This is a genomic window from Streptomyces sp. NPDC007808 (genome assembly GCF_042868655.1).
GTDB lineage: Bacteria > Actinomycetota > Actinomycetes > Streptomycetales > Streptomycetaceae > Streptomyces.
Map to the genome: position 1 here is coordinate 455,939 of NZ_JBIAEQ010000001.1, position 57,671 is coordinate 513,609.

The window sequence follows — 57,671 nt, forward strand, 5'->3', positions numbered from 1 at the left end:
CTCCTTCGGCGACGACGTCAGCCCGATCGGCGGTCCGATCCCCGGCCTCGTCACCCACCTCCTCGACGACCGGCTGCGGCCGGTGCCGCCGGGCCGGGTGGGCGCCATCTACGTGGCCGGAGACCAGGTGTCGCTCGGCTACCTGGGCAGGGCAGGACTCACCGCGAGCCGGTTCGTCGCGAACCCCTTCACGGGTGACGGCTCCCGCATGTACCACACGGGCGACCTCGCCCGCCGTACGCTCGACGGCGAGCTGGAGTTCGTCGGCCGCGCGGACGACCAGGTCCAACTCAAGGGCTTCCGCATCGAGTCCGGCGAGGTGGAGTCGGCGATCAGAGACCTCGACGGAGTGGTCGACGCCGCCGTGACGGTGGCCGCCGACGGCGATCACCTGGTCGCGCATGTCGTGGGCCGGGTACCCGCCGACCTCACCGCGCTGCTGTCGGCGAAGCTGCCCGCGCACATGGTCCCGGGCCGGGTCCTGCCCGTCGACGCGCTGCCCCTGACGGTCAACGGCAAACTGGACCGCAAGGCCCTGGCCGAGCGGGCCGCGCGGGACGACACGCCCGTGGGCGAACCCGGCGTCGCCGGGAACGGCACGGATGCCGCCGTGCGCGACTCGGCGCTGGGGGCACTCGTCGGCATCTTCGCCGAGACACTGCCCGGCACCCAAGTGGACGGTGACACCGACTTCTTCCGGGCAGGCGGCGACAGCATCGTCGCCATCACGGTGGTCAACCGGGCACGGGCGCGGGGTCTGACGATCGCTCCCCGGGACGTGTTCCTGCTGCGGACCCCGCACGCACTCGCCGAGCACGTGGCGACGCGTACCCCACGAGCCCCGGTGCCGGCCGGCCGCCACGAGGACGGACCGATCACGCCGACGCCGATCATCCTGCGCCAGCGCGAACTGGGCGGCTCACTCACCCGGTTCGCCCAGGCAAGGACGCTGGTGGCACCGCAGGGCACCGGCTTCGCCGACGCCGAACGCGCCGCGAACGCCGTCGTGGCCGCCCACCCGGCCCTGCGGCTGCGGCTGCGCGTCGAGCACGGTGTGTGGGCGCTCGGCACCGAACCCGCCCGGGAGATCACCGTCGTACGGCCGGACCCGGCCACCGACGCCACGGCCGCCGCGAACGAGGCCGCCGGACGGCTCGACCCCGAGTCCGGGGACGTCGTCGCCTTCGCCTGGCTGGAGGCGAGCCGCACCCTGGTGGTCACCGTGCACCACCTCGCCGTCGACTCGGTCTCCTGGCTGATCCTGCTGGACGACCTGGCCGCCGCCCTGCGCGGGGAGCCCCTCGCCCCACCGACCACGTCGTACGCCGAATACGCCGAAGCCCTGGCCCTTGAGTCCGGCCACGCGGTCGACGACCTAGGACGGTGGATCAGCACGCTCCAGGCGCCCCCGCTGCTCCCCGCCGTCGAGGGGTCGCGCCACGCCACCGTCGTCCTCCCGCCCGAGGCGACCGACCGCGTGACCCGCACCGCCCCCGCCGCGCTCGGCGTCGGCCTCACGGAACTGCTGTGCGGCGCCCTGCGCACCGCACTCACCCGGATCCAGCCCGCACCCACCGACCTCGCGATCGAACTGGAACGGCACGGCCGCGTCCCGGCACGGGCGCACCACGACTACACCCGTACCGTCGGCTGGTTCACCTCCATCGCGCCCGTACGGCTCACCGCCCACACCGACCCCGTCGCGGCGGCCCGCGAGGTCGCCGAACGCCAGCCGGACGAGGACGCGCACGTCGCCTACGGCCGGCTCAGGTACCTCAATCCGCAGACGGCCCCGCTGCTCACCGCCCGCCCGCAGGTGCTGTTCAACTACCTCGGCCGCGGCAGCGAGGCACAGGCGGTGCGCATCACCGGCGGCGACCAGGGCAGCCCGTACGCCGTCGAGGTCAACGCCTGGCTCGACGAGGCCACCGGCAGCCTGTGCGCGCAGTTCACGCTCGCCGACGGCGTCCCGGACGCGCTCACCGAGCACTGGCGCGGCGCGCTGGAAGGCATCGCGGACGCCTGCGCCCTGGCCGAACGCACGGCACCGGTCACCCCGCTCCAGCGGGGCCTGTTCTTCCAGGCCCAGATGGCCGGTTCGGCCGGACACTACGTCGCGCAGAGCTGGTTCACCTTCGACCGGCGTCTGGACACCGACGCCCTCGCCGACGCGATGGCGTACGTGATCGCGCGGCACCCGGTGGTGGGGGCCGGCTTCGGCACCGACGCCGACGGCAACCCCGTTCAGGTCCTCAGGGCCGGGCGACGGGTCGACGTCCGTACGACCGAGCTGTCGACGGACGCCGAGGTGGACGCCCTGCGCGCGCGGGACCGCGACACGGGGTTCGACCCCGGTGAACCGCCGCTGATCCGACTGACGGTGGTACGTCTGCCCGGCGACCGCGACGGTCTGCTGCTCAGCTACCACCTGCTGCTGTGGGACGGCTGGTCCCGCGAGATCGTGCTGCGTGACCTGTTCGACGCCTACCGGGCGCGCCTTTCGGGCGAACCCCTCGACCCCGTCCCGGTCACGCCGAGCTTCGAGGACCACGCCCGGGCGCTCGCGGCCAAGGACCCCGCCGTATCGGAACGCTTCTGGGCGGAGCACCTGGCCGGACTCACCGGCCCCACCCTGCTCGCCGGTCCGGCGCCGGTTCTGTCCGACGACCTTCCACGCGCCCTCGTGCACACACTGTCCGCGGAGCGGTCGGAGCTGCTCAGGGCCGCGGCAAGGGCCCACGGCGTCACGCTGAACTCCGTCCTGACCGGCGCCTTCGGCCTCCTCCTGGGCGCCCGCACGGGCCGCGGCGACGCGGTGTTCGGCGTGACCGTCTCCGGCCGGGACGGCGAAGGGCTGTCCGACCTCGTCGGCGTGCTCCTCAACACGGTGCCGATGTGGACGCGGGCCCGGCCGGACGACACCGTCCGCGACTACCTGTCGGCCGTGCAGTCGGCCCGGGTCGACGCCATGGAGCACGAGCACCTGGGGCTGGGCGAGATCCAGCGGGCCAGCGGACACGACACCCTGTTCGACAACCTCTTCGTGCTCCAGAACTTCCTGGACCTGGACGCGTTCGCCGAGATGAACGCCCGGCACGGCATCACCTCGGTGAAGGCCGACGACTCCACGCACTATCCGTTCACCTGGGTCGTCACCCCCGGCGAACGGCTCACCGTCAAGCTGGAGTACCGGGACGAGGACACGGCGGGCGCCCGCCGCCTCCTCGACGACTACCTGCGCGTCCTGGAGGACCTCGCCCGGGCGACCGGTCCGGTCGGCGCGCTGCCGGGCCTGGGGCCGGTGCCCGCGCGGGGCGAGCGCACGGACATCGGGACGGACACCGTCGTCGACCGCTTCGACCGGGCGGCGGATGGCGCCCCCGAGCGGGTCGCTCTCGTCGCCGACGGATCCACCATGACCTTCGCGGCGCTCCGGGACCGCAGCCGAGCTGTGGCGGGCGTGCTCGCCCGGCGTGGCATCGGGCCGGAGACGACCGTGGGTCTCGCCGTCCCGCGCTCGCTCGACTCGATCGTGGCGCTGTTCGCGGTGCTGCGGGTCGGTGCCGCGTACGTGCCGCTGGAGCTGGACCACCCGGACGAGCGGATCGCCGCGATCGTCGAGGACTCCCGTCCGGACGTGATCCTCACCGTGAGCGCCGTGTCGCCCCGGCTCACCGCCCTGCCCGGTGACCTGATCGAGCTGGACCGCCCGCTGCCCGAGGCCGAACCGTTCGTGACGTTCACGCCGGACGACCCGGACCGGCTGCGGCACCCCGCCTACACCATCTACACCTCCGGGTCCACCGGGAAGCCCAAGGGCGTGGTGACCGAGTACGCCGGGCTCACCAACATGCTGGTCAACCATCAGCGCCGGATCTTCGAACCGGTGCTGGCGGAGCACGGTCACCGGATCTTCCGCATCGCGCACACCGTGTCCTTCGCCTTCGACATGTCGTGGGAGGAGCTGCTGTGGCTCGCCGACGGGCACGAAGTGCACATCTGTGACGAGGAGTTGCGCCGTGACGCGCCCCGCCTCGTGGAGTACTGCCTGGAGCACGGGATCGACGTCGTCAACGTGACCCCGACCTACGCGCAGCAACTGGTGGCCGAGGGCCTGCTGGACGACCCGGAGCGCCGGCCCCCGCTGGTGCTGCTGGGCGGCGAGGCCGTCACCCCGACGCTGTGGCAGCGGCTCGCCAAGACCGAGGGAACGGTCGGCTACAACCTGTACGGGCCCACCGAGTACACCATCAACACCCTCGGTGTCGGCACCTTCGAGTGCGAGGACCCGGTGGTGGGCGTCGCGATCGACAACACGGACGTGTACGTGCTGGACCCGTGGCTGCGGCCGCTGCCGGACGGTGTTCCCGGCGAGCTGTACGTGTCGGGCATCGGTATCGCACGCGGCTATCTCGGGCAGCCCGCCCAGACCGCGCACCGGTTCGTGGCCTGCCCGTTCGGCGAGCCCGGTGAACGCATGTACCGCACGGGCGACCTGGTGGTCCGACGACCCGACGGCAACCTTATGTACCTGGGCCGCACCGACCAGCAGGTCAAGATCCGGGGCCACCGGGTCGAACTCGGCGAGGTCGAGGCCGCGTTCGCGGCCCACCCGGCGGTGCGGTTCGCCGCCGCGGTCGCCCAGCCCGACCCGCAGGTCGACGGGGCGTACCGGCTCGCCGCCTACCTGGTGCTGGACGGCGCCGACCTCACGGCGGTCGCCGCCGAAGTGGGCGGCGCACTACCGGACTTCCTGCGCCCGACGCACTACGCCCAGGTCGACGGCATCCCGCTGACGGTGAACGGGAAGGCCGACACCAAGGCGCTGCCGGAGGCCAAGCCGCTGGGCGCGCTGACCACGGTCGGGGAGCGGGGCCCGCGGACGGAGACCGAGACCGTGGTGTGCGAGTTCTTCGCCGAAGCACTGGACCTGGACGACGACGAGGTGAGCGCGGTGAGCGACTTCGTGTCCCTCGGCGGACACTCCATGCTGGCGGTGCGGCTGATCGGGCTGCTCCGCCGCGAGTACGGTCCCGTGATCAGCATTCGAGACCTGTTCACCCTGCGCACCCCGGAAGCGATTGCACGCCACCTCGATGACAACGCCTGACACGCAGCGGCCCCGCACGGGGTCCGACATCCTCCGTACCGCTCTGCGCCGCAACGTGGGCGCCATGGCCGGCGGCACCTTCCTCATGGGCCTGTACCAGGCGGGGGAGACCGCCTTCCCGATCGCCCTCGGCCTGATCGTCGAGCACACGATGCGGGACCGCAGCCCCGGCGCCCTCGGCCTGTCCGTCGCCGCCCTGGCCGTGATCATCACGACGGTGTCACTGTCGTGGCGTTTCGGGATGCGCATCCTTCAGAAGGCCAACACGACCGAGGCACACCGCTGGCGGGTGCGGGTCGCGGCCTGCGGCCTGCAGCCCGTGGCCCGGGACGTCGACCTGAAGTCCGGCGAGGTGCTGACCATCGCCACCGAGGACGCCGACCAGACGGCCGACATCATCGAGGTGGTGCCGCTGCTGGTCAGCTCGCTCGTCGCGGTGCTGGTCGCGGCGATCGCGCTGGGCATGGCCGACCTCCGGCTCGGGCTGCTGGTGATTGTGGGGACCGTCGCGATCCTGTCGATCCTGAGCGTGATGTCCAAGCGCATCGGAGCCAGTACGCAGGAACAGCAGGCCCGGGTGGCGCGGGCGGGCGCCAAGGTCGCCGACCTGATCATCGGCCTGCGCCCGCTGCACGGCTTCGGCGGCAACCACGCGGCCTTCCGGTCCTACCGGGCGGTCAGCACGGAGGCGAAGCACCAGGCGGTCACCGTGGCCAAGGTGAACGGCGTGTACGCGGGCACGGCGCTCGCCCTCAACGCCGTCCTCGCCGCGGCGGTGACCCTGACGGCGGGCGTGCTGGCGTTCGACGGCCGGATCAGCATCGGGGAACTCGTCATGGCCGTGGGGCTGGCGCAGTTCATCATCGAGCCGCTGAAGATGTTCTCGGAGATGCCCAAGTACGTGATGATCGCGCGCGCTTCGGCCGAGCGCATGGCGTTGGTGCTGTCCGCGCCGCTGGTGATGACACCGGGCGCCGAACGCCCGGCCGCGGGCGGGGACCTGGAGGTCGACGGCGTCAGCCACGGAAGCCTGCGCAAGCTGACACTGCGCGTGTCCGCCGGGGAGTTCGTGGCGATCGCCGCCTACCAGCCGCGCGCGGCGGCCGACCTCGCGGCGCTCCTGGCCGTGCACGTCCCGCCCGGCGCGTACGAGGGAGAGGTGCGGGTCGGCGGGCGTGCGCTCGCCGACCTGTCGATCGAAGCGGTCCGTGCGCATCTGCTGGTCAACCCGTACGACGGGGAGATCTTCGCGGGCACCCTGCGCTCGAACATCGACCCCTCGGGCACCAGCCGGACGGTGGCCGAGGCCGTAGAGGCGTCCATGCTGACCGACGTCGTCGCCCTGCACCGCGAGGGACTCGACTACGCCGTCCGCGACCGCGGCGCGAACCTCTCGGGCGGACAGCGTCAACGCCTGTCCCTGGCACGCGCGTTGGCCGCCGACACCGACGTCCTGGTCCTTCACGATCCGACGACGGCCGTCGACGCGGTCACCGAGCAGCTCATCGCGCGCAACGTCGCCAAGCTGCGCCGGGGCCGCACCACGCTGGTGATCACCAGCAGCCCGGCCCTGCTGGACGCCGCCGACCGGGTCCTCGTCCTGAACGACGGCGTCATCACCGCCGAGGACACGCACCGCAACCTGCTCGCGGGCGACGAGGACTACTGCCTGGCGGTGGCGCGCTGACCCCGCGAGGCGCTTGCGGGGTCCTGTCCGGGCCGGTCCGCAACCGGCTGTCCGAGGGCCCAGGCGACGTCCCTGAGCAGCGCCTGCCGCCAGCCCGCCCGGTCGTGGCCGGACGCCGAGCGCGACACCCGTACGGTCGCACCGGCCTGCTCGGTCAGGGTCTCGGTCAGCTCGCAGTGGGGCAGCATCCGCCTCTCGTGCTCCCCGACGTCGAACGCGACCCGCAGACCGGCCAGGTCGGGCCCCTGCCGCAGCCGTGCCGCCAGGGCGCCGCCCACCGGCCCGCCCAGCGGATCCGGCTGCCCGAGGGCGTCGGGCGTCCACCAGAACGACCCCGACTGGCAGGCGACCCGGGACACCAGCTCCGGGAATTCCAGGGCCGCGTACACGGCACTCAGCCCACCGAGGCTCTGACCGGCGACCACCAGCCGGTCCGGGTCGGCCCGGACACCGGATTCCGCGACCAGCGGCAGCAGTTCGTCGCGGACCGCCTCCCACAGCTCGGGCCGGCAGGCGAACTCGGCCTCCCTGTCCCGGGCCGGCAGGAAGACGAGCGTGACGGCGGGCATCTCGCCCGCGGCGACGGCCGAGTCGAAGGCGGTCATGGCCGGGTGGAGATACAGCCAGTCGTCCCCGTCGAGCAGCAGGACCACCGGTCCGCCGCCGCCCGCCGGATGGACGCGCACGGTGCGCCGCCCACCGAGCCGTGCGCTGGCCCAGCGGATCCGGGTGCGGGGGACGGGCAGCACGTCGTCCGCACCGACCAGCGGCCAGTGCGGCTGCTCCGGGGCGTCGGGGGTCGCGGCGATGGACCGGTCGCCGCCGGCGCCGGCCGGGTTGAACGGGTCGGCGTACGCCGCGCCGTCCACGACGAGCTGGTAGGTCACCCGCAGCCGCGCGGGCATGGGCACCTGCGCGTACCAGCAGTCCGTGTCGCCGTACCGGCGCAGGGGTACCGGCTCCGACCAGCTCTCGAAGTCGATGCTCGCCGCGGAGCCGCGCCACAGGAAGAGGGTCAGCCAGCCGCCGTCGTCGGTCGGCACCGACGCGGGTGTCCTCGCCGCGGCCCAGAACTCGGCGGTGCCCGGTGCGCCGGGCAGGCCGAACGCGTCGAAGGAGATCTCCGTATCGGCCAGGCGCATGAACATCTCCTTGTGAGGAAAAGCGGCACGGACTAAGCTCCCGGAATTAGGCAAGGCTAACCTAATTCACGTCTGTCTTCCATCTCATGACGGGCTGTCACCTGCCCCGTCGGACCCTAGGAGGCTCCGAGCATGAGCACCAACCCCTTCGACGACAACGAAGGCCGATTCCTGGTCCTGGTGAACGACGAGGGCCAGCACTCCCTGTGGCCGTCCTTCGCCGCCGTACCCGGAGGATGGACGGTCGTGTTCGAAGAGAACTCACGGGACGCGTGCCTGGCCTACGTCGAGACCCACTGGACCGACCTGCGACCCCGGTCCCTCGCCGCCTCCCAGGACGCCTGACCCGGATCTGCGCCGATGCTCTGCGCCAGACTGACGAACGCGCGCTTTGTGACCATGGATCCGGACCACCCCGTCGCCCACGACCTGGGCATCTGGCGGGGCCGGATCGTCGGACTCGACGAGGTCGTGACCTCGCTTCCCGCACGCGAGGTGATCGACCTTCAGGGCGCCACGGTGCTGCCCGGCTTCATCGACGCCCATGTGCACCTGCCCTGGACCGGGTTCAAGCAGATCACGCCCAGCGTCGCGGGCCGCACACGCGTGGACGACGTCCTCGCGGTGGTGGAGCGGGCCGTCACCCGCACGAACGCGCCCGGCGCGTGGGTGAGTATCGCCGGCTACGACCAGCGGGCCCTGGGACGCCACCTGACGGCCGCCGAACTGGACAGGGTCAGCCATGGACACAAGGTCTTCATGCTGCACGAGTCCGGGCACGGCTGCGTCGTCAACTCCGCAGTCCTCGATCTGCTCCCCGCCGGCCTCCCGCACGAGGACGGCTTCCTCGCCGAGGGCGCCATGGGTGCCGCCCGCGCGCTGCGGCTGCCCTACTCCCAGGAGGAGTTGGCCGAGGCGATCGGACGAGCGGCCCGCACCTGTCTGGCCGAGGGCGTGACGGCCTGCGCCGAGGCAGGAATCGGCGGCACCCTCTTCGGTCACAGTCCGGTCGAACTGGGCGCCTACCAACTCGCCCGGGAAAAGGGCCTGTTGCCGCTACGGGTGCAGCTCATGGTCTCCGCGGACCGGCTCGGCCCCGTCGCCGCACACCGCAGCGACGGCATCCCCCGGGCGCTGGACCTCGGCCTGCGGACCGGCTTCGGCGACGACTGGCTCTCGGTCGGCGCGCTGAAGGTCTACACCGACGGCGGCATGATGGCCCGCACCGCCGCCCTGAGCAGCCCGTACCAAGGGCTGGACCACGCAGGCCAGTTGCAGGACGACCCCGAGGCGCTGACCGACCTCATCGTGGACGGCCACCTCGCCGGATGGCAGCTCGCCGTCCACGCCATCGGCGACCGCGCGGCCGACGTGGCCCTCGACGCACTCGAACGGGCCCAGCGCCTGCGCCCCCGGCCCGAGGCCCGTCACCGCATCGAGCACGCCGGCCTGATCCGCCCGGACCAGCTCCCCCGTTTCGCGCGGCTCGGGGTGAGTGCGGTCGTCCAGCCCAACTTCCTGCGCCACTACGGCGACGACTACGCGGCGATCATGGGAGAGGAGCGCGCGCCCTGGCTGTACCGGGGGAGAGGCTTCCTCGATCACGGCATCACCCTGGTCGGAAGCTCGGACCGGCCGGTCGCCGACGGATCCCCGCTGCGCGCCGTCCAGTTCATGGTCGAGCGCGCGTCCACCTCGGGCCGGGTGATCGGCCCGCAGGAGGGCATCACCGTCGACGAGGCCCTGCGCGCCTACACCGTGGCCGGTGCCTTCGCCTGCCACTGGGAGGACAGCGCGGGCAGCCTCACCCCGGGCAAGCGCGCCGACCTGGTCGTCCTCGGCGACGACCCGCGCCGTGTCGACACGGCCCGCATCGGTGACATCGAGGTGGTGGCGACGTACGTCGAAGGCCGCGAGAGCGAGAAGCACGCGCCATGAAGGGAAAGCCTTGACCACGGCTGCTCCGCGCCCCGCCCCCGGCCTGCGGCACGTCCGTCCCGCGGCCTCGCCGGCCGTGCGCCCCGCCCGCCCGGAGGACGCGGCGGCCCTCGCCGCCCTGTCCCGGCCGTTCGTCGACTCCGGAGCGCTGCGCGCACGACCGCTCTCGCTCTACGCCGCCCACGCGGCCGACTTCGTGGTGACGGAAGCCCCCGACGGCACCCTGGCGGGCTGCCTGGGGTTACGGGTGCACCCGGCCGAGCCGGAGCACGGCCTCGGCCCGTCCGGCGTGCTGTACAACTTCTGCGTGGCCCGGCACAGACAGGGCAACGGAGCGGGCGCCCGGCTGTTGCGTGCCGTGCTGACGAGGGCGCGTGCGCAGGCGCTGGGAGCCCTGTTCACGGCGACGACCGGGGACGGCGCCCTGTTCCTGCGGCACGGGTTCGCGCCGACCAGCGCGCGCCTGGCCCCCTCCTCCTGGGTCGAGTCGCTGGACCCGGAACGCAACGCCCGCCTCCTCGCCCGGATGCCGCGGCCGCCCGCGCCCGTGTAGACACGGAGCCGGGCACCCGCGCCGCGCAGTCGGCGGCGAGGTCATCGCCCGTCACACGGCGACACCGCGGCCGTCCGGGGCGTGGTCCGGTACGACCGTGGTGCCGGGGCCGTTGTCGTCCAGGACGCCGCGCAGCAGTGCGTGGGGGACGCGGCCGTCGAGCACCTGCGCCTTGCGCACGCCGCCCCGGACCGCCCGCAGGCAGCCCTCCATCTTGGGCAGCATTCCACTGGCGAGACCCGGCAGCAGCCCGTCCAGTTCGTGCGCCGTCAGACGGGCGATCACCTCCGTGCTGTGCGGCCAGTCGGCGTAGAGCCCCTCCACGTCGGTGAGGACGACCAGACGTGCGGCGTCGAGGCCCACGGCCAGCGCCGAGGCCGCGAGATCGGCGTTGACGTTGTAGACCTGGCCGTCCGCACCGCGGGCCACGGGGGAGACCACGGGAATGTGCCCCTGCTCCAGGAGGGCGTGGACCGCGCGCGGGTTCACCTCGACGACGTCGCCGACGAGACCGATGTCCACCGGTCTGCCGTCCACCCAGGCCGGTCGCCGTACGGCGGTCATGGTGTGCGCGTCCTCGCCGGTCAGGCCGACGGCGAAGGGCCCGTGGGCGTTGATGTGGCCGACCAGCTCCCGTTGCACACGGCCGGTCAGGACCATGCGCACCACCTCCATGGCCTCCGGGGTGGTCACCCGCAGACCGGCCTCGAAGCGGGACTCGAAGCCGAGACGGTCGAGCATCGCGCTGATCTGGGGACCGCCGCCGTGCACGACGACGGGCCGCAGCCCCGCGTGCCACAGATCCACGACATCCTCGGCGAACGCCCGCTGCAGCGCACTGTCGACCATGGCGTTGCCGCCGTACTTGACGACGACCGCCCGGCCCCGGAGCTCCTGCGCCGGGCGAATCCCCGAGGCGCCCGGGGTCGCGTTCCCGGCCTCGCCCGTGGGCTCCCCGGCGACGCGGCCACTGCCTTCGGACGTTGCGACCCGCACGGTCATGGACCCCGTCTCCCGTTGTGCCGGCGTGGCCCGACGGAGCCGTTCCACGCGATGATCACAGCGCTCGTTCTTAGCTGAGGCTAACCTAAATTAGTTGGCGCCACGAGGGGGCGAGAACCGGCCTGCGCGCCGCCCGCTGCGGCCTGTCACCGCCCGCCGACTGTCCGGGCGCGGCCCGAAGTGCGACGCTGGGACGACAGGTATCCGCCGAGGGAACTCGGAGGGCGCGATGGGACGTGACGTACCGGCCCTGGTGTTCACGCGGGAGGATCGCCGTCGGTACCGCGAGAAGATGCACACCTGCCTCGACGTGCTGGCGCAGATGCTGCGCGAGTCGACCTTCGAGAGCGAGCGGCCCCGGGTCGGGCTGGAGATCGAGCTCAATCTGGTCGACGACGACGGACTGCCCGCGATGCGCAACACCGAGGTCCTCCAGGCCATCGCCGACCCCGCCTGGTCGAGCGAGCTGGGCCGCTTCAACCTGGAGATCAACATCCCGCCCCGGGAGCTGACCACCGGCGGACCCGGCGCCTGGGAGCAGGCGATCCGCGACGCGCTCAACCATGCCGAGGACCGCGCCGCGGCGGTGGGCGCCCACCTGATCATGATCGGCATCCTGCCCACCCTCGGGGAGGGGCACGTCGACGAGACGGCCCTGTCCGGCGACCCGCGCTACCGGCTGCTCAACGAGCAGATCTTCGCGGCCCGCGGCGAGGATCTGCGGATCACGGTGGACGGCGTGGAGCGGCTGTCGACGTACGCCGACACCATCACCCCGGAGGCCGCCTGCACCAGCACCCAGTTCCACCTCCAGGTCGCCCCGAAGGACTTCGCGGACTACTGGAACGCGGCGCAGGCCGTCGCGGGCGTGCAGATCGCCCTGGCGGCGAACTCGCCCTACCTCTTCGGCCGGGAACTGTGGCGCGAGACCCGTATCCCCCTGTTCGAGCAGGCCACCGACACCCGACCCCAGGAGATCAAGGCCCAGGGCGTACGGCCCCGGGTGTGGTTCGGAGAGCGGTGGATCACCAGCGTCTTCGACCTGTTCGAGGAGAACGTGCGCTACTTCCCGGCGCTGCTGCCGCTGTGCGACGACGAGGACCCGCAGGCCGCGCTCGACGGCGGGGGAGTCCCGGAACTGGGCGAACTCACGCTGCACAACGGCACGATCTACCGCTGGAACCGCCCCGTCTACGCCGTCACCGCAAGCGGCCCGCACCTGCGCATCGAGAACAGGGTCCTGCCCGCGGGCCCCACGGTGGCCGACATCATCGCCAACGGCGCCTTCTACTACGGCCTCACCCGCGCCCTGGTCGACGAGGACCGGCCGATCTGGACGCGGATGTCCTTCTCGGTCGCCGAGGAGAACCTCCACACCGCGGCCCGTGACGGCATCGACGCCCGCCTGTACTGGCCCGGCATGGGCGAAGTCCCCGTCACGGAACTGGTGTTGCGCCGCCTGCTGCCGCTGGCCCACCGCGGCCTGGAGCTGGCCGGCCTGGACACGGCGTGGCGCGAACCCCTGCTGGGGATCGTCGAGCAGCGGTGTCTGACCGCCCGCAACGGCGCCCTGTGGCAGGCGGAGACGGTGCACCACCTGGAGAAGAGCGGCGTCGGCGACCGGAGCGAGGCGCTGCGGCGCATGACCACGGCGTACATGGACTACATGCACCTCAACGCGGCCGCGCACACGTGGCCGGTGGACTGACACCCGCGCCGCAGTCGCCGGGCCGTGCGTGCCAGGCCCCGCGACGCCGGCATGATCCAAACGACAGACCCTAGCTGTATCGACCCGGAGCGGCCCGCCCCCGCCACTCCTCGGCGGCAGTCAGCGGAACCGGCACGGGCGGCTCGGCCGTCGTCGTCAGCTCGACGCGCCGGCCCTCGGACGCGGACCGCAGCAGGGCGCTCATCGTCTCCAGCACGTGCAGGGCGAGTTCACCGCCCGCCCGCGGCGCCCGCTGTCCGGTGGCGGCGACGAAGTCGAGCAGCCCGACGCCCCGTGCGCCGTCGACGTAGCCCGCCGACGGCGGGAGGGTGCGCCACCGGGCACCGCCGAGTTCGAAGAGCCGTACGTCGCCGTCGAAGCGGTTGGGGTCCGGGACGGCGAGCGTCCCCGCGTCGCCGTGGACCTCGATCGGGGCCGCCGTCGTGGCCACACCGTCGAAGCTCGTGGTGAGCGTCGTCAACGTGCCGCCCACATGCTCCAGCACACCGGTGACATGGCTGTCCACCTCCACCGGGATCCGCTCGCCCGCACGCGGCCCGGACCCGATGACGCGCTCGGCGCGCAGCCGGCCCGCCGCGCCGGTCACGGCACGCACCGGACCCAGCAGATGCACCAGGGACGCGAGATAGTACGGCCCCATGTCGAGCAGCGGGCCGCCCCCGGCCGTGTAGTAGAAGTCGGGGTGCGGATGCCAGCGTTCGTGCCCCGGGGTGACCATCACGGCCGAGGCGAACTGGGGGCGCCCTATGCGGCCCGCCTCCACCGCGGCCCGCGCCGTCTGGATCCCGGTGCCCAGCACCGTGTCGGGCGCGCACCCCACCCCGACGCCCGCCTTCGCCGCCGCCTCCAGCACCGCACGGGCGGCGCCGAAGTCGGCGGCCAGCGGCTTCTCCCCGTACACGTGCTTCCCGTGGCCGACCGCGCCGAGGGCGATCTCGGCGTGGGCCGCGGGGACCGTGAGGTTGAGCACCGTGTCCACGTCCGGGCTGCTCAGCAACTCGCCGACCGTGAGCGCCTCGACGCCGGGGAACTCGGCGGCGACGGCCGCCGACCGGGAGGCGTCGAGGTCGGCGACCGCGGTGACCCGTGCGGCGGGATGGCCGATCAGTGTGTCCAGGTAGGCGCGGGAGATGACGCCGAGACCTACGACCCCGACGCGGTGCGGGTCGCCCACAGCATGCCCCTCTCGATGACGGTACGGACCGGGGGGTGCTCCAGCACGTCGAGGCTGTGCCCCGGAGTCGTCACCACCACGCGCCCGGCGCCCCACCTGCGCGTCCACACCGCCGGTGAGGTGACCGGGCGGTGCCAGGGCTGCCACGGGCGAGCCGGATGCGTGGTGGTGGCCAGGACGTCGATCAGGTCGTCGTGGAGCACCCAGTACTGCTCGGTGTGCAGTTCGAAGTCCTCGATGCCCGCGGTGACGGGATGCTCACGGCCGAGATCGGTGATGGCGATCACGTGCGGCAGGTAGTAGTCCTCCTGAACCCCCCGGCGCTCACAGGGCTCCTTGCCCGGATGGGTCGCGAACTGGCCGCCCACCAGGTGGAGATAGTCGCTGGAGGCGCGGAAGGAGTCGGCGATGCCGCCGTGCCAGCCGGTGAAGCCCGTGCCGGCCACGACCGCCGCGCACAGCCCCGACACCTGCTCGGCGGTGATCTCCGACATCGTGACGCACTGCACGACGAGATCGGTGTCCGCCATCTCGGTGGAGTCGGCGTAGACCTCGGTCGACTCCTCGACCCGGACGGTGTAGCCGTTGTCCCGGAGGAACGGCAGGAACAACTCCGTGGCCCGGACCGGTTGATGCCCCTCCCATCCACCCCGGACCACCAGCGCCTTCTTGTGTGTCATCGCGTCCCTTCGTGAGGCCGGAGCACAGCGTCCTCACTATGCGCCAGGCGCTTCGCCGTCAGGAAGAGCGGTCGGGTTCCGCGAAACTTTTCGCTCCCGGAAGGCCCGTGAGCGCTCAGATCCAGCCCTGTTCCCAGGCTCGGTGCGCGGCCGCGTGCCGAGTCGGCACGCCGAGCTTGGCCATGGCCGCGGAGAGGTAGTTGCGCACGGTGCCGGGCGCCAGGTGGACCTCAGCGGCGATCTCCACGACGGACGCCCCGGTGCGGGCCGCACGCAGGACCTCCAACTCCCGGTCGCTGAGGGGACAGTCGTCCTCGGTGAGCGCGGAGGCGGCGATGTCCGGGTCCACATAGCGGCGCCCGGCGGCGATGTCCCGGATGATCTCGGCCAGCCGGGCCGCCGGAGTCGTCTTCGGGACGAAGCCGCGCACCCCCGCCGCCAGGGCCCGGCGCAGCACGGCGGGCCGGGCGTGCCGCGTCATCAGGACGACGTGCGTGGGCAGTTCGGCCCGGATCTCCTCGGCGGCGCGCAGCCCGTCGGTGGGCGGCATCTCCAGGTCGAGGACCGCGATGTCGGGGCGGTGCTCACGGGCCAGCCGTACCGCTTCCGTCGAGGTGCCCGCCTCGGCGACGACGGTGAGGTCCGGCTCCAGCCCGAGCAGCGCGGCCAGGGCGCCGCGGAGCAGGTCCTCGTCGTCGGCGATCAGCAGTCGGATCATCGGGCGGCTCCGTCCGCGGTGGCCGACGCCCCGGGTGGCGCGGGGGAGTTCACCGGCAGCGCGGCCGTGACCACGAAGCGGTCACCGTCCCGGCGCCACGTCAGCTCTCCCCCGGCCGCACTCAGCCGCTCGGCCAGGGTGCGCAGTCCCGTGCCGTCCGGGGCCGCCGGGTGTGCGTCGGCACCGTCGTTGCCGACCCGCAGGCGGGCGAGACCCCCACTGATCAGGTAGTCGACCTCGGCATGCCGCGCCCGGCTGTGCCTGAGGACGTTGGTCGTGGCCTCCCGCATCACCAGACCGAGGAGGTGACGTGCGGAGTCCGGGAGGCCGAAGGCCACGGCGGCCGGGTCCAGCCGCAGCGCCGTGTCGATGTCGGCCGCCGCCAGCACCCGTGTCGCGTTGGTGATCTCGTCGTCCAGGGACGTCCGGCGGTACCCCCGCACCACGGCCCTGGTGTCGCTGAGGGCGTCCGCGGCCAGCCGCTGTATGTCCTTCAACTCCGCGGCGGCGCGCGCCGGGTCGGCCTCGACGAGGCGTTCCGCCAATTCGCCCTTCAGGGCGATGACCTGGAGGTGGTGGCCCTGGATGTCGTGGAGATCGGCGGCGAACCGCAGCCTCTCCTCCCGTACGGCCAGTTCCGCCTCCAGTCGCCGCGCCGCGTCCAGTCGCCGTGCCGTGTCCCAGGCCCACAGCGGCCCGAGCGTCACCCACGCCGTGAAGGCGACCAGCCCGGGCGGGAACAGCGCGGCGTACGCGAGCTCCACGTCCCCCGCGACCAGACCGACCACACCGCCGGGCAACGCTGCCAGGGCCACCGCGGCGGCGACCAGCGCCCGCCTGCGGCGCGGCGGCAGGTACGTGGCGACGACCGCCACCACGACGGCCGGGGCCACCGGCCACAGCCCGTAGTCGCGCACGGCCAACGGACATACGGCCAGCACGACTCCGGCGGCGACCGCGACGGTCAGCCGGCCCACGGGCGGGCGCGGGTGCGCGTCCGGCACCGGCAGCCACGCCAGTCGTCGGCCCAGCAGGACCCCGCTCGCTGCCAACTCGACCGCCAGGGCGGCGGCGGCCGGGACACGCGCCCACAGCGGAACGTCGCCGTCCAGGAGCCACCCGCCCACCAGCACCGCCAGGACGGCCAGCGTCGTGCCCGGCACGGTCCACCACATGTAGCGCCGAAGGCCCGTCAGCCCCGCGGCCCCCTGCTCGCCCGCGGCCCCCTGCTCGCCCGCGGCCCCCTGCTCGATCGCCCCGTCCCCCATCCGGCCATTGTGGCGCAGGCCGCATGACAAATGTCATGCGAGGTCGTGACAACCCCACCCGCCCGCATGGGGATCCGGCACTACTGGCGGACTTCGCCGGGACGGAGGCTGAAAGCGTCAGCGGACACCCCGCCCCCGTACCGAGGAGAGCCCGGCATGCACGCACACCACCCGCACGCGACGGCCCAGCGGCCGCACCCGGCCGCGATCCTCAGGCGCCGCTGGCCGACGGCACTGGCCCTCGCGCTCGCCGCCCTCAACGTGCTCGCATCCGGCTCCGAGGACCTCACCGACGCCGTCGACGGCTTCGGTGAGACCCTGCCGCTGCTGCCCCTGATCTACCTGGTCGTCCACCAGCTCGGAAACCCGCGCGCCACCTGGCCGGTGCTCGGGGCCGGACTGGTGGCCGTGTTCGTGATCCCCCTGCAGGAGGCGCTCGCGCCGTCGACGGTGCTGGTCGCCCTCGCCCTCGCCGTCCTGCTGTGGGGCGTCGTCCGCGGAACTCCGCACGGGCGGGCCGGCTTGGGGGTGCAGGCGGCGGGTGCGTTCCTCTTCGGCGGGCTGGCGCTGGCCGGGCTGGCCGTCGACCCGGACCTGGGCCGGTACCTGGTGGCGGCCGGTTGGTTCGGCCACGGCGTCTGGGACTTCGTGCACCTGCGGCGGGACGCGGTCGTCTCCCGGACGTTCGCCGAGTGGTGCGGCGTCATCGATGTACTCGTGGCGGTCCAACTGCTCTTTCTGGTCTAGCGAGCCGTACGCCCGGGACGCGGCGCCGTCCTGTCCGGACAGCGGGCCCGGTCGACGCCTCCGAGACGGCGACCCCCGGCGGTCCTCCCCGGAGTCTTCACATCCGCCCCGGGACGAGTACGGGCCGGAGGTCGGCCGGCCGGTCCGCCGTGCGGGGACCGCGGCCCCGAGAACGGGAGGTGACACGGCGCGACCTCGGCCTTTCAGCGGGTCACGGTACACACACACACTTCCTGAGAGATCTGCGCAGGAGCATCACCCGTGCTGCACACAGCCTGTCGATGGCCTCGTTAGCGTTCTGGCCGTTCGATCTCTCGTGTGAACGCGACCAGGCCGGTCGAACCGGGCCGCCGGCGCAGTCAACCCAGGAAGACCACATGGACTACTGCTCGTCGTGCCGCCGGCACCTCAACGGTGCCCTCGTGTGCCCCGGGTGCGGCGCCTACGCCCCGGACATCGCCCCCTCCGTGCCCTCAGGGCCCGATGCGCAGGCCACACCGGGCGCGGCGGCGACCGCGCCGGCGACCTGGGAGGACCCCGCCGCCGACACGTGGTACGACGGCGGCCTGCGGGACGAGCCCGCGGCACAGGCCGACGTCGACGAGCTCGCGCCCGGTGCTGTGGCCGGCTACGACGAGCCCGTCCCCGACGCCCCGTCCGGCGTCGACGAGCTCGCGCCCGGTGACGTCGAGGGCGTGCCCGTGGCCCCGCAGGGCCGGGCGGCTCGGCGCCGTCAGCGGGCCCGCTGGAAGAAGAACCAGCGCCGGGCCGTGGTGGCGACCGCCGTCGCCCTGGTCGGCGGCGGCCTGACCGTCTCGGCGATGAACCGGGGTTCCGTCGACAAGGCCCAGGCGGCCACCGCGCCGGAGATGCCGAACACGGCGGCGGCCGAGCAGCAGGAGCCGGACCTCACCCGGCCGGCGTCCACGCCTGGGGACACCCGCACCGCCCCGCGCACCGCCGACACACCCTCGAAGCCGTCCCCGACCAACGCCGCGCGGGAGCCCATCACCACCCCCCACACGACCCGGCAGTTCACCCGTCCGGACGCCGCCACCGCCACGGGTACGACGGCCCCCGAGGCCCCGCAGGCCCCCCAGGCGCAGTCGGTCTCCCCGCCCTCCGGCCCATCGGACTCCGGCGGCGGCTCCGGCACGACGACGGAGCAGGAGCAGACGCCGGCCCCGGCGGCGACCGAGGGCACGGACAGCCAGACGCCGCCGTCGCAGTCGAGCCCCGCCCCGCAGGAGGACTCGCCCGAGCAGCTCTGCGTGCTCAACGTCCTCTGCGTGGGCTGACAGGGAAGCCGAGAGCCGCGGTATCACTCGGGGGAGCGGCCACGTCGGCCGCCGCGCCCCCCTGCGGACCCCACCTGAGTGCGCCGTCACACTCCCGTATCGCCCCATGAGCGCGGTGATGCGGTCATGCTGGAACAAGCCGAAGCGATCTTCTCGCCGAGGCCGATACCAGCAGAGCAGGGACGTCGTACTCAGGAGGGAACCTTCCATGGTCGAGCAGGACGAGCGCTTCGATGTCGTGGTCCTCGGCGCGGGCCCCGGCGGCTACGTCGCCGCCATCCGCGCCGCCCAGCTGGGCAAGCGCGTGGCCGTCGTGGAGGAGAAGTACTGGGGCGGCGTCTGTCTGAACGTGGGCTGCATCCCCAGCAAGGCGCTGTTGCGCAACGCCGAACTGGCGCACATCTTCACGCGCGAGGCGAAGACCTTCGGCATCAAGGTGGACGGACAGGTCTCCTTCGACTTCGGTGAGGCGTTCCGCCGCAGCCGCAAGGTCGCGGACGGCCGGGTCAAGGGCGTCCACTACCTGATGAAGAAGAACAAGATCACCGAGATCGACGGCCGCGGCACCTTCCTCGACCCGCACACCCTCCAGGTGGCGGGCTACGACGGCGAGACCCGCACCATCGGCTTCGACCACTGCATCATCGCCACCGGCGCCACGCCGAAGCTGCTTCCCGGCACCCGGCGCAGCGCACGCGTGGTGACGTACGAGGAGCAGATCCTGGCCGAGGAGCTGCCGCGCTCGATCGTCATCGCGGGTGCCGGGGCGATCGGTGTCGAGTTCGCCTACGTGCTCCACAACTACGGCGTGAAGGTCACCATCGTCGAGTTCCTGGACCGGATGACCCCGCTGGAGGACGCCGAGGTCTCCGCCGAACTCGCCAAGCAGTACCGCAGGTTGGGCATCGACGTGCTCACCTCGACCCGGGTCGACGCGGTCGACGAGTCCGGCGAACAGGTACGGGTCACCGTCACCGGCAAGGACGGCGCCCAGCAGGTCCTGGAGGCCGACAAGGTGCTCCAGGCGATCGGCTTCGCGCCGAACGTCAACGGATACGGCCTGGACAAGACAGGTGTGACGGTCACCGAGCGCGGCGCGATCGACGTCGACGGCCGCTGCCGTACGTCCGTCCCGCACATCTTCGCCATCGGCGACGTCACGGCGAAGCTCATGCTCGCGCACGCCGCCGAGGCGATGGGCATCGTCGCCGCCGAGACCATCGCGGACGCCGAGACCATGGAACTGGACTACGCGATGATCCCGCGCGCCACCTACTGCCAGCCGCAGATCGCCAGCTTCGGCTACACCGAGGCCCAGGCCCGGGAGATGGGCTACGACGTGCAGGTGGCCAAGTTCCCGTTCACCGCGAACGGCAAGTCGCACGGCCTGGGTGACGCCACCGGCTTCGTGAAGCTGATCAGCGACGCCAAGTACGGAGAACTGATCGGCGGCCACCTCATCGGCCCGGACGTCACTGAACTGCTGCCGCAACTGACCCTGGCCCAGCAGTGGGACCTGACCGTCCATGAGGTCGCCCGCAACGTCCACGCCCACCCGACCCTCGGCGAGGCGGTCAAGGAAGCGGTCCACGGCCTGGCCGGCCACATGATCAACTTCTGAGCCGTTCAGCCGTCGAGCCACCAGCGGGCCGCCGCCCAGGCGAACGCGTAACCGAGGCCGTTGACCGCCCAGTGCAGGGCCATCGGCGTCAGCAGGCTGCCGGAGCGGCGGCGCAGCTCGCACAGGACGACCCCGGCCGCGGCCGTGGCGCCGACCGCCAGGGCGACGGTCGGCACCACGCCCGCCGGGCCGTCCCCGAAGACCGAGGCGACGGCGGCGTTGGACCGGTTGAGGCCCCGGGACGGCAGCACATGCCACAGCCCGAACAGCAGCGACGACACGGCGGTGGCCCGCGCCGCCCCGTGCCGGCGCCGGATCATGGCCCACAGCACACCGCGGAAGGCGGTCTCCTCCAGCAGCACGGTCCCGAACGGCACCCGCACCAGCGTCACCCACAGCAGCCGGCCCTCCGACAGGCCCGCCGCCCTGGCATCCCGGAACACCTCGCGGCCGGCCGGGACGGCGAGCACGAGCAGCAGGACCAGCAGGACGACCGCGGCCAGGACCGGAGCCCATCGCAGCCCCCGGCGCAGCCCCGCCGCGTCGAGTCCCAGGTCGGCCCGGGTGAGTCCGTCCCAGCGGGCGATGAGCAGCAGTACGGCCGTCGCGGTCCCGCAGACCACCACGTACAGGACGGGGCCCCGCGCGAGCCAGTTGTTCAGCAGGTTCGCGGCGGCGAGAACGGCGAGAGCACTGACGATCCGCATCCGGCTTCCAGGATGCCCCGGGCGGCGCCCGGACGCCGTGGACGACGCAGGGCACCGGTCCTGCTGCCGTGGCCGTCACAGTCGGGCCCGCACCTGTGGCGCCCACGCGCCCCATTGAGCATGCTCGATGGTACGGCCCCGCGGCCTACCCGCACGGTTGCGCCCGCCGCGGCCACCCCGCGTCCCAGGAAGGCACGACCCATGCCGGCCAAGAACCTCAGCGCCAACCGCGCCGCCCTCGGCCACCGCCTCGCCTACGCCCTGCGCCACCCCGACCGGGTGCCCCGCCATCTGGCGCGCACCGCCCGGGACATGTGGCTGCGCCGCCGGCACCCGGACCACGTCGCCTACTACCGCGCGGTGATGCGTTCCGACACCCGGGCCGATCCGGACGCGGCGGTCGGCAGTCGCAGCCGGGAGCGGTGGCTGGCGCTCGGGGCGATGCAGTTCGACTACCTGACCGGGCACGGCCTGCGCCCCGAGCACCGGATGTTGGAGATCGGATGCGGCAACCTGCGGGCGGGCTGGCGCTTCATCCGGCACCTGGAGCCCGGTCACTACTACGGCATCGACATCTCGCCCGACATCCTCTTCGCCGCGCAGGACACGATCGTCGAGATGGGACTCCAGCGGCGGTTGCCCACGCTGACCCCGGTGCGCGACCTGACCCTGCGGTTCCTGCCCGACGCCCACTTCGACGTCGTGCACGCCCACAGCGTCTTCTCCCACTCGCCGCTCCCGGTCATCGAGGAGTGCCTGGCCAACGTCGGACGCGTGCTGGCACCCGAGGGCTGGTTCGACTTCACCTTCGACCGCACCGAGGGCGAAGAACACCACGTCCTGCGGGAGGACTTCTACTACCGCACCGAGACGCTCCTCGCGCTGGCCGAGAAGCACGGACTGCGGGCCCGCTTCATGACGGACTGGGAGAAGCTGCCGCACGGCCAGTCCAAGATCCGGGTCACCCACCCGGTGTGAACCGACGACCCGTCAGAAGGTCGTCCACATCGGCCAGTAGGTCATCTGTCCCGGACTCTTGACTCGTTATCCGGTAGTGGCCATCCTCGTCGCACGTTGTGCGGGGTCATGACAAGCCGACCCCACCTCCCGCCGACCGAGGGACTTGGGCCGTGACCAGTGCCGGACGTCCGTACCGCAAACGCAAGAACGTCACCGTGGTGTCGCTCCTCCTGCTCGTGCTGTCCCTGGCGCTCGGACCCACACCGAGTTCGGCGGCCGGCACCGACTGGTGGAACCCGACCGCACGGCCCGCCCCGGACTCCCAGGTCGACGTGACCGGCGAACCCTTCACCGGCACCAACGCCAAGGGCGAGGTGCGCGGCTTCGTCGACGCGCATGACCACATCTTCTCCAACGAGGCCTTCGGCGGCCGTCTGATCTGCGGAAAGCCGTTCTCCGAGCAGGGCGTCGCCGACGCCCTCAAGGACTGCCCCGAGCACTACCCGGACGGCTCCCTGGCGATCTTCGACTTCATCACCAACGGCGGTGACGGCAAACACGACCCGGTCGGCTGGCCCACCTTCAAGGACTGGCCCGCGCACGACTCGCTGACCCACCAGCAGAACTACTACGCCTGGGTGGAGCGGGCCTGGCGCGGCGGCCAGCGCGTGCTGGTCAACGACCTCGTCACCAACGGCGTGATCTGCTCCGTGTACTTCTTCAAGGACCGCGGCTGCGACGAGATGACGTCCATCCGCCTCCAGGCCAAGCTGACGTACGACATGCAGGCCTACATCGACAAGATGTACGGCGGCACCGGAGAGGGCTGGTTCCGGATCGTCACCGACAGCGCGCAGGCCCGCCAGGTCATCGAGCAGGGCAAGCTCGCCGTGGTCCTCGGCGTGGAGACCTCCGAGCCGTTCGGCTGCAAGCAGATCCTCGACATCGCGCAGTGCAGCAGGGCCGACATCGACAAGGGCCTGGACGAACTGCACGCGCTGGGCGTGCGCAGCATGTTCCTGTGCCACAAGTTCGACAACGCCCTGTGCGGGGTCCGCTTCGACTCGGGGACGCTCGGGACGGCCATCAACGTCGGCCAGTTCCTGTCGACCGGCACCTTCTGGAAGACCGAGAAGTGCACCGGCCCCCAGCACGACAACCCCATCGGCAACGCCTCCGCAGCCGCGGCCGAGAAGAAGCTCCCGGCGGGCGTCGAGGTCCCCTCGTACAACGCGGACGCCCAGTGCAACGTCCGAGGGCTCACCGCACTCGGCGAGTACGCCGTCCGCGGCATGATGCAGCGCGGGATGATGCTGGAGATCGACCATATGAGCGTCAAGGCCACCGGCCGGGTGCTCGACATCTTCGAGTCGGCGTCCTACCCCGGCGTGCTCTCCTCGCACAGCTGGATGGACCTGGACTGGACCGAGCGGGTCTACGGCCTCGGCGGCTTCATCGCCCAGTACATGCACGGCTCCGAGGGCTTCATCGCGGAGGCCGAGCGCACCGAGGCCCTGCGCGACAAGTACGGCGTCGGCTACGGCTACGGCACCGACATGAACGGCGTCGGCGGCTGGCCGGGGCCGCGCGGGGCGGACGCGCCGAACAAGGTCACGTACCCCTTCACGAGCGTCGACGGCGGCTCGGTCATCGACCGGCAGACCACGGGCGAGCGCACCTGGGACCTGAACACCGACGGAGCCGCCCACTACGGCCTGGTCCCGGACTGGATCGAGGACATCCGCCGGGTCGGCGGCCAGGACGTGGTCGACGACCTCTTCCGCGGCGCCGAGTCCTACCTCGACACCTGGGCGGCCTCGGAGAAGCACGAGGCCGGGGCGAACCTCGCACGCGGCGCCGCCACCTCGGCCAGTTCCTCGGAGTGGAGCCTGTTCACCAGCTACCAGCCGCACCGGGCCGTCGACGGCGACAGCCGTACCCGCTGGGCGAGCGACTGGAGCGACGACCAGTGGTACCAGGTCGACCTCGGCTCCACGCACGTGGTGAACCGGGTGACGCTCGACTGGGAGCGCGCCTACGGCAGCTCCTACCGCGTCGAGCTCTCCACCGACGGCACGAACTGGCGGACCGCCTGGTCCACCACCACCGGGGACGGGGGCCTGGACACCGCGAGGTTCACCGGCACACCGGCCCGCTATGTACGCATCCACGGGCTGGACCGCGGCACCGACTGGGGCTACTCCCTCCACGAGGTCGGCGTCCACAGCAGCTGACACCCACGAGAGGGGCTCCATGGCACGGTTGCCGTCCGCCGAGCGGCGGCGACAGCTCACCGAGGCGGCGATCAGAGCGATGAGCCGGGACGGCGTCCCCAGGACGACGACCCGGTCCATCGCCGCCGAGGCGGGCGTTTCGCTCAGCGTCTTCCACTACTGCTTCGACTCCAAGCAGGAGCTCATCGAGTCCGTCATCACGACCATCACCGAGCACTACGTGACGATCGTCAAGGACGCCATACGCCCCAGAGCCACCCTGGAGGAGACGATCCGGGCCGGCTTCCAGGCGTACTGGGACCACGTCCGCACCCACCCGGACGAGCACATGCTCACCTACGAGCTGACCCAGTACGCCCTGCGCCAGCCCGGATTCGAACATCTGGCACGACGGCAGCACGAGCTGTACGCCGAGACGTACGCCGGCCTCATCGACCAGCTGCAACGGACCATGGGCATCCGGCTGCGCGTCCCGGTCCCCGTCCTGGCCCGCTACCTGGCCGCGATGACCGACGGACTCACCCTCAACTACCTGGTCCTCGGCGACGAGGCCGCCTGGACCGACATCCTCGACACGGTCACCGCGCACATCGCCCAACTCGTGGACGAGCCCTGAGGCCGTGCGTCACCCACGTACCGCGGCCCGGTCACCGGCCTCTTCCGGCGCCTCCCGCCGGAAGAGGCGGCGCATGTCCGGCTCCACCACGAAGCGCAGCGCGCGCCGCACCGGCGGGGCGCACAGCAGGGTCACCACCACGGCGGCGACCACGGTCACGACGATCGCGCCCAGCGGGCCGTGCACCCAGGCCGGGTCGTACCAGCCCCAGAACTTGGACCCCTGGGCGACGAAGCCGTGCAGCAGATAGCCGTACAGCGTGCCCGCGCCCAGCACGGTGCACCACAGCCGCCGTCCCGGCACCCACGAGAGGAAGCACGCCACCAGCAGCAGCGAGCAGGCGAACAGGACCGGCGTCATCACGACCCCGTACCACGCGGGCGCGCCCAGCTCCTCGGCACTGTCCCGGTGGTAGAACCAGCTGCCCGACATCCGGGGCACCGCCCAGTACGCCACCACGAACGCCCCCGCGAACACGGGCACCGCCACGATCCGCACGGCACGCCGCCGGACCAGCCGGAAGTGCTCGGGCCTCAGCAGCAGCCCGAGCACGAAGTAGGGCAGGAACTGCAGGGCACGCTGCAGATCGAGGTCGTTGCCGATGGACGGCGAGAGGGTGGCCAGCATCGCCACGACCAGCGCCAGCGGCAGCGGCGCCCGCACCCGCTGCCACAGCGGGGTGGTCAGCCGCCACAGGAAGAGCGCCACCAGGAACCAGGTCAGGTACAGCGGGTCCAGGAGGCTGACCGGGCGGTCCGGCTCCTGGTCGGTCCACCGGGTGTACAGGGTGTACGCCGTCTCGAAGACGACGTAGGGGACGACGAGGCCGGTCACCAGCCGCTCCAGCTGTGCGGGACGCCCGTCGAAGCTCCGGGAGAAGTAGCCGGAGACGATGATGAAGGCCGGCATGTGGAAGGCGTACACCAGCATGTACAGCGCGTCGACGGTCCGGCTGCCGTCCCGTAGCGGTTCCCACGCATGGCCCACCGCCACCAGCACGATCGCCGCGTACTTGGCATTGTCGAAGAACGCGTCCCGCTTCTTCGAAATCCCAGGTGAGACCGGTGCGGCGGGGGCGGGAGCGGTCTGTACGGCCTCGCTCACCACACGGCCCCCCGGGCACCACGCGGGCGGGCCGCGGTACCGAGCGGGGGTCTGACGGCGGGGACGGCTGTGGGGATGCGCTGGGACATCCCACGCGTCTGACCACTTCCGGAGGGCGTAAACCTCTTGCGGCGGTCATCACACCGCGGGTGCGGGTGACAGGGCCGACGGGGTGGGGTCGTAACCCGTGTGAACGCTCCGAATGGTGCGTCTCGTGGTCATGGCTGACGGTGGATCACGTCAAGGTCTGGCCCCAGTGGTGATGAAGCGTCAACCGCCCAGGCCGTGACGGAAGGACTCACCTATGCGCTCTGTCCGCATGCTGCTCGCCACCGCGACGGCCACGGCCGCCTTGGCGATCGCCCCCACCGCCTACGCCGTCACGGCGGGTGACTGGGACACGGAGGACTCGTCATCCCACAGCAAGGAGCACGACACGGACTCCGGCAAGGAGCACGAGAAGGACTCCGGCAAGGAACACGACAAGGACTACAGCAAGGAGCACGGCAAGGAAAGCAAGCACGACGATCCGCGTGGCGGGATGCACACGGGCGGCGGAGCGCTGGCTGCCGTGACCGACAAGGACGACTGGAGCAGCGAGGAGCACGACAAGGACGCGTCCAAGGAACACGCCAAGGACTCCGACAAGGAGCACGGCAAGGAGCACGGCAAGGAGAGCAAGCACGACGGTCCGCGTGGCGGGATGCGCACGGGTGGCGGAGCGCTGGCTGCCGTGAACAACGACGACGAGTGGGGCGGTGGCCACGGCGACGAGTCGTGGGGCGGCGACCACGGCAAGGACCCGTGGAAGGACGACCACGGCAAGGGGGACGACTCCTGGAAGGGTGACCACGAGAAGGACTCCTTCGGCGGTGACCACGACAAGGAGTCGTGGGGCGGCGACCACGGCAAGCCGCGCGGCGGCATGCACACCGGAGGCGGCGGCCTGGCCTCCTCGGGTGTGACCGCGGGCGGCCTGGCCGTGCTCGCGGTCGCCGGGACCGGCATGTACGCGCTGCGTCGCAAGAAGGCCGCCGGAAACATGGCCTGACCGTGCCCGACGACATAGCCGCTGTGGCCGCCGCACGTGCGCCGCTCGTCGCGGCGGCCGCGCCGTCCCTCCCCGCTGTTGTCTTCGCTGCCGTGCCCGAGTGAGGTGGTGCCCGATGGCCGCCGGCCGTCCCCCGTCCCCCGAAGCCGACCCGGCCCCCGCCGCGGCCGGTGCCACGCTCTCACGGCGCATAAGGCGCACAGCGGTGACGATGTTCTGGAGCGCGGTGGCCGCCGTGGTCATGGTCGTGACCCTGCCCGGCGGCCAGGGCGAGGCTCCCGAAGCCCGCCGGGCACCGCACGCTCCACCCGGGGTCACCTCGTCCCCGCCGCCGGCGGTCGGGCCGTCCCCGTCCTCGCGCGCGGCGGGCCCCAAGGGAAAACACCTGCCCAGGTCCCGGCCGACCCGACTGCTCATCCCCAAGATCTCGGTCAACGCGCCCTTCGTCGACCTCGCCATCGGCCGCTCGGGCCAGCTGGAAGCCCCGCCGGCCCACGACGTCAACCTCGTCGGGTGGTACGCCGAGGGAGCCTCACCGGGGGAGAGGGGCACGTCGATCATCGCCGGGCACGTGGACACGGCGACGTCCGCGGCGGTGTTCGCGAGCCTGAGCGAGCTGGACAAGGGGGACCGCTTCCACGTGATGCGGGCGGACGGGCGCAGGGCGTCCTTCGTGGTCGACAGCGTGGAGACGTTCGACAAGGACGACTTCCCCAGCGAGCGCGTCTACGGCGACACCTCCCAGGCCCAGGTCCGGCTCATCACCTGCGCCGGGGACTACGACCGCCAAGTGCGCGACTACACCGCGAACCTGGTCGTGTTCGCCCACCTCGCCTGAACCGCTCCACCGCGCTGACCTCGGTGTTCTACAGTGACTGCGACCAGATCCGGTGACTGAACCTGTGAGGTAGTCGCGACCATGCCGACCGAGACGTTTGAGTTCCAGGTAGAAGCCCGTCAGCTGCTCCAGCTGATGATCCACTCGGTCTACTCGAACAAGGATGTCTTTCTGCGCGAGCTCGTCTCCAACGCCTCCGACGCGCTCGACAAGCTGCGTCTGGAAAAGCTCCGGGACGACACGCTCGACGCCGATGTCTCGGACCTGCACATCGAGATCGACATCGACAAGGACGCCCGTACCCTCACGGTGCGGGACAACGGCATCGGGATGTCCTACGACGAGGTCGGGCAGCTCATCGGCACCATCGCCAACTCGGGAACCGCCACGTTCCTCAAGGAGCTGCGCGAGGCCCAGGACGCGGCCGGTGCCGAGGGGCTCATCGGCCAGTTCGGCGTCGGCTTCTACTCCGGCTTCATGGTGGCCGACGAGGTGACGCTGGTGACCCGGCGGGCCGGCGAGGCCAAGGGGACCCGCTGGACGTCGCGCGGTGAGGCCACGTACACCCTGGAGACGGTCGACGACGCGCCGCAGGGCACCTCCGTCACCCTCCACCTCAAGCCCGCCGACCCCGAGAACCAGCTGCACGACTACACCTCGCCCTGGACGATCAGGGAGATCGTCAAGCGCTACTCGGACTTCATCACCTGGCCGATCCGGATGGTGCCGGAGGCGGGCGAGGGCGACCCGGCTCCCGACGCCGAGACGCTGAACTCCATGAAGGCCCTGTGGGCGCGCTCGCGCGACGAGGTGTCCGACGACGAGTACCACGAGCTGTACAAGCACATCAGCCACGACTGGCGCGAGCCGCTGGAGACGATCCGGCTCCAGGCGGAGGGCACCTTCGAGTACCAGTCGCTGCTCTTCATCCCCTCGCACGCCCCGCACGACCTGTTCACGCGGGACTTCAAGCGCGGCGTCCAGCTCTATGTGAAGCGCGTCTTCATCATGGACGACTGCGAGGCGCTGCTGCCGCCCTACCTGCGCTTCGTCAAGGGCGTCGTGGACGCCGCCGACCTCTCGCTCAACGTCTCCCGCGAGATCCTCCAGCAGGACCGGCACATCCGGATGATGCAGCGCCGCCTGACGAAGAAGGTCCTGTCCACGGTCAAGGAGATCATGACCAAGGACGCCGACCGCTACGCGACCTTCTGGCGGGAGTTCGGCACGGTCCTCAAGGAGGGCCTGGTCACCGACTCCGAGAACCGCGAGGCCATCCTCGCCGCCTCCTCCTTCGCGACCACGCACGCCGACGACGAGCCGACCACGCTCGCGCGGTACGTGGAGCGGATGAAGGACGACCAGGACGACATCTACTACATCACCGGCGAGTCCCGGCAGAGCATCGAGAACTCCCCGCACATGGAGGCCTTCCGCGACAAGGGCATCGAGGTCCTGCTGCTCACCGACCCCGTCGACGAGGTGTGGGTCGACGCCGTCGGCGAGTACGAGGGCAAGAAGCTGCGGTCCGTCACCAAGGGCGAGATCGACCTCGAAGGCAAGGGGGACGAGAAGGCCGACGGGGAGCGGGAGAAGCAGACCGAGGAGTACGCCGGTCTGCTCGGCTGGATGCGGGAGCAGCTGGACGAGGACATCAAGGAGGTGCGCCTGTCGGCGCGGCTCACCGTCTCCCCGGCCTGTGTCGTCTCCGACGCGCACGACCTGACCCCGGCCCTGGAGAACATGTACCGGGCGATGGGCCAGGAGGTGCCCCGCACCAAGCGGATCCTGGAGCTCAACCCCGACCACGTGCTGGTCAAGGGGCTCAACGAGGCGTACAAGGAGCGCGAGGACCGCTCGGGGCTCGCCGAGTCCGCCGAGCTGCTCCACACCCTGGCGGTGCTCGCCGAGGGCGGCCAGCCGAAGGACCCCGCCCGGTTCGTGAAGCTGGTGGCGGACCGCTTGGAGCGCACCCTGTAGCGGGGGACGGGTCATCCGGGTGGCCGTGTGCGCGGGCCGTTGTCAGCGGCCCGCGCTAGCTTCAGCTGAGTGGGTTCCGTGGACCCGTCCCGGGAGGAAGCATGGCCTCGCGTCTCAACCCGTACATCTCCTTCGCCGGTGACGCCCGGCAGGCGATGGAGTTCTACAAGGACGTCTTCGGCGGCACCCTGGTGCTCAACACCTACGCCGAGTTCGGCCAGAAGGACACTCCGCTGGCCGACAAGATCATGCACGGCATGCTCGAAGCACCCAACGGCTTCACCCTGATGGGCGCCGACACCCCGTCGGAGGACCACCGGCCGGGCAACGACATGGCGGTGAGCCTGAGCGGCGACGACGACGCCGAACTGCGCGGCTACTGGCAGAAGCTGTCCGAGGGCGCCTCGGTGGCCGTGCCGCTGGAGAAGCAGATGTGGGGCGACGTCTTCGGCATGTGCACCGACCGCTTCGGCATCACCTGGATGGTGAACATCGCCGGGCAGGGCGGCTGAGGGCGGCGGGGCCGTCCGGCCACCGTCGTGGCGGTGAGGGGGCCATGGAGCCGCTCCGGGACGCGAGGAGGATGCGGCGGTCGGGGCAGTGACCGCCGCATCCGACTGGGTCGGGGGAGTGGTCAGAAAGTGGTCAGCTCGTAGAAGCCCCTGCCGAAGGTCGCGGCCACGAGGCGGTGGTGGCGGCCGTCGTACTCGATGTCGTCGACCGGCACCTGCGGCATGCCGCGGCCCAGACGCAGCCACTTGCCACCGCCCGTGACGCTGGTGAACACGCCCTGGTCGGTGCCGATGTGGAGGACGCCGCCACGGGCGACGACCAGGTCGTTGACGGGCGCCGCCGGAAGGTTGCCCGACAGGTTGCGCCAGTGCCGGCCGCCGTCCGTGCTGCCGTACACATGGGGCAGCGGGGAGCCCGAACGGTAGCCGGAGTGGGTGGTCCAGACACGGTCGGGGTTCTTCGGGTCGACGACCACCCGTGTCACCCAGGGCAGCCCCTCCGCCAGCTTCGTCCAGTGCGCCCCGAGGTCCCGGGTGACCCAGACGCGACCGTCGTCCGTACCGGCGTAGACGGTCCGTCCGTCGCTCGCCGGGGCGATCGAGGTGATCGTGCCGTAGTTGGTGTAGATCGGGTCGGTGCCCGGGCCGCCGCTCAGGTCGGGGCTGATGGCCTGCCAGGTGGCGCCGCCGTCCGTGGAGCGGTTCAGCACCTCCGAGCCGTAGTAGAGGATCTTCGGGTCGCGCGGATCGAAGACCACCGGCGTGAACCAGTTCCGGCGCTTGTACGTCGTCCGGTCCGCGAAGTAGGTGAGCGTGTCGCCGCCGTCGGTGGAGCTGAAGCAGTTGCCGTACTGGTAGCAGGCGACCACGTTGTTCACGTCGGTCGGGTTGATGAGGTTCTCCTCGCCGTCGCCGCCGAGGTACTCGTTGAACGACTCCCCGCCCCAGGACCGCAGCGAACCGTTGTCCTGGGCGCCGCCCGAGATCCTGGTGACGTCCTGCGGGGTGATCGCCGCGCTGTAGAGCTGGGTGTACGGCTGGTGGCGGGACTTGACCCAGCCGCCGTCGCCGCCCGAGTCGGAGCGGTAGACGCCGCCGTCGTTGCCGAGGTAGACGCGGCCGGGGCGACGCGGGTCCCACACCATCGCGTGCTGGTCGACGTGCATGCTGGTGTCGTCGGCCGTCCAGGTGGCGCCGCCGTCCTTGGTCGTCACCAGGGGGACGCCCGCCACGTGCACGTGCTCGCTGTCCCGGGGGTCGATCCACACCTTCCCGAACCACCAGCCGAAGCTCGACTGGGAGCCCGTCATGTCCTGGTCGGCAGGGGTGCGGGCCCAGTTGTCGCCGCCGTCGGTGGAGGCGTAGAAACCCTCGAAGGGCCCGCCGGCCCTGTTGACGATCGCGTAGAGCCGCTCGCCGGCCACGGCCAGCCCGATGCGTCCCACGTCGGGGCCCTCGGCGGGCAGCCCGCCGCCGAGCCGTTGCCAGGTCGCGCCGTCGTCCGTGCTGCGGAAGACGCCCGAGCCGACACCGCCGTACGTCCGCAGCTGCGGTGTTCGGCGATGGTCCCACAGCACCGCGTACAACCGGTCGCCGTCGACGACGATCTCGGTGGCACCCGTGAACTCGTTGGCGCCGGCGAGGATCCGCTGCCAGGTGGTGCCGCCGTCCTCCGAGCGGTAGACGCCGCGGTCCCCACCGCCGTTGTAGAGGGAGCCCGCCGCGGCGACATAGATGCGGCGGGGGTCGGCCGGGTCGACGGTGATGGCGCTGATCGCGCCGGAGTCACGCAGTCCGAGCGGTGACCAGGTCCGGCCGCCGTCCCGGCTCCGATACAGCCCCGTCCCCTCGTAGGTGATGCTCCCGCCACCCGGATTCGGCTCACCGGTGCCCACGTACAGCGTGCCGTCCGGGGCGGTGGCCACCGCACCCATGGACTGCGTCCAGCTGTCGGGCCACACGGAGTGGAACGTCGCCCCGGCATCGGTGCTGCGCCACAGCCCGCCGCTCGCGGCGGCGGCGTACAGAGTGTCGGCGCGCTTGGGGTCCAGGGCGAGGGAGACGATCCGACCGCCTATGTTGGTGGGCCCGACGCTCTTCCAGCGCCCGCCGACCGTGGGCAGTTCGCGGGCCTGCGCGGCGGCGACGTCATGCGCGTGGCGCGGCATCGACTCCCCGAGCAGGGTCTTCTGGAGGAAGCGGTACTCCGCGGGCGCGGCCGGTCCACGGACTGGCCGGTAGACATCGGACGGGCCGGGCGGCGCGGAGGAAGCGGGCGGCGGGGCCGGTGCGGCGGCCGCCGGTGCCGCGAGCAGCGCGGCGCCGGTGACAGCGGCGAGAACCAGTGGCAGCAGACGTCTGCCCATGAAGTCCCTTTCATCGTCATGGTCACGGCAATCGGCAACGACGGTACGAGAGAGGTGAGTTGAGCAGAAGGGTGCGGAACGGCCGTCCTGGGGTCGGCCGGAATCACCGGCCCTGGTGAGTCCCGGCCACCGGTTCACGTAACCGCCCACGCGGGTAACTACGGGGCGTAAACCGCCGGAAGGAAGGGAAAGGAGCTATACGGCATACCGCGGGGAGTGGCGGTCAGCGCCCGGATGTCGGGCCCGAAGCGCTGAGGAGGGGCCGTACATGGGCGGGCAGCCCCTGTATCTCGAACCGCGGACGGAAGCGCGGCTGCGCTCGTTGCTTGACACCCCCGGCTTCCTGCACATGCTCACCGACGCCCTCGGGTCGCCGCTGAACATTGTCGTCCCCGACCAACTGGCGGACAATCTGCGGCAGTTCCGCTCCGTCTACGGCAAGCACCATCTGTCCGGCCAGGTGTTCCTCGCCCACAAGGCCAACCGCTCCAGCGCGCTGCTGCGGCGGCTCGCCGCCACGGACGCCGGCGTCGACGTCGCCTCGCTGGAGGAACTGCAGCACGCCCTCGGGGCCGGCTTCACCCCCGACCGGATCACGGCCACCGGGCCGAAGAACCCGCAGTTCCTGTGGCTCGCGGCCCGTACGTCGGTCACCGTCAGCCTCGACACACGCGGCGAGCTGGAGCAACTCGCCGCCCTGGTGCGCAAGTACGCGCTGCCGAGGACACGCGTCCTGCTGCGGCTGTCCGGGTTCGAGGCCTCCGGTGTACGGGTGCTGAGCCGCCGCAGCCGATTCGGCACCGGAATCGCGGAGTCGGCCGTGCTCCTGGAGGCGGTCGAGCGGCACACCGACGTGGTCGACCTGGTCGGGGTCGCCTACCACCTGGACACGACGAGCCTCACCGAGAAGGCGACGGCGCTGGAAGGCTGCCTCCGGGTGCTCGAGGAGTGCCGAAGCAGAGGGCTCAGGCCCCGGGCGGTGGACATCGGCGGCGGGTTCGGTGTCAACTACCTCGCCGACGGCGGGCAGTGGGAGCGGTACACCACCGCGCTCACCGAAGCCGTACTGGGCACCCGCCCCTCCCTGACCTACGGCGGCCACGGCTACGGACTGCGCAACGAGGCCGGCACCCTGCGCGGCACCCTGGGCCTGTACCCCGCGCACCGTCAGGTCGCCGGAGCCGGCTACCTCGACGAACTGCTCACCCACCCGGTCGCCTCCCTGGGCGGCCGGCCACTGGCTGCGCTGCTCCTCGACCACCTCTACGACCTGCACACCGAACCCGGCCGGGCGCTGCTGGACCAGTGCGGTGCGACCCTGGTCAAGGTGCTGGAGGTACGCGACCAGGGGGCGGGCGGCCCCCTCCACGTTCGGCTCGCGGCCAAGTCCGACGACGTGGCGATGGAAGAGCACGGGGTGCTCATGGACCCCGTCGTCGTTGCCCGGGACCCGGCTGGAGCAGGTACCGGGGCGGAGGCCGGACCGGTCGCCGTGCACCTCTTCGGCACCCTGTGCCTGGAGTCCGACCTGATCACCCGCCGCACGGTCTTCCTGCCCCGCCGCCCCGCACCGGGCGACCTGCTGGCGTTCGCCAACACGGCCGGTTACTGCATGGACTTCCACGCCACCCGTGCCCAGCACCAGCCCGTCGCCCGCAAGGTCGCAGCCTGGCAGGAGGGCGGCACCTGGCGCTGGTGCCTGGACGACCAGTACTGGCCGACCACACCCGTGGGGGGAGCGCTTTGAGGTACGACAGCATCACCGAGGCCATCGGCAACACGCCGCTGGTGTGCATCGACCCGACCGTGCACGGCCTCAGGAACATCGACCTGTACGCCAAACTGGAACTGCTCAACCCCTTCGGATCCGTCAAGGACCGAGCCGCCTGGAACATGGCCCGCCCGCACCTGGCCGCCGCGGCCGAGAAGGGCGGCCAGGTCGTCGAGCTGTCGAGCGGCAACACCGCCAAGGCGCTGGCCGTCCTCGCGGGTATGCACGGCCTGACCTTCAAGAGCGTCACCAACCGGATGCGCATTCCGGAGATCAAGGACCTGCTGCTGTTGCTCGGCGCGCAGATCGAGGAACTCCCCGGCCAGAGCGAGTGCCTGGACCCGACCGCCTCCGACGATCCGCTCACCCTGTTCCACCGCACCCTCTCCGAGCCCGACAGCGCCTGGCTGCACACCGACCAGTACTTCAACCCGCGCAACACCGACGCCCACTTCACCGGCACCGGGCCCGAGATCGTCAAGGACCTGGACGGCCGGGCCCCGGACTGGTTCATCGCCTGCGTGGGCACCGCGGGCTCCTCGACCGGAGTCGCCCGCGCCCTGCGCGAACACGACCCCGCCGTACGGGTCGTCGGCCTGGTCGCGGCCAAGTCCGACTTCGTCCCCGGCATCCGCACCATCGACGAGGCACACGAGGTGGGTCTGTTCGACCCCGGCACCTACGACACCATCGAGGCGGTGAGCGCCGACGAGGCGATCGAGGGCATGCTGACCCTCAACCGCCGCTGCGGCATCCTCGCCGGACCCACCGGAGGCGCGGCCTACTTCGGCGCGACACGTCGACTGCGTCTCGTGGACGAAGAGTTGACCGAGCGGCAGGCGGCCGTCTTCATCGTCTGCGACCGCGTCGAGAGCTACCTGAGCTACGTCCGCCGGCGACGCCCCGACCTCTTCGGCCGCCCACACCGCAGGAACTCCCCGGCCGACCTGTCGGAAGCCGAGATCCGTACCGCGCCGGCCATCGGCGTCGCGGACGCGCAGACGTGGATCGCCACCGGGGACCCGCTCGTCGTCGACCTGCGCAGCCCCTACGCCTACGCCGCGCTGCACATCGACGGCTCGGTCAACATCGTGGACGAGCTCTTCGAGGAACTCCTGCACGGTGGGCTGCCGTTCAGCCACAACCGCCCGGTCCTGCTGGCCTGTCCCGTCGGAGAGAAGTCCGCACGCTACGCCGCCCTGCTGACCCGCATGGGCCACCCCGACGTCCGCAGCCTGACCGGCGGCGTCATCGCCTGGCGAGACGCGGGCGCACCCCTGGTGCGGGACTGACCCATGGCCGTACCCAGGGCAGACGCCCAAGGAGCCGAGGCCTTGGCGGAGCTGGTGGAGTGGCAGCGAGCCAGGCGTGTCCAGTTCCCGATCATCGCCGCCCATCCGGACCTGGCCTACCTGGACAGTGCTGCCACCGCCCAGAAGCCCCAGGCCGTGCTGGACGCCGTCCACGCCTACCTCACCACGAGCAACGCCAACGCCGGCCGGGGCACCTACCCCTGGGCGAACCGCACCACGTCCCTGGTCGAGCAGACCCGCGACCGGGTGAAGCGGTTCCTCCAGGACCCCGCCCCGCAGCGGTCGTCCGTGCACTTCACCAGCGGCGCCACCGAAGGGCTGCGCACCATCGCCCGGGACTGGCTGCCGGGGCTCCTCGCCGACGGCGACGAGATCGTGGTACCGGTCGCCGACCACGAGGCCAACATCGCACCCTGGCTGGAGGCCCGGCGGCAACTGGCCCGGCAGGGCGTCCACATCGACGTGCGGCCGATGCCGTACCAGCGGGCGTCCGGCGACTACGACCACACCGCGCTCGCCGAACTCGCCGGTCACCGGACCCGGTTCGTGGCCGTCACCCATGTCCACCACGTGTACGGCGGCGACATGAACGTCCACCGCATCCGCCGGGCGGTCGGGCCGGACGCGGTGATCTGCCTGGACGCCGCCCAGAGCGTCGGCCACCTACCGGTGTCCATGGCCGAGCTGGACGTGGACTTCGCCGTCTTCTCCGGGCACAAGGCCATGGCGCTGCCCGGAACCGGGGCGATCTGGGCGCGCCAGGAGCGCGGGCCGCGGTTCGGGCCGGCCGGCTGGGAGGGCACCCCCAACACGGTCGGCATCGCCTCGCTCGCCGCCGCCCTGGACTGGCTGGACGCCGCCGGCACCGACCGGATCGAGCGGTGGACCGTCGCCCTTGCGGCCCGGTTCACCGAGGGGCTGCGCCATCTCGGCGCCTACGAGATCCTGGGCTGCCAGAGCAGCCTGGCCGCCGATTCGCCGGTGCAGCGGCGCCAGGGCATCGTCACCTTCCGGCACCGTGCCGTCGACTCCGGCGATCTGGGTTTCATCCTCTTCAGCCACGGCTTCATGGTCCGCTCCGACCAGCACTGCCAGGGCAGCGCGGGGGAAAGGACCGGCTCGGTGCGGGTGAGCCTGCACGTGCACAACACCGTCGAGGAGACCGACCGGCTGCTGGAGGTGCTCGCCACGCTCGGGTGACCCCGAACGGGGGAATGGGAACCGTTTTCACCTGTAGGCTCGGCGCGGAAAGTGCGGACAGGTGCGGAACGGTGAGGTGCACGACGGAATGGGGCTGAGCCTGGCGACGGCGGAGCGATGGGTGGAGCGCTGGGAACGCCAGCAGCAGCGGTACGCCGTGGACCGGGAGGAGCGGTTCACGGTGATCGCCGATGTGGTGGAGCAGGCGGTGGCCGGGTGCTCGGCCGAGCCGCTGATCCTCGACCTGGGCTGCGGTCCCGGGTCGCTGGCGGCCCGCCTGGCCCGTCGTCTGCCGTACGCGCACATCGTGGGCGTGGACATGGACCCGGTGCTGCTGGAACTGGCCCGCACTCACCATGCGGACGCCGCCCACTACGTCGACGCGGTGATCGGCGAGGACGGCTGGACCCAAGCCCTGCGCCTCGACCGCCCGTTGGACGCGGCCGTTTCCACGACCGCACTGCACTACCTGGATCCGCACGCCCTGCGCCGCACCTACCGGCAGCTCGCGCAACTGCTGCGGCCCGGCGGGGTCCTGGTCAACGGCGACCACTTCCCGTCCGACGACACCGCGCTCGCGGAACTCGCCGGGTGTGTCGGCCGCCGTCACGCCGAGCGCGGACAGTCCCTGGCGCACGAGGACTGGGAGTCCTGGTGGACGGCCGTCGCGGCCGACCCCGAACTGGCCGACCTCCTCGCGCAGCGCCGGCGCCGGCAACCGGTGAGCGCGGGCGACAGCCCGAAGCCCCTGTCGGTGTCCGCGCACGAACGGCTGCTGCGGCAGGCGGGGTTCCGTCACGTGGGACCCGTGTGGCAGTACGGCGACAGCCATGTCGTCGTCGCGATCCGCTGATCCGGCTCCACGCCCGCACGCCTTACCAAGCACAGCTAAAGGATTCATCGTGCACCTTGACAGTGTGCGTGCTGTTTCGCCACGTTTGACCTCGCCACGAAGTTCGACATGGGGGGAACCGTGGCGAGGTGCTGAGAAAGCGCCTCTTGGGGGACTTTGGGGGGAGTGGTCGCCATGCGAGCCACGAGTGCCATCACCATTCACAGACCCGAGGAACTGGACGAGCCGCTGCGCCGGGCGTGGCACCGGGCGATGGACGAGTCGCCGGAGCACGCCAACCCTTTCCTGGCACCGGAGTTCACCCTCGGTGTCGGCAGGTGCCGCAGGGGAGCGCAGGTCGCGGTCCTGCACCACGGAGGCGAGGCCGTCGGCTTCCTTCCTTACGAGCGCACGGCGTACGGCGTCGGACGGGCCATCGGTCTCGGGTTGTCCGACTGCCAGGCGCTGGTGCATCGGCCCGGGGTCACCTGGGACACCGGGGAACTGCTGCGCGCCTGCGGCCTGTCCGTGTTCGAGTTCGACCATCTCGTCGAGGGGCAGCGGCCGTTCGCCCCGTATGTCACGGGGACCTTCGCCTCTCCCGTCCTCGATCTGAAACCCGGCGAGGGGGACTACGCGCAGTGGTTGCGCGCCACCTACCCGGGGCTGGCCAAGACGACGCTGAAGAAGGAGCGCCGCCTGAGCCGCGACGCCGGCGAGGTGCGGTTCGTGTACGACGAGCGCGATCCGGCCGTGCTGCGCACGCTGATGCGCTGGAAGTCCGCCCAGTACCGCAGGACGGGGCGGATGGACCGGTTCTCCAAGCCCTGGATAGTGGACCTGGTCGATCACCTCTTCCAGGTCCGCGAGGAACACTTCACCGGCGTCCTGTCCGTCGTGTACGCCGGTGACCGGCCGGTCGCCGCGCACTTCGGGCCCAGATCGCGCACGGTGTTCGCGGCCTGGTTCACCGCCTACGACCCCGCCTTCGGCTACTACTCGCCCGGCCTGATGATGCATCTGCGCCTCGCCGATGCCGCCGGCCGCGACGGTGTGACGCTCATGGACATGGGGCGCGGCGAGAAAGAGTACAAGGACTGGCTCAAGACGCGTGAACTACGGGTGGCCGAGGGCTTCGCGGCCCGACCGCACCCGGTCGCGGCCGCCCACCGGCTGTGGCGCAGACCGGTGCGCGGCCTGAGGAACACGGTCCTGGCCCACCCCGGACTGCGCGAGCCCGCGGACCGGCTGCTGAAGGCGGCCGGCTCGCTGCGCACCTCACTGCTCGCCCACGCGCCGGGCGCGGGAGCCCGCGCCCGCTGAGCGGGACCCGCTCCCACCCCTCGTCACACGTCGGCGTCGTACGCCCGGCGGCCCTTTCGCGCTCTCAACCCCCCGCGCCACGGCCTCGGTCGAGGCGCGCCCGCACGCGACGCCCGCCCCGGGCGACCCGTCTTCGTACCCTGCCACGGAAGAGGTGACCATGCCGTACGGATCGCGGCTCGCCGCGATGATGACACGGCGCGTCGGACGCGAATGCGTCTACACGCCCTCGGCCCGGCTCGCCCTGTACCTGGCGCTGCGGCGCTGGTGCCGGCCGGGCGCACGGGTGCTGATGTCACCGGTCAACGACGACGTGATCCTCTTCGTCGTCCTCGCGGCCGGACTGCGCCCCGTGCAAGCCCCCGTGTCCCGGTGGGACGGCAACATCGACCCGGCCGCCGTACCGGAGTCCACCTGGCGCGGCGTCGACGCCGTCCTCACCACGAACCTGTACGGCATACCGGACCGGGTCGTCGAACTGCGCCGCCGCTGCGACGCCTTGGGCATCCCCCTCATCGAGGACGCGGCCCACGCCATCGGCACCCACATCAACGGGCAGCCGATCGGGACCTTCGGCACCGCGGCGGCGTTCAGCCTGTCCAAACACGTGGCCGCGATGGCCGGCGGTTTCCTCGCCGTCGACGACGCACGCACCCGGCGGGAACTGGAGCTGCTGCGCGACGACCTGCTGACGCCCCGCCGCCTGCACGCCGACCTCGCCACGACGCTGCGCCCGCTGGCGCGCTCCGCCGTCCGCACGCTGCACCTGGTGCGTCCGGTGTGGCGCACCCTGCAGCGCCTGAACCTGCTGGAGCGCGACGACTTCCGCATGGCCCTGCACGCCCCCCGCCTCGCCGGCAGCGCCCGCCGGGCGCCGAGCCTCGCGGCCTACGAGCCGTGGGTCCGGGTCGACCTGCACGGCTTCCGTTCGCGTCACGGGGCCCTGGTGCGCGGGCAGTTGGAGCTGCGGATGGCCCTGCTCGACGGTGATCTCGCCCGGCGCAGGGCCGGTGTGCAGATGCTGTCGGACACCACCTGGGCCACCCCGGCCCTGCGCGAGCGGACGGCCCACGACGGCCCGCCGCCCCTCTTCCGGGTACCGCTCCTGGTCCACGACCGCGACACGCTCCTGGAGCGCCTGGTGGACCACGGCGTGGTCACGGGGTACGTCTACGACCCGCCGCTCGACGACTACGCGGGCGCCGAGTTCGTCGAACCGTCCCCCGACCCCTCCGCCGCCCGCTGGTTCGCCGCCCACACCCTGCCGGCCGACCCCCTCCTGGCCCGCAGGATCACCGACGCCCTGACGAGGGAACGGGTGCCGCCGGCCCATCCGCCACGGGTGACCCGCACAGCCGAACCCGACACCACGACGACCCCGCCGGCACCGCTGGGTCAGTAGGGGGTGCTGTGCGGGACTTTCGCACCACCCCCTCGCGGCCCGCGCCCGGACACCCGGCGGCGCCGGCCCGCGCCGCCCGGCTCCACCTTGCCTACCCTGGAGGTGTGGCTCGGCCCAACGACGAGGTCGCCGCGCTGCTCCAGGAGTACGCGGACCTGATCTCGATCACCGGAGGGGACGCGTTCAAGGCACGCGTCTACGAGAAGGCCGCCCGGGCGATCGGCGGCCACCATGCCGACGTGTCCACCCTCGACGTCAAGGGCCTGAAGGAGATCCCGAACGTCGGCAAGTCCATCGCGGAGAAGGTCGCCGAGTACTTCGCCACCGGTAGCATCCCGGCCGTCGAGGAACTGCGGGCGAAGATCCCCGCCGGGGTACGGCAGCTGACCGCGATCCCCACCCTCGGCCCGAAGAAGGCCCTGGTCCTCTACGAGGAACTGGGCATCTCCACGACCGACGAGCTGGCCGACGCCATCCACGAGGAGCGGCTGCGCGACCTCAAGGGCTTCGGGCCGAAGACCGAGGAGAACATCCTGCACGGCATCAGCCTGCTGCAGTCCTCCGGCGGCCGGGTCCTGATCGACGTCGCCATGAGCCTCGCCGAGGACATCGTCGCCGAGATGTCGCAGGTCGCAGGGTGCGAGCGGTGCTCCTACGCAGGGTCGCTGCGCCGGGCGCGCGAAACCATCGGTGACATCGACATCCTCGTCGCGGCGAACAAGGCGGAGCCGCTCATGCGGGCCTTCACCGCGCTGCCGTACGTCACGGAGGTCATCGCCCACGGCGAGAAGAAGACGTCGGTGCGCACCGGCAAGGGCCTCCAGGTCGACCTGCGGGTCGTCCCGCCGGACTCCTGGGGCGCGGCGATGCAGTACTTCACCGGTGCCAAGGCGCACAACATCCGTACCCGCGAGATGGCCCTCCACAAGAAGCTCAAGCTCTCCGAGTACGGCCTCTTCGACACCGAGACCGGAAAGAAGATCGTCTCCGAGTCCGAGGAGGACGTGTACGCCCGGCTGGGCCTGCCCTGGATCCCGCCGACGCTGCGCGAGGACCGCGGCGAGATCGAGGCCGGGCTGCGCGGCGAGTTGCCCGACCTGGTCCAGGAGCAGGACATCCGGGGTGATCTGCACACCCACACCGACCTCACCGACGGGCTCGCCCCGCTGGAGGAGATGGTCGCGGCGGCCGCCGAGCGCGGCTACGCCTACTACGCGGTCACCGACCACGCCCCCGACATGGCCATGCAGCGGATGACCGACGAACGGATCCTGGCCCAGCGCGAGCATGTCCGCGAACTCGACGGGAGGTACGGCAGGCACGGCGGGCGGAGCGGCATGCGGGTGCTGCACGGCACGGAACTGAACATCGGACCCGACGGCGACGTGGACTGGCCGCCGGAGTTCCTCGCCGGGTTCGACCTGTGCGTGGCCTCGGTCCACTCGCACTTCAACCAGGGGCGGGAGGCGATGACCCGGCGCATCGTCCGGGCCTGCGAGAACCCTTACGTCCACGTCATCGGCCACCCCACCACCCGCATCATCGGCAAGCGGCCGGGCGTCGACGCCGACCTCGACGCCGTCTTCGCCGCCTGCGCCCGCTCCGGCACCGCCCTGGAGATCAACTCCCATCCGGACCGGCTCGACCTGCGCGACGAGGACATCCTGCGGGCCAGGCGGTACGGGGTGAGGTTCGCCGTGGACAGTGACGCCCATGCCGTCATCCACCTGGCCAACCTGCGCTACGGCGTCGGCACGGCCCAGCGCGGCTGGCTCACCGGGGACGACGTGATCAACACCTGGCCGCTGACCCGGCTGCGGCGATTCCTGGACAAGTCCGCGGCCGCGTGATCGCGGTCGTCGGAGCGGGGGCGAGTGGGGGGAACGGGTGGAATGGGGCCGGAGTCAGGGTCAGGCTTTGCCCATCTCACCGCGGAGGGGTTGTCCTGACATTACATCCTTGCCTAGGGTCGCCCTCGAAGTGCAAGCGCTTTCATCCTGAGCGGGCAGTCCGCCGGCCGTCCGAGGAGACCTGCATGTCCCCAAGCCCCGCCCGCCGCCGGGCCGCCGTGATCGGCACCGGTGCCATCGTCAGCGGCAGTCATCTGCCGGCCCTGAGATCCCACCGGGACCGGGTGGAGCTGGTCGCCGCCGTGGACGTGGACCGGGCCAGGCTGGACGCCTTCCGGGAACTCGCGGGCGAGGACGTCGCCGCGTACACCTCGACCGGCGAGATGCTGGACGCCGTACGCCCCGATCTGGTGCTGATCGGAACCCCGCCGTCGCTGCACCGGGAGCAGACGGTCGCCGCCCTCAAGGCGGGCGCCTGGGTGCTCTGCGAGAAACCGCTGTGCCTGTCCCTCGCCGAGTACGACGACATCGCGGCGGCGGAGGAGGCGTCCGGCGCGTACGCCTCGGTGATCTTCCAGCACCGCTACGGCTCCGGCGCCGCGCACGCCCGCCAACTCATCGCCAGCGGTGAGCTGGGCGCCCCGCTCGTCGCGCACTGCCAGACGACCTGGCACCGTGACGCCGCCTACTACGCCGTGCCGTGGCGCGGACGCTGGGCCACCGAGGGCGGCGGGCCGACGATGGGCCACGGCATCCACCAGTACGACCTGCTGCTGCATCTGCTCGGGCCGTGGGCGGAGATCCGGGCCATGGCCGCGCGCCTGGTTCACGACACCGAGAGCGAGGACGTCTCCACCGCCCTCGTACGGTTCGAGAACGGCGCCCTCGCCACCGTCGTCAACAGCGTCCTCTCCCCGCACGAGGTGAGCCGCATCCGTATCGACTGCGCCGACGCCACGGTCGAGCTCACCCACCTGTACGGCCACCGCAACGACGACTGGGTCTACACCCCGGCGCCGCACGTCCCCTCCGAGCGCGCCACCGCCTGGCGCACCCCCGCCGCCGACCTGCCCAGCTCGCACACCGCGCAACTCGGCGCCCTGCTCGACGCCCGCGACAACGGTGTACGGCCGCCCGGCAGCGGCCCGGACGCCCGGGCAACCCTCGACTTCGCCGCCGCCCTCTACAAGTCCGCGTTCACGGGCGACCCGGTGCGCGCGGAAGAGATCGGTCCTGGCGACTCCTTCTATGCGGCCATGCACGGCGACCACCCCCACTGGGCCCCCGAGGAGCGCGCATGAGCATCCGTGTCACCCACGCGCACGGCGAGCACATCACGGTCACCGCCGCGAACGGCACCGAGATCCTGCGCTACGTCTACCGACCCGACCCGGAGCCGTTCGAGTCCCGCAAGCCCTACGCCCACCCGGTGCGGACCCTGGCCGGGCACACCGTGACCGGATACCGGCCCAGCGACCACCGCTGGCACAAGGGCCTGCAGATGACGGCGAGCCATCTGTCCGGACAGAACTTCTGGGGCGGCAACTCCTATGTGCACGGCCAGGGTTATCTGCCGCTGCCCGAGCGGGTCGGCTCGATGCGGCACGACGGCTTCACCGACTTCGCCGTCGAGGGCGACCGGCTCGCCTTCACCGAGCAACTCACCTGGGTGGAGCACGGCGGCGAGGAATGGGCGCGCGAGGCCCGGCAGCTGACCGTGCACTCGGTCGACGAGGAGGCCGGTGCCTGGGCCCTGGACTGGTCGATCCGCCTGACCAACCTCCGTGCCCAGCCCCTGGCCTTCGGCTCGCCCACCACCGCAGGGCGGGAGATGGCCGGCTACACCGGGCTCCAGTGGCGCGGCTCCCGGGACTTCACCGGAGGCACCGCCTTCGGCCCCGACACCGACGAGGGAGCCGGTGCGGACGCGGGCAAGCTGATGGGCACGCAGAGCCCGTGGCTGGCCTTCACCACCGAGCACGACGACACCGACGGCCACTCCACGCTCGTCTTCGCGCACGCGCCGGAGAACCTCGACGACAGTGCCGCGATCCACGAGTCGCACTGGTTCGTGCGCTCCGAGCCGATCCCGACCGTGGCGTTCTCCTGGGCGTTCTTCGAGGAGTTCGAGCTGCCGCCGGGCACGTCCTTCGACTACCGCTACCGGATCGTCTTCGCCGACGGAGCCTGGGACCGGGAGCGGGTCGGCGCTCACCTGGAAGGCCTGCCCTGGTGAAGGCGAACCTCCCGCATCCACTGCCCGGTGCCGTCGGCCTGTCCCACCTCAGCGCCTACGACTGGCGGGCCGCCGACGGCGTGTGCGGCGGCAGCCCGCATCTCCACCTGGTCTGCACGGAGGCGTACGTCGTCACCGGCGGCCGGGGTGCCGTGCAGACACTGACCCCCGACGGCTACCGGGAGATACCCCTGGAACCGGGCTCCCTCGCCTGGTTCACGCCGGGCACGGTGCACCGTATGGTCCAGGGCGGCGATCTGCGCATCACCGTGCTGATGCAGAACAGCGGCCTGCCCGAGGCGGGGGACGCCGTCTTCACCTTCCCGCGCGAGGTGCTCGCCGACCCGGAGAGGTACGCGGCGGCCGCGGCCCTCCCACCCGGCACCGGCCCCAGGACCGCGGCGGCCGCCCGGCGCCGACGGGACCTCGCGATCGAGGGCTACCTCGCCCTGCGCGAGTCACTCGCCGCCGGGGACGACGGCCCGTACCTGGAGTTTCAGCGCACCGCCGCCCGCCTCGTACGCGCCAAGGTGCCGTACTGGCGGGAGCTGTGGCGGGCCGGAGCGCTGGCCGCGGCCGAGCGCACGGGCACCCAGCTCGACGCGCTGGCCGAGGGGGAGGCGGCGTACCTCGCCGGCGCCACCGCCCACGAGGCCGCGCCCACCCGGCTCGGCGGCTTCGGCATGTGCGGCCGCCGCGACGAGTACGACCTGCCCGGGGCGACCCTGCCGTACGGCGGCGAATCCAGCCGCGGGGCCGTCGGCCTCGACGCTGACCGCCGTTCACGTCAGGCGGACGGGACGCCCATGAGCTGAGGGCGTACGGCAGCGCACGCGGTGTGGCCGACAGTGCCGACGACAAGAAAGGGGCGCCGCCGGTGCGGCGCCCCTTGGTACGGCGATTCAGCTCGCGGCGCGGAACGACCGCAGCCGCAGCGAGTTGCCGACGACGAAGACCGACGAGAAGGCCATGGCCGCACCGGCGATCATCGGGTTGAGCAGGCCGGCCGCGGCGAGGGGAAGGGCGGCGACGTTGTAGGCGAAGGCCCAGAACAGGTTGGACCGGATGGTGCCGAGCGTCCGACGGGAGAGCCGGATGGCGTCGGCGGCGGCACGCAGGTCGCCGCGCACCAGGGTGAGGTCGCCGGCCTCGATCGCGGCGTCGGTGCCGGTCCCCATCGCCAGGCCCAGGTCGGCCTGGGCCAGGGCGGCCGCGTCGTTCACGCCGTCGCCGACCATGGCGACCGAACGGCCCTCGCCCTGCAGCCGCTTGACGATGTCGGCCTTGTCCTGCGGCAGCACCTCGGCGTAGACGTGCTCCGCCGCTATGCCCACCTCGCGGGCGACGGACTCGGCCACGGCCCTGTTGTCGCCGGTCAGCAGGATCGGGGTGAGGCCGAGGCCGCGCAGCCGCCGGATCGCCTCCGGGCTGGTCTCCTTGACGGCGTCGGCGACCTCCAGGACCGCCCGCACCTCACCGTCCCAGGCGACCGCGATGGCGGTACGACCGGCCACCTCGGCCTCCGCCGCGGCGTGCGCGAGACGCTCCGGCAGTTCCATGGCCCACTCTTCGAGAAGCCGTGCCCGGCCCACCAGCACCGCGTGGCCGTCCACCACACCCTGCACCCCGAGACCGGGCACGTTCGCGAAGTCCTCCGGCGTGGGCAGCGAACCCAGCTTCTGGAGTGCCGCGTCGGCCACGGCGCGGGCGATCGGGTGCTCCGAGGAGTGCTCCAACGCGCCCGCGAGCCGCAGGACTTCGGCCTCGTCGGCGGTGCCGCCGGTGTGTACGGCCAGCAGGGTCATCCGACCGGTGGTCACGGTGCCGGTCTTGTCGAGGACGATCGTGTCGACCTTGCGTGTGGACTCCAGCACCTCCGGGCCCTTGATCAGGATGCCGAGCTGGGCGCCCCTGCCGGTACCCACCATCAGGGCGGTCGGCGTCGCCAGGCCCAGGGCACACGGGCAGGCGATGATCAGTACGGCGACCGCGGCGGTGAAGGCGGCGGCCGGCCCGGCGCCGTTGCCGAGCCAGAATCCGAGGGTGGCGAGGGCGAGGGCGATGACGATCGGCACGAAGACGGCGGAGATCCGGTCCGCGAGCCGTTGAGCCGTGGCCTTGCCGTTCTGCGCGTCCTCCACCAGCCTGGCCATGCGGGCGAGTTGGGTGTCGGCGCCGACCCGGGTGGCCTCGACGACCAGACGGCCGCTCGTGTTGATCGTGGCGCCTGTCACCGGGTCCCCCTCGGTGACCTCGACCGGAACGGACTCACCGGTCAGCATCGAGGCGTCCACCGCGGACGAGCCCTCGACGACGGTCCCGTCGGTGGCGATCTTCTCGCCGGGCCGGACGAGGAAGCGGTCGCCGACCTGCAACTCGGCCACCGGGACGGTCAGTTCGGTGCCGTCCGGGCGCAGGACGGCGACGTCCTTGGCGCCCAGCTCCAGCAGCGCCTTCAGCGCCGCGCCCGCCCTGCGCTTGGAGCGGGCCTCGAAGTAGCGCCCGGCCAGGATGAAGGCGGTCACGCCGGCGGCCGCCTCCAGGTAGATGTTGCCGGCCCCGTCACTGCGGGCGATGGTCAGCTCGAAGGGGTGCGTCATTCCGGGCTCGCCCGCGCTGCCGAGGAACAGCGCCCACAAGGACCACAGGAACGCGGCCGACGTACCGACCGAGATCAGTGTGTCCATGGTCGCCGCGCCGTGCCGCAGGTTGGTGAACGCCGCCTTGTGGAAGGGCCACGCGGCATACGTCACGACCGGCGCCGCCAGGGTGAGCGACAGCCACTGCCAGTACTCGAACTGCAGGGCGGGGACCATCGCCATCGCGATGACGGGCACCGCCAGCGTCACGGCGGTGACCAACCGCTCGCGCAGCGGCCGTAGTGCGTCGTCCCTGTCGGAGCTTTCCCCGGCGTCCTGAACCGGCGGGGCGGGCGGCGCGGGCTCACGGGCGGTGTACCCCGTCGCCTCGACCGTGGTGATCAGGTCCTGGACGGAGACGCCGCCGCCGTAACTGACCTTCGCCTTCTCGGTGGCGTAGTTGACGGTGGCCGTCACGCCCTCCATGCGGTTCAGCTTCTTCTCGATGCGCGCCGCGCACGAGGCGCAGGTCATGCCCCCGATGGCGAGTTCTACCTCGGCGGCGGGCCGGGACGCGGTGGTGGTCATCGCTGCTCCTCGTGCGGATCGGGCCCGGTGTCCGGCGAGGCCGGGCTCGGGCGGTTCGGGGGCCGGTCAGGCGGCGCGGCCGGTCAGCTCGTAGCCGGCGTCGTCGACGACCTCGGCGATCAGCGCGTCGTCGGGCTCGTCGGCGCTGGTGACGGTGACCTGCCCGGTCGCGAGATCGACGCCGACCCCGGTGACTCCGTCCAGGTCGCCGATGGCCTTGGTGAGGGTCGCCTTGCAGTGGCCGCAGCTCATACCGGAGACGGCGTAGACGGTCGTGGACATGGGCTCCTCCTGGGCGGTGCCGGTGCGGATCGACCCGTATACGGGCCGGGGGTATCCTTGCGGCACCATGTATACCCCTGGGGGGTAGCGAAAGCAAGGGCGAGATGCAGGTTGACTTTATACCCCCCAGGGGTATTGTGAACTGCATTGGGAGCGATACCGAAGGACCTGGACCACAGGAGACCGCCATGCATGCCGGACTGAAGATCACCGCGTTCGCCGCCGCTCTGGCCGCGACATTCGGCACTGCCTACGGCGTGGGGCAGGGCATCGGCCCCGTCGTGGAGGAGCCCGCGCCCGCCCGCCACGACAGCCACGGCGAGGCCGCACCGAAACCGGAGGCGGGCGGCGGCCACGGCGGGCACGAGGAGAAGCCGGCCGGTGGGCTCCAGATCTCCGAGGGCGGCTACACCCTCGATCTGAAGACCTCGAACGTGACGGCCGGCCGGCGTTCCGACCTGCGCTTCGTCATCCGTGACAGCGGCGGCCGGGCCGTCACCGCCTACCAGCGCGAGCACGAGAAGGAACTCCACCTCATCGTGGCCTCGCGCGACCTGGCCACCTACCGCCACCTGCACCCGACCCGCGGCGCCGACGGCACCTGGAGCATCCCCGTCGAGCTGCCCCGCGCCGGTGGCTACCGCGTGTTCGCCGACTTCACTCCGGCGAAGAAGGGTGCCCAGAACCTCACCCTCGGGGCCGACCTGGCGGCCGCGGGCCGCTATGAGCCACAGCGGCTGCCCGAGCCGAACGCCCGGGCGAAGGTCGACGGCTACGAGGTCCGCCTAGACGGCGCCCTGCGCCCGGGGCGGGCGGGCGAGCTGAAGCTGAACGTCTCGCGCGACGGCCGCCCCGTGACCGACCTCCAGCCGTACCTCGGCGCCTACGGCCACCTCGTCGCCCTGCGCTCCGGTGACCTCGCCTACCTCCATGTCCACCCCAACGGCGAACCCGGGGACGGTGCGACGAAGCCGGGCCCGGAGATCTCCTTCACGGCCACGGCGCCGAGCAGCGGGAGCTACCGGCTGTTCCTCGACTTCAAGCACGACGGGCAGGTGCACACCGCGACGTTCACCGTGCGGGCGGGCGGGGCGGCGCCCGCGCAGGAGCCCGGGCGGGGAGACGCGCAGGGTTCCGGGCATGAGGAGGCGCCCGGACACGGTCACTGAGGTGCCCGGCCGTACGTCACCGAGTGGGGCGAGCGCTCGCCGACGCGATGATTCGCAGGGAACCGGGCCCTGCGACGTCGCCGCCGGCGGGCCCGCCGTGGCACCCGGCCCGGCGGCGAGGGGCGCCCGCATCACCGGTCGGCCCGGGCCGGTTCCTCATGTGCCGATCACAAGACAGGGCGCAGAGACAGGTCCGGGACCGCTCGCGGCGTCGATGCCGCGATGTCGAAGGCCCCCACCACGTCTTCCGTGGACGTCACCGCCCCGCAGGTGTCCGCCACCCACTCCAGCGCGAACTCATGGCCCCCTGCCGAGAGATCGGCGATGGCGTCGGCGACGACGAAGGGCTCCAGGTCCTGCACCCAGGCGTCCGCGGCGGTCATCAGAACGCCGACCCGGGCGAAGAGCCCCGCTATCACCACCTGGTCCCGGTTCAGCTCGCGCAGCCGCCCATCCAGCCGGGTGCGGGCGAACGCGCTGTGCTTGCGGGTGGTGAGCACGGTGTCCCCGATGTGCGGTTCGACAGGTGTGGCGAAGACCTCCCCCTCCCCGTCGTACGGGGCGTCGGACTGCCTCACGTACAGGGCGGCTCCGCGCTCCCCGGCGGGCACCGAGTGGATGACGGGGACGTTGGCGGCGCGGGCGGCGCTCACCAACCGTCCGCTGTTCGCGAGGAGTTGGAGGACGGGGCCGCCCTGCTCCTCCAGCGTGCGCACGAAGCGCCTCTGTAAGTTCAGGACCACGAGCGCCGTCCGGGCCGGGTCGAGGGCCCACCCCGTCGTGTCGTCGGGCAGCATCACGGGGGTCGGCATGACGTAGGGGAAGATCGAGCCAGGCGTCATCTGGGGTGCCCTTCGGGTGAGTTGAGGGAACCCTTATTAGGTTAGCCTCCCCTAACTTAACTGTCCCGGGGTCCCACTTCACTGTCCCGGGATCGTCCCGATGAACTCGCCTCACCCCAGGGCGCGGTCCAGGTTGAAGGCGGCACTGATCAGGGCGAGATGGGTGAACGCCTGCGGGAAGTTGCCCTGTTGCTCACCGGTACGGCTGATCTCCTCGGCGTACAGGCCCAGGTGGTTGGCGTACGTCAGCATCTTCTCGAAGGCGAGCCGGGCCTCGTCGATCCGGCCGGCGTGGACCATGGCCTCGACGTACCAGAACGAGCAGATCGAGAACGTACCCTCGTCGCCGCGCAGCCCGTCGGGGCTCTCCTGCGGGTCGTAGCGGTAGACCAGCGAGTCCGACACCAGGTCCTGGGTGAGTGCGTCGAGGGTGGACAGCCATCTGGGGTCGGTCGGCGCGATGAACTTGGTCAGCGGCATCATCAGCACGGCCGCGTCCAGCACGTCGCTGTCCTCGCGCTGGACGAAGGCCCGGCGCTTCTCGGACCAGCCGCGCCGCATGATGCGCCGGTAGATGGTGTCCCGGCAGGTCCGCCAGCGCTCCAGATCGGCGGGCAGACCCCGCCGGTTGGCCATACGGACGGCCCGCTCGATCGCCACCCAGCACATCAGACGCGAGTACAGGAAGTTCCTGCGCCCGCCGCGGGTCTCCCAGATGCCCTCGTCGGGCCGGTCCCAGTTCTCGCACACCCAGTCCACCAGCGCGCACACGTCGTCCCACTGGTCGGCGGAGACGGGCCGGGCCCACTTGTCGTAGAGGTAGACCGAGTCGATCAGCGCGCCGTAGATGTCGAGCTGGAGCTGGTCGGCGGCGGCGTTGCCGACCCGCACCGGAGCGGAGCCGCGATGGCCCTCCAGGTGGCTCAGCTCGCGCTCGGGCAGATCGCTGCGGCCGTCGATGCCGTACATGATCTGCAAGGGGCCCGACGGCTTGCTGTCGCCCGGGGTGATGTGCCGGGTCACGAAGTCCATGAAGGCCCCGGCCTCGCCGGTGAAGCCGAGCCGCAGCAGTGCGTACACGCAGAAGGCGGCGTCGCGCACCCAGACGTACCGGTAGTCCCAGTTGCGCTCACCCCCCGGCTGCTCGGGCAGGCTCGTGGTCGGCGCGGCCACGATGGCGCCGGTGGGGGCGTAGGTGAGCAGCTTCAGGGTGAGGGCGGAGCGGTGCACCATCTCCCGCCAGCGGCCCCGGTACTTGGAGGCGGACAGCCACTGCCGCCAGTACGCCACCGTGCCGTTGAACTGCTCCTCGGCCTCGGTCCGCGCGCAGCGGCGCGGTGTCACGTCCCCGCCGACCTGGTCCAGGGCGAACACCGCCGTCTCGCCCCCGGCGAGCTCGAACTCGGCCCGCACGTCCGGGCCTTCGACTTCGAGCGGCACCGTCGCGGTCAGCCCGAGCGACAGCTTCTCGGACTCGAAGACCGTCACGTCGCCGACCATGCGGACGGTGTGCGGCTGCGCGCCGTAGTCGAAGCGCGGCGCGACCCGGGTCCGGAAGGGGATCGATCCGCGTACGCAGACCACGCGCCGGATCAACCGGTGCCGCTCGGCCTCGAACGAGCCCCCGTCGACGGGCATGAAGTCCTGGACCTCGCCGACGCCCTCCTCGGTGAAGAACCGGGTGATCAGGACGTTCGTGTCCGGGAAGTAGAACTGCTTGGTCCGGGCCGGCACCGCCGCCGCCAGCTCGAAGCAGCCGCCCTTGTCCGCGTCCAGGATCGCCGCGAACACGCTCGGCGCGTCGAAGGTCGGGCAGCAGTACCAGTCGATCGTGCCGTCCGTCCCGACCAGGGCCACACTGCGCAGGTCACCGATCAGCCCGTGCTCGGCGATCGGCAGATAGCGCGCGGCCGCCGGTGCGCCCCGCTCGGTCGGCATCGTGCTCATCGCAGCCTCCTCGGCCCGCCATGCGCTGCGCTCCCAGCCTAGGTCGAAAGGGGCGGGCGGGTACCGGGAGCGTCCCCGGGAGGGGGCAGCCGCCGACGGCCGCGTCCGCTCCGGTCGGGTCCTCGCGCGGGTCGGGCCCGCGTCCCGGCCGGGCCCGCGACTCAGACCGCCAGGACCCTCAGCCCCGCCTCCTCGAAGCGCCGTACCGTCTCCGGCGTCGCCGCCGTGTCCGTGACCAGCGTGTCCACCGCGTCGGCGGCGCAGATCCGGGCGAACGCGCGCTGGCCCAGCTTGCTGGAGTCCGCCGCCACGACCACCCGCTCGGCACGCTCGCACAGCAGCCGGTTGATCGCCGCCTCCGCCTCGTCGTGCGCGGCGGCGCCGTGCATGACGTCGAAGGCGACGACACCGAGCACCGCCACGTCGATCGTGATCTGGGACAGCACCCCGTCCGCGAGCGGCCCGATGAGCTCGTACGACTGCGGGCGCGCCACCCCGCCGGTCACCACGATCTTGAACTGGGGCCTCACGGCCAGCTCGTTGGCGATGTTGAGCGCGTTCGTGACGACGGTCAGCGCGGGCGAGCCGGACCCCAGGTCGCCCCGCACGGCCAGGGCGCGCGCCACCTCGGTGGTCGTCGTACCGCCGGTCAGTCCCACCGCCTCGCCGGGGGCGATGAGATCGGCCACCGCCTTGGCGATGCGCTGCTTCTCGGAGGCGCGCCGCGCCGTCTTGTAGCGCAGCGGCAGTTCGTACGACACTCCGTGCACGACCGCGCCACCCCGCGTGCGGACCAGCATCTGCTGCTCGGCGAGCTGATCGAAGTCGCGCCGGATCGTGGCGGCCGAGACCTCCAGCTCGGCGGCCGCCTCCTCGACGTCCAGCCGGCCCCGCTCGACGAGCAACTCCAGCAGCGCCTTCCAGCGGGCGTCGCGCGACATCCGACCTCCATCCCTCGATCTCCCGGCGACCTTAGCGCACGCCTTTCAACCGACTTGCTTGATTCTGCTCGAAAGCTAGCTATACCTTGCAAGAACAATCATTCAGCCCGCGTGGGCCGGAAGGGTGGCGTCATGACGCATGTCGAGGACGAGCTCAACAGCCAGCCCGAGTGCTGGACGCGCGCCGCGGCGCAGGCCCGCGGGGTCGGCGCGTCGCTCCCGGCGCCGGGCGAGCGGGTCGCGATCGTCGGCTGCGGGACCTCGTACTTCATGGCGCAGTCCTACGCCGCGCTGCGTGAGGAGTCGTCCCAGGGGGAGACGGACGCCTTCGCCGCCTCGGAGTTCCCGCGCGGACGGTCCTACGACCGGGTCCTCGCCCTCACCCGCTCCGGCACCACCACCGAGGTGCTGGATCTGCTGGGCCGGTTGAAGGGGCGCACGCGCACCACGGCCGTCACCGCCGACCCGGACACCCCCGTCATGGCGGCAGCCGACGACGTCGTGGTCCTCGACTACGCGGACGAACGGTCCGTCGTGCAGACCCGGTTCGCCACCACCGCCCTCACCCTGCTCCGCGCCCACCTCGGCCTGCGCACGGACACCGCCGTGTCCGACGCCCGCACCGCGCTCGCCGCCGACCTGCCCGAAGGACTCGTGGACTGCGCCCAGTTCACCTTCCTCGGCCGCGGCTGGACCGTCGGGCTCGCCAACGAGGCCGGGCTGAAGATGCGGGAGGCGTCGCTGTCCTGGACCGAGGCGTACCCGGCGATGGAGTACCGGCACGGCCCCATCAGCATCACCACGAGCGGCACCGCGACCTGGATGTTCGGAGAGGCACCCGAAGGACTCGCCGAACAGGTCCGCGCCACCGGCGGGTTGTGGATCGAGGGCCGCCTCGACCCCCTCGCCGAGCTGGTCCGCGCCCAGCGGCTCGCGGTCGCCGTCGCCGCGGCCCGCGGCCTCGACCCGGACCAACCCCGCCACCTCACCCGCTCGGTGATCCTCGCCCCCTGACACGCCGACGCGCCGAGAAAGGACAGGCCGTGCCCCTCGTGACCACCGGCGAGCTCGTCACCCGTGCCGCCGCAGCCCGCTCCGCCGTCGCCGCCTTCAACGTCATCACCCTGGAGCACATCGAGGCGGTGGTCGCCGGCGCCGAGTCGGAGAGTTCACCCGTCGTGCTCCAGGTCAGCGAGAACGCCGTCAGGTTCCGCTACGGGCGGCTCCTTCCCCTCGCCCGTGCCGCCGTCACCGCCGCCGAACAGGCCGCCGTACCCGTCGCGCTGCACCTCGACCACATCCAGAGCGACGACCTGCTCCGCCAGGCCCCGGACGCCGGGTTCAGCTCCGTGATGTACGACGCGGCACGACTGCCGTATGCCGGCAACCTCGCCGCGACGAAGGCCGCCGTCGACTGGGCGCACGACCAAGGGCTCTGGATCGAGGCCGAGTTGGGGCGGATGGGCGGCAAGAACGGTGAGCCGCCCCTCGACGCCCATGCCCCCGGTGCCCGCACCGACCCGGCCGAGGCGCACGCCTTTGTCGCGGACAGCGGCATCGACGCCCTCGCCGTGGCCGTCGGCAGTTCCCACGCGATGACCACCCGGACCGCCACCCTCGATCACGAACTCGTCAAGCGCCTTTCCGCCACCCTGGACGTCCCCCTAGTCCTGCACGGCTCCTCCGGCGTGCCGGACGGCGAACTGACCGCGGCGGTGGCGGGCGGCATCGCCAAGGTCAACGTCGGCACCGCCCTCAACATCGCCATGACGGCCGCCGTCCGGGACTTCCTGGCCGCCCACCCGGAGGCCGTCGACTCACGCAAGTACCTGAGCGTGGGACGCGAGGCGATGGTCCGGGCGGTGGCTCGCCTCATCCGGGTCCTGGCGGCCGCCTGACACGGCGGCGAACATGCCTGTTCAGGTGGGCCGATCCGAAGCGTGATCGCCCGTCCCGCGTCGACGGGGCGAGCAGCCTGACCTGGGCTGCTGCCACGGACGACGAGTGTGATCCGGCGCCGCCAGAGCGCGTCGTACCGCCTGAACGGCCCGCGGTTCACAGCGGACGGCACGACTGGCGCGCCTACCTCTTGACCGCCCGTAGCACCACGAACTTCGGGTCGCTGGCGACCAGTTGACTGTTGCCGAACAGCCGCCGCAGCTTCAGGTGGTAGCCGAGATGCCGATTGCCGATGACCCACAGTTCGCCGCCCGGCCCGAGCGCGCGCCGGGCCCCGGTGAACATCCGCCAAGCGGTCGCGTCGGTCGTCGCCTGGTGGGAGTGGAACGGCGGGTTGTTCAGCACGAGGTCCGCGCTTCCGTCGGGGACGCCCGCCAGCCCGTCCCCGACGCGGAACTCGGCGCGCCCGGTCAGCCCGTTCGCCCGGTACGTCGCCTCCGCCGACGCCACGGCCTGGAACGACTCGTCCACGAACAGCACCTCTGCCTCGGGATTCGCCAGCGCCATCGCCGTCCCGACGACACCGTTGCCGCACCCCAGGTCCACGACCCGTCCGCCGCCCTTGCCGTCCGGCAGGTGGCTCAGGAAGAAGCGCGTACCGATGTCGAGCCGGTCGGCACAGAAGACGCCCGCGTGATTGACGACCGTGCGCCCCGAGACCGCGCCGATCCCGTCGGGAAGCGTGTAGGTGTAGGGCCACGGGTTGCCGGGCCGGTCGAGAGACGGCTCGGGCGTGCAGAAGATCAGCCGGGCCTTCTTCTCCGCGAGCGAGGTGCGGGTCGGGCCGATGATCCGCTCGAACAGCCGCAGCGTCGAGGTGTGGATCTCCTTCACCATGCCCGTGCCGACGACCACCGTGCCCTCGTGCACCGCCGGCGCCAGCCGCAGCAACAGGTCCTCCAGCAGAGCCAGGCTCTTCGGCACCCGCACCAGGAGGACGTCGACGCGGCTGGGCGGCTCGTCCCGTGTGGTGAGCAGCCGGACCGTGCCGGGCTCCACACCGTGCCGGACGAGATTGGCCCGGGTCGCCTCCTGGGTGAGGTAGGAGTCCGTGATCTGCGTCGGCCGGTGCGCCGCCAGCGCCGTCACCAGGGCACCCCAGCGGTCACCGACCACCACGACCGTGCCGGACAGCGGGACCTCCTGCTGCGCCAGATGCCGCAGGAGGTACTCGTCGGAGGCGTCCCAGGCACGCAGCCGGTCGCGTGGGTCCTGGGGAAAACGGGTCAGCGCCAGCTCGCCCCAGGGCGTGTGCATACGGTCGTTCATCGTGCGTCAAGGCTATGCGACCCCAACCCGCTCCCGGACCGCCACCGGTCCACCCGCGGCTCACGGCCGGTGAGGGAGGATGGGAGGCATGGACGCCGAGCTCTTTCCACGGGGTCGTACGGAGGTCGCGCCCGGCGCGGTGCACGTGCCCGACTGGCTGGACGCCGAGCGTCAGCGCGAGCTGCTGGCGGCGTGCCGCGCGTGGGCGCGCCCACCAGCCGGCCTGCGCACGGTCCGCACACCCGGCGGCGGCACCATGAGCGCCCGACAGGTCTGCCTGGGCTGGCACTGGTACCCGTACGGCTACGCGCGCACGGTCGTCGACGGCGACGGCACCCCGGTGAAACCGTTCCCCGACTGGCTGGGCGAGCTGGGCCGCCGGGCGGTGCGGGACGCGCTGGGAGCGGGCCCGCCGGGCGAACCGGTGGCGGCGTACGACATCGCACTGGTCAACTTCTACGACGCCGACGCCCGTATGGGCATGCACCGCGACAGCGACGAGGACTCGGACGCCCCCGTGGTCTCCCTGAGCCTCGGCGACACCTGCGTCTTCCGCTTCGGCAACACCGAGACCCGGGCCCGGCCTTACACGGACGTCGAACTGCGCAGCGGCGATCTGTTCGTCTTCGGCGGCCCGGCGCGACTCGCCCATCACGGCGTGCCGAAGGTACATCCGGGCACCGCACCCGCGCAGTTGGGACTGACCGGGCGGTTGAACATCACGCTCAGGGTGAGCGGACGCTAGGTCGTGTCCGCGAAGTCCCGTCTGCCCCGGGACACGACCCAGGGTCCGTCGTTCGTATCAGGCAGGGCTGAGGGAAACCGCGCCCCGCAGGTCACTCGAACGGCGTCCGGTGCGCCGCGGACGCGCGTTCCGGACCCCGCGGCGCCGGCATGATCGGAACGACGGACCCTGGGCCTTCGCGCCTGCGGATCATGGGAGACTCGCCCTCATGAGCGGCAAGGCGGACCCCCGGGCGGCGGGGGAAGGGACCACCCCAAGGACGCGGTTGGACCGGGGGCGGGGTGCGCTCGGGCCCGCGTTGGAGCTCGTGCACACCGGGCGCGCTCCCACGCGCGCGGTCCTCACCGCCGAACTCGGGGTGACCCGGGCCACGGCCGGCGCGGTCGCC

Annotated in this window: 46 protein-coding genes (2 of these 46 running past the window's edge); 31 read left to right on the forward strand and 15 right to left on the reverse strand. The window is 71.9% G+C overall.

Annotation, left to right across the window (positions count from 1 at the left end; genetic code table 11):
- Positions 1 to 5,110: the final stretch of an amino acid adenylation domain-containing protein gene (locus ACFYNL_RS02035; RefSeq protein ID WP_388794941.1), read on the forward strand. Its footprint begins 5,843 nt before the window's first position; only the last 5,110 of its 10,953 coding nucleotides appear in the window; the start codon falls outside the window, past its left edge; it ends in the stop codon at positions 5,108 to 5,110.
- The gene (locus ACFYNL_RS02040) at positions 5,097 to 6,797 is read left to right on the forward strand and encodes an ABC transporter ATP-binding protein (protein WP_388794944.1); all 1,701 of its coding nucleotides are present in this window, start codon (positions 5,097 to 5,099) and stop codon (positions 6,795 to 6,797) included. The genes ACFYNL_RS02035 and ACFYNL_RS02040 overlap by 14 nt, the downstream gene beginning before the upstream one ends.
- Here ACFYNL_RS02040 and ACFYNL_RS02045 read toward each other — a convergent pair.
- Positions 6,773 to 7,939 (reverse strand): alpha/beta hydrolase-fold protein, encoded by a 1,167-nt coding sequence (locus tag ACFYNL_RS02045; RefSeq protein ID WP_388794947.1) that lies wholly within the window; start codon positions 7,937 to 7,939, stop codon positions 6,773 to 6,775. The genes ACFYNL_RS02040 and ACFYNL_RS02045 overlap by 25 nt on opposite strands.
- Before the next feature lie 132 nt (positions 7,940 to 8,071).
- Between ACFYNL_RS02045 and ACFYNL_RS02050 the strand changes: the two genes are divergently transcribed.
- Genes ACFYNL_RS02050 through ACFYNL_RS02060 form a run of 3 tightly spaced genes read left to right on the forward strand, consistent with a single transcriptional unit; the run spans position 8,072 to position 10,430 of the window.
- The gene (locus ACFYNL_RS02050) at positions 8,072 to 8,284 is read left to right on the forward strand and encodes an MbtH family protein (protein ID WP_388794950.1); all 213 of its coding nucleotides are present in this window, start codon (positions 8,072 to 8,074) and stop codon (positions 8,282 to 8,284) included.
- Positions 8,285 to 8,299: 15 nt separating this feature from the next.
- Positions 8,300 to 9,877, forward strand: a complete 1,578-nt coding sequence (locus tag ACFYNL_RS02055) for an amidohydrolase (protein WP_388794953.1) — start codon at positions 8,300 to 8,302, stop codon at positions 9,875 to 9,877.
- Between the two features lie 10 nt (positions 9,878 to 9,887).
- Complete coding sequence (locus ACFYNL_RS02060) at positions 9,888 to 10,430, forward strand: GNAT family N-acetyltransferase (protein WP_388794956.1); 543 nt, start codon at positions 9,888 to 9,890, stop codon at positions 10,428 to 10,430.
- 51 nt (positions 10,431 to 10,481) lie between these two features.
- On the opposite strand, the gene argB is transcribed toward ACFYNL_RS02060, so the two are convergent.
- Positions 10,482 to 11,432, reverse strand: a complete 951-nt coding sequence (argB, locus tag ACFYNL_RS02065; protein WP_388794959.1) for an acetylglutamate kinase — start codon at positions 11,430 to 11,432, stop codon at positions 10,482 to 10,484.
- Positions 11,433 to 11,661: 229 nt separating this feature from the next.
- On the opposite strand from argB, the gene ACFYNL_RS02070 reads away from it, so the two are divergent.
- The gene (locus ACFYNL_RS02070) at positions 11,662 to 13,140 is read left to right on the forward strand and encodes a glutamate--cysteine ligase (protein WP_388794962.1); all 1,479 of its coding nucleotides are present in this window, start codon (positions 11,662 to 11,664) and stop codon (positions 13,138 to 13,140) included.
- A 70-nt stretch (positions 13,141 to 13,210) separates the two neighbouring features.
- On the opposite strand, the gene ACFYNL_RS02075 is transcribed toward ACFYNL_RS02070, so the two are convergent.
- The 4 genes from ACFYNL_RS02075 to ACFYNL_RS02090 form a co-directional block, all read right to left on the reverse strand.
- Positions 13,211 to 14,335, reverse strand: coding sequence for a Gfo/Idh/MocA family protein (locus ACFYNL_RS02075; protein ID WP_388794965.1), 1,125 nt, complete (start codon positions 14,333 to 14,335; stop codon positions 13,211 to 13,213).
- Positions 14,305 to 15,015 (reverse strand): ThuA domain-containing protein, encoded by a 711-nt coding sequence (locus tag ACFYNL_RS02080; protein WP_388794968.1) that lies wholly within the window; start codon positions 15,013 to 15,015, stop codon positions 14,305 to 14,307. The genes ACFYNL_RS02075 and ACFYNL_RS02080 overlap by 31 nt, the downstream gene beginning before the upstream one ends.
- A gap of 115 nt (positions 15,016 to 15,130) precedes the next feature.
- A complete protein-coding gene (locus ACFYNL_RS02085; RefSeq protein ID WP_388794971.1) occupies positions 15,131 to 15,733 on the reverse strand; it encodes a DNA-binding response regulator in 603 nt (200 codons plus the stop codon).
- A complete protein-coding gene (locus tag ACFYNL_RS02090; RefSeq protein ID WP_388794974.1) occupies positions 15,730 to 17,001 on the reverse strand; it encodes a sensor histidine kinase in 1,272 nt (423 codons plus the stop codon). The genes ACFYNL_RS02085 and ACFYNL_RS02090 overlap by 4 nt, the downstream gene beginning before the upstream one ends.
- A gap of 156 nt (positions 17,002 to 17,157) precedes the next feature.
- Here ACFYNL_RS02090 and ACFYNL_RS02095 point away from each other — a divergent pair, with 156 nt between their 5' ends.
- From ACFYNL_RS02095 to lpdA, 3 genes are all read left to right on the forward strand, one after another.
- Positions 17,158 to 17,748 (forward strand): hypothetical protein, encoded by a 591-nt coding sequence (locus tag ACFYNL_RS02095; RefSeq protein WP_388794977.1) that lies wholly within the window; start codon positions 17,158 to 17,160, stop codon positions 17,746 to 17,748.
- A 377-nt stretch (positions 17,749 to 18,125) separates the two neighbouring features.
- Positions 18,126 to 19,046 carry a hypothetical protein gene (locus ACFYNL_RS02100; RefSeq protein WP_388794980.1) on the forward strand — a complete coding sequence of 307 codons (921 nt, stop codon included), beginning with the start codon at positions 18,126 to 18,128 and terminating at the stop codon, positions 19,044 to 19,046.
- Positions 19,047 to 19,254: 208 nt separating this feature from the next.
- Positions 19,255 to 20,667, forward strand: a complete 1,413-nt coding sequence (gene lpdA, locus ACFYNL_RS02105; RefSeq protein WP_388794982.1) for a dihydrolipoyl dehydrogenase — start codon at positions 19,255 to 19,257, stop codon at positions 20,665 to 20,667.
- Positions 20,668 to 20,672: 5 nt separating this feature from the next.
- Here lpdA and ACFYNL_RS02110 read toward each other — a convergent pair whose 3' ends face one another.
- The gene (locus ACFYNL_RS02110; protein ID WP_388794985.1) at positions 20,673 to 21,374 is read right to left on the reverse strand and encodes a CPBP family intramembrane glutamic endopeptidase; all 702 of its coding nucleotides are present in this window, start codon (positions 21,372 to 21,374) and stop codon (positions 20,673 to 20,675) included.
- 201 nt (positions 21,375 to 21,575) lie between these two features.
- Here ACFYNL_RS02110 and ACFYNL_RS02115 point away from each other — a divergent pair, with 201 nt between their 5' ends.
- The 3 genes from ACFYNL_RS02115 (at position 21,576) to ACFYNL_RS02125 (ending at position 25,184) form a co-directional block, all read left to right on the forward strand.
- Positions 21,576 to 22,352 (forward strand): class I SAM-dependent methyltransferase, encoded by a 777-nt coding sequence (locus tag ACFYNL_RS02115; RefSeq protein ID WP_388794988.1) that lies wholly within the window; start codon positions 21,576 to 21,578, stop codon positions 22,350 to 22,352.
- A 152-nt stretch (positions 22,353 to 22,504) separates the two neighbouring features.
- Positions 22,505 to 24,568: a discoidin domain-containing protein gene (locus ACFYNL_RS02120; protein ID WP_388794991.1), complete on the forward strand. Its 2,064-nt coding sequence runs from the start codon at positions 22,505 to 22,507 to the stop codon at positions 24,566 to 24,568.
- 19 nt (positions 24,569 to 24,587) lie between these two features.
- Positions 24,588 to 25,184, forward strand: coding sequence for a TetR/AcrR family transcriptional regulator (locus ACFYNL_RS02125; protein ID WP_388794994.1), 597 nt, complete (start codon positions 24,588 to 24,590; stop codon positions 25,182 to 25,184).
- A gap of 9 nt (positions 25,185 to 25,193) precedes the next feature.
- Here ACFYNL_RS02125 and ACFYNL_RS02130 read toward each other — a convergent pair whose 3' ends face one another.
- On the reverse strand, positions 25,194 to 26,291 hold the full coding sequence (locus tag ACFYNL_RS02130) for an acyltransferase family protein (protein ID WP_388794997.1): 1,098 nt from the start codon (positions 26,289 to 26,291) through the stop codon (positions 25,194 to 25,196).
- A gap of 301 nt (positions 26,292 to 26,592) precedes the next feature.
- Here ACFYNL_RS02130 and ACFYNL_RS02135 point away from each other — a divergent pair, with 301 nt between their 5' ends.
- From ACFYNL_RS02135 to ACFYNL_RS02150, 4 genes are all read left to right on the forward strand, one after another.
- Positions 26,593 to 27,339 carry a hypothetical protein gene (locus tag ACFYNL_RS02135; protein WP_388795000.1) on the forward strand — a complete coding sequence of 249 codons (747 nt, stop codon included), beginning with the start codon at positions 26,593 to 26,595 and terminating at the stop codon, positions 27,337 to 27,339.
- A 115-nt stretch (positions 27,340 to 27,454) separates the two neighbouring features.
- The gene (locus ACFYNL_RS02140; protein ID WP_388795002.1) at positions 27,455 to 28,177 is read left to right on the forward strand and encodes a class F sortase; all 723 of its coding nucleotides are present in this window, start codon (positions 27,455 to 27,457) and stop codon (positions 28,175 to 28,177) included.
- Between the two features lie 81 nt (positions 28,178 to 28,258).
- Positions 28,259 to 30,157 (forward strand): molecular chaperone HtpG, encoded by a 1,899-nt coding sequence (gene htpG / locus ACFYNL_RS02145; RefSeq protein WP_388795005.1) that lies wholly within the window; start codon positions 28,259 to 28,261, stop codon positions 30,155 to 30,157.
- A 101-nt stretch (positions 30,158 to 30,258) separates the two neighbouring features.
- The gene (locus tag ACFYNL_RS02150; RefSeq protein WP_388795008.1) at positions 30,259 to 30,669 is read left to right on the forward strand and encodes a VOC family protein; all 411 of its coding nucleotides are present in this window, start codon (positions 30,259 to 30,261) and stop codon (positions 30,667 to 30,669) included.
- Positions 30,670 to 30,791: 122 nt separating this feature from the next.
- On the opposite strand, the gene ACFYNL_RS02155 is transcribed toward ACFYNL_RS02150, so the two are convergent.
- Positions 30,792 to 33,035 (reverse strand): WD40/YVTN/BNR-like repeat-containing protein, encoded by a 2,244-nt coding sequence (locus ACFYNL_RS02155; protein ID WP_388795011.1) that lies wholly within the window; start codon positions 33,033 to 33,035, stop codon positions 30,792 to 30,794.
- Between the two features lie 268 nt (positions 33,036 to 33,303).
- Between ACFYNL_RS02155 and ACFYNL_RS02160 the strand changes: the two genes are divergently transcribed.
- The 10 genes from ACFYNL_RS02160 (at position 33,304) to ACFYNL_RS02205 (ending at position 45,777) form a co-directional block, all read left to right on the forward strand.
- Positions 33,304 to 34,782: a Y4yA family PLP-dependent enzyme gene (locus ACFYNL_RS02160; protein WP_388795014.1), complete on the forward strand. Its 1,479-nt coding sequence runs from the start codon at positions 33,304 to 33,306 to the stop codon at positions 34,780 to 34,782.
- Entirely contained in the window at positions 34,779 to 36,098 is a 1,320-nt protein-coding gene (locus ACFYNL_RS02165) for a pyridoxal-phosphate dependent enzyme (RefSeq protein WP_388795017.1), read from the forward strand. Before ACFYNL_RS02160 ends, ACFYNL_RS02165 begins: the two co-directional genes overlap by 4 nt.
- A gap of 3 nt (positions 36,099 to 36,101) precedes the next feature.
- Positions 36,102 to 37,319, forward strand: a complete 1,218-nt coding sequence (locus ACFYNL_RS02170; RefSeq protein WP_388795020.1) for an aminotransferase class V-fold PLP-dependent enzyme — start codon at positions 36,102 to 36,104, stop codon at positions 37,317 to 37,319.
- A gap of 88 nt (positions 37,320 to 37,407) precedes the next feature.
- Entirely contained in the window at positions 37,408 to 38,172 is a 765-nt protein-coding gene (locus ACFYNL_RS02175; protein ID WP_388795023.1) for a class I SAM-dependent methyltransferase, read from the forward strand.
- 174 nt (positions 38,173 to 38,346) lie between these two features.
- A complete protein-coding gene (locus tag ACFYNL_RS02180; RefSeq protein WP_388795026.1) occupies positions 38,347 to 39,474 on the forward strand; it encodes a GNAT family N-acetyltransferase in 1,128 nt (375 codons plus the stop codon).
- 160 nt (positions 39,475 to 39,634) lie between these two features.
- Entirely contained in the window at positions 39,635 to 40,876 is a 1,242-nt protein-coding gene (locus tag ACFYNL_RS02185; RefSeq protein WP_388795029.1) for a DegT/DnrJ/EryC1/StrS family aminotransferase, read from the forward strand.
- Between the two features lie 104 nt (positions 40,877 to 40,980).
- Positions 40,981 to 42,726 carry a DNA polymerase/3'-5' exonuclease PolX gene (gene polX / locus ACFYNL_RS02190; protein WP_388795032.1) on the forward strand — a complete coding sequence of 582 codons (1,746 nt, stop codon included), beginning with the start codon at positions 40,981 to 40,983 and terminating at the stop codon, positions 42,724 to 42,726.
- A gap of 185 nt (positions 42,727 to 42,911) precedes the next feature.
- Positions 42,912 to 44,027 carry a Gfo/Idh/MocA family protein gene (locus ACFYNL_RS02195; protein ID WP_388795035.1) on the forward strand — a complete coding sequence of 372 codons (1,116 nt, stop codon included), beginning with the start codon at positions 42,912 to 42,914 and terminating at the stop codon, positions 44,025 to 44,027.
- Entirely contained in the window at positions 44,024 to 44,962 is a 939-nt protein-coding gene (locus ACFYNL_RS02200) for a PmoA family protein (protein WP_388795038.1), read from the forward strand. The genes ACFYNL_RS02195 and ACFYNL_RS02200 overlap by 4 nt, the downstream gene beginning before the upstream one ends.
- Complete coding sequence (locus ACFYNL_RS02205; protein ID WP_388797234.1) at positions 44,956 to 45,777, forward strand: cupin domain-containing protein; 822 nt, start codon at positions 44,956 to 44,958, stop codon at positions 45,775 to 45,777. Before ACFYNL_RS02200 ends, ACFYNL_RS02205 begins: the two co-directional genes overlap by 7 nt.
- Positions 45,778 to 45,864: 87 nt before the next feature.
- On the opposite strand, the gene ACFYNL_RS02210 is transcribed toward ACFYNL_RS02205, so the two are convergent.
- Positions 45,865 to 48,129, reverse strand: coding sequence for a heavy metal translocating P-type ATPase (locus tag ACFYNL_RS02210; protein WP_388795041.1), 2,265 nt, complete (start codon positions 48,127 to 48,129; stop codon positions 45,865 to 45,867).
- Positions 48,130 to 48,195: 66 nt separating this feature from the next.
- The gene (locus ACFYNL_RS02215; RefSeq protein WP_388795044.1) at positions 48,196 to 48,411 is read right to left on the reverse strand and encodes a heavy-metal-associated domain-containing protein; all 216 of its coding nucleotides are present in this window, start codon (positions 48,409 to 48,411) and stop codon (positions 48,196 to 48,198) included.
- Positions 48,412 to 48,599: 188 nt separating this feature from the next.
- Between ACFYNL_RS02215 and ACFYNL_RS02220 the strand changes: the two genes are divergently transcribed.
- Positions 48,600 to 49,580, forward strand: coding sequence for a hypothetical protein (locus tag ACFYNL_RS02220; protein WP_388795047.1), 981 nt, complete (start codon positions 48,600 to 48,602; stop codon positions 49,578 to 49,580).
- A 167-nt stretch (positions 49,581 to 49,747) separates the two neighbouring features.
- Here ACFYNL_RS02220 and ACFYNL_RS02225 read toward each other — a convergent pair whose 3' ends face one another.
- From ACFYNL_RS02225 to ACFYNL_RS02235, 3 genes are all read right to left on the reverse strand, one after another.
- On the reverse strand, positions 49,748 to 50,422 hold the full coding sequence (locus tag ACFYNL_RS02225) for an isochorismatase family protein (protein WP_388795050.1): 675 nt from the start codon (positions 50,420 to 50,422) through the stop codon (positions 49,748 to 49,750).
- Positions 50,423 to 50,533: 111 nt separating this feature from the next.
- Positions 50,534 to 52,369 carry a glycoside hydrolase family 15 protein gene (locus ACFYNL_RS02230; protein WP_388795053.1) on the reverse strand — a complete coding sequence of 612 codons (1,836 nt, stop codon included), beginning with the start codon at positions 52,367 to 52,369 and terminating at the stop codon, positions 50,534 to 50,536.
- A 161-nt stretch (positions 52,370 to 52,530) separates the two neighbouring features.
- Positions 52,531 to 53,310 carry a DeoR/GlpR family DNA-binding transcription regulator gene (locus tag ACFYNL_RS02235; RefSeq protein WP_388795056.1) on the reverse strand — a complete coding sequence of 260 codons (780 nt, stop codon included), beginning with the start codon at positions 53,308 to 53,310 and terminating at the stop codon, positions 52,531 to 52,533.
- Between the two features lie 132 nt (positions 53,311 to 53,442).
- On the opposite strand from ACFYNL_RS02235, the gene ACFYNL_RS02240 reads away from it, so the two are divergent.
- Both ACFYNL_RS02240 and ACFYNL_RS02245 read left to right on the forward strand, forming a co-directional pair.
- Positions 53,443 to 54,324 (forward strand): SIS domain-containing protein, encoded by an 882-nt coding sequence (locus ACFYNL_RS02240; protein WP_388795059.1) that lies wholly within the window; start codon positions 53,443 to 53,445, stop codon positions 54,322 to 54,324.
- A 29-nt stretch (positions 54,325 to 54,353) separates the two neighbouring features.
- Positions 54,354 to 55,208: a ketose-bisphosphate aldolase gene (locus tag ACFYNL_RS02245; RefSeq protein ID WP_388795062.1), complete on the forward strand. Its 855-nt coding sequence runs from the start codon at positions 54,354 to 54,356 to the stop codon at positions 55,206 to 55,208.
- A 184-nt stretch (positions 55,209 to 55,392) separates the two neighbouring features.
- Here ACFYNL_RS02245 and ACFYNL_RS02250 read toward each other — a convergent pair whose 3' ends face one another.
- Complete coding sequence (locus ACFYNL_RS02250) at positions 55,393 to 56,526, reverse strand: methyltransferase (RefSeq protein WP_388797237.1); 1,134 nt, start codon at positions 56,524 to 56,526, stop codon at positions 55,393 to 55,395.
- Between the two features lie 100 nt (positions 56,527 to 56,626).
- On the opposite strand from ACFYNL_RS02250, the gene ACFYNL_RS02255 reads away from it, so the two are divergent.
- Positions 56,627 to 57,283: an alpha-ketoglutarate-dependent dioxygenase AlkB family protein gene (locus ACFYNL_RS02255; protein ID WP_388795064.1), complete on the forward strand. Its 657-nt coding sequence runs from the start codon at positions 56,627 to 56,629 to the stop codon at positions 57,281 to 57,283.
- A 208-nt stretch (positions 57,284 to 57,491) separates the two neighbouring features.
- Positions 57,492 to 57,671: the 5' end (the start) of an ROK family protein gene (locus ACFYNL_RS02260; protein WP_388795067.1), read on the forward strand. The gene runs 1,059 nt beyond the window's last position; 180 of the gene's 1,239 nt are visible here — the first part of the coding sequence; the start codon lies at positions 57,492 to 57,494; its stop codon lies beyond the right edge, outside the window.

Coding starts and splice junctions, on each gene's coding strand:
- ACFYNL_RS02220 (WP_388795047.1), top strand. CDS start 48,600: ATGCATGCCGGACTGAAGATCACCGCGTTCGCCGCCGCTCTGGCCGCG.
- ACFYNL_RS02095 (WP_388794977.1), top strand. CDS start 17,158: ATGCACGCACACCACCCGCACGCGACGGCCCAGCGGCCGCACCCGGCC.
- ACFYNL_RS02160 (WP_388795014.1), top strand. CDS start 33,304: ATGGGCGGGCAGCCCCTGTATCTCGAACCGCGGACGGAAGCGCGGCTG.
- ACFYNL_RS02180 (WP_388795026.1), top strand. CDS start 38,347: ATGCGAGCCACGAGTGCCATCACCATTCACAGACCCGAGGAACTGGAC.
- ACFYNL_RS02090 (WP_388794974.1), bottom strand. CDS start 17,001: ATGGGGGACGGGGCGATCGAGCAGGGGGCCGCGGGCGAGCAGGGGGCC.
- ACFYNL_RS02115 (WP_388794988.1), top strand. CDS start 21,576: ATGCCGGCCAAGAACCTCAGCGCCAACCGCGCCGCCCTCGGCCACCGC.
- ACFYNL_RS02230 (WP_388795053.1), bottom strand. CDS start 52,369: ATGAGCACGATGCCGACCGAGCGGGGCGCACCGGCGGCCGCGCGCTAT.
- ACFYNL_RS02170 (WP_388795020.1), top strand. CDS start 36,102: ATGGCCGTACCCAGGGCAGACGCCCAAGGAGCCGAGGCCTTGGCGGAG.
- ACFYNL_RS02045 (WP_388794947.1), bottom strand. CDS start 7,939: ATGCGCCTGGCCGATACGGAGATCTCCTTCGACGCGTTCGGCCTGCCC.
- ACFYNL_RS02055 (WP_388794953.1), top strand. CDS start 8,300: ATGCTCTGCGCCAGACTGACGAACGCGCGCTTTGTGACCATGGATCCG.
- ACFYNL_RS02215 (WP_388795044.1), bottom strand. CDS start 48,411: ATGTCCACGACCGTCTACGCCGTCTCCGGTATGAGCTGCGGCCACTGC.
- ACFYNL_RS02210 (WP_388795041.1), bottom strand. CDS start 48,129: ATGACCACCACCGCGTCCCGGCCCGCCGCCGAGGTAGAACTCGCCATC.
- ACFYNL_RS02110 (WP_388794985.1), bottom strand. CDS start 21,374: ATGCGGATCGTCAGTGCTCTCGCCGTTCTCGCCGCCGCGAACCTGCTG.
- ACFYNL_RS02040 (WP_388794944.1), top strand. CDS start 5,097: ATGACAACGCCTGACACGCAGCGGCCCCGCACGGGGTCCGACATCCTC.
- ACFYNL_RS02140 (WP_388795002.1), top strand. CDS start 27,455: ATGGCCGCCGGCCGTCCCCCGTCCCCCGAAGCCGACCCGGCCCCCGCC.
- ACFYNL_RS02185 (WP_388795029.1), top strand. CDS start 39,635: ATGCCGTACGGATCGCGGCTCGCCGCGATGATGACACGGCGCGTCGGA.
- ACFYNL_RS02255 (WP_388795064.1), top strand. CDS start 56,627: ATGGACGCCGAGCTCTTTCCACGGGGTCGTACGGAGGTCGCGCCCGGC.
- ACFYNL_RS02235 (WP_388795056.1), bottom strand. CDS start 53,310: ATGTCGCGCGACGCCCGCTGGAAGGCGCTGCTGGAGTTGCTCGTCGAG.
- ACFYNL_RS02150 (WP_388795008.1), top strand. CDS start 30,259: ATGGCCTCGCGTCTCAACCCGTACATCTCCTTCGCCGGTGACGCCCGG.
- ACFYNL_RS02200 (WP_388795038.1), top strand. CDS start 44,024: ATGAGCATCCGTGTCACCCACGCGCACGGCGAGCACATCACGGTCACC.
- ACFYNL_RS02085 (WP_388794971.1), bottom strand. CDS start 15,733: ATGATCCGACTGCTGATCGCCGACGACGAGGACCTGCTCCGCGGCGCC.
- htpG (WP_388795005.1), top strand. CDS start 28,259: ATGCCGACCGAGACGTTTGAGTTCCAGGTAGAAGCCCGTCAGCTGCTC.
- lpdA (WP_388794982.1), top strand. CDS start 19,255: ATGGTCGAGCAGGACGAGCGCTTCGATGTCGTGGTCCTCGGCGCGGGC.
- ACFYNL_RS02240 (WP_388795059.1), top strand. CDS start 53,443: ATGACGCATGTCGAGGACGAGCTCAACAGCCAGCCCGAGTGCTGGACG.
- ACFYNL_RS02250 (WP_388797237.1), bottom strand. CDS start 56,526: ATGCACACGCCCTGGGGCGAGCTGGCGCTGACCCGTTTTCCCCAGGAC.
- ACFYNL_RS02135 (WP_388795000.1), top strand. CDS start 26,593: ATGCGCTCTGTCCGCATGCTGCTCGCCACCGCGACGGCCACGGCCGCC.
- ACFYNL_RS02225 (WP_388795050.1), bottom strand. CDS start 50,422: ATGACGCCTGGCTCGATCTTCCCCTACGTCATGCCGACCCCCGTGATG.
- ACFYNL_RS02080 (WP_388794968.1), bottom strand. CDS start 15,015: ATGACACACAAGAAGGCGCTGGTGGTCCGGGGTGGATGGGAGGGGCAT.
- ACFYNL_RS02070 (WP_388794962.1), top strand. CDS start 11,662: ATGGGACGTGACGTACCGGCCCTGGTGTTCACGCGGGAGGATCGCCGT.
- ACFYNL_RS02125 (WP_388794994.1), top strand. CDS start 24,588: ATGGCACGGTTGCCGTCCGCCGAGCGGCGGCGACAGCTCACCGAGGCG.
- ACFYNL_RS02155 (WP_388795011.1), bottom strand. CDS start 33,035: ATGGGCAGACGTCTGCTGCCACTGGTTCTCGCCGCTGTCACCGGCGCC.
- ACFYNL_RS02050 (WP_388794950.1), top strand. CDS start 8,072: ATGAGCACCAACCCCTTCGACGACAACGAAGGCCGATTCCTGGTCCTG.
- ACFYNL_RS02100 (WP_388794980.1), top strand. CDS start 18,126: ATGGACTACTGCTCGTCGTGCCGCCGGCACCTCAACGGTGCCCTCGTG.
- ACFYNL_RS02195 (WP_388795035.1), top strand. CDS start 42,912: ATGTCCCCAAGCCCCGCCCGCCGCCGGGCCGCCGTGATCGGCACCGGT.
- ACFYNL_RS02175 (WP_388795023.1), top strand. CDS start 37,408: ATGGGGCTGAGCCTGGCGACGGCGGAGCGATGGGTGGAGCGCTGGGAA.
- argB (WP_388794959.1), bottom strand. CDS start 11,432: ATGACCGTGCGGGTCGCAACGTCCGAAGGCAGTGGCCGCGTCGCCGGG.